This window comes from Paradesertivirga mongoliensis (assembly GCF_024436395.1).
Lineage (GTDB): Bacteria > Bacteroidota > Bacteroidia > Sphingobacteriales > Sphingobacteriaceae > Paradesertivirga > Paradesertivirga mongoliensis.
The window spans coordinates 286,410-342,241 of the sequence record NZ_JAFMZO010000002.1 but is presented as its reverse complement, the minus strand read 5'-3'; the positions used below and the strand labels follow the sequence as shown (position 1 = coordinate 342,241).

General features: G+C 42.0%; 59 protein-coding genes (1 of these 59 only partly in view). 39 read left to right on the top strand and 20 right to left on the bottom strand.

Annotation, left to right across the window (positions count from 1 at the left end; translation table 11 throughout):
- Window positions 1-298, bottom strand: partial view of a class I SAM-dependent methyltransferase gene (locus J3P43_RS07515; RefSeq protein ID WP_255900854.1) — the start only. It extends 386 nt beyond the left edge of the window; the window shows 298 of its 684 coding nt (coding positions 1-298); the start codon lies at window positions 296-298; its stop codon lies beyond the left edge, outside the window.
- 95 nt (window positions 299-393) lie between these two features.
- On the opposite strand from J3P43_RS07515, the gene J3P43_RS07510 reads away from it, so the two are divergent.
- From J3P43_RS07510 to J3P43_RS07500, 3 genes are all read left to right on the top strand, one after another.
- Window positions 394-2,064 (top strand): L,D-transpeptidase family protein, encoded by a 1,671-nt coding sequence (locus J3P43_RS07510; protein ID WP_255900853.1) that lies wholly within the window; start codon window positions 394-396, stop codon window positions 2,062-2,064.
- Between the two features lie 38 nt (window positions 2,065-2,102).
- Window positions 2,103-2,321, top strand: a complete 219-nt coding sequence (locus tag J3P43_RS07505) for a DUF3820 family protein (protein WP_255900852.1) — start codon at window positions 2,103-2,105, stop codon at window positions 2,319-2,321.
- A gap of 115 nt (window positions 2,322-2,436) precedes the next feature.
- Window positions 2,437-3,285: an OmpA/MotB family protein gene (locus J3P43_RS07500; RefSeq protein ID WP_255900851.1), complete on the top strand. Its 849-nt coding sequence runs from the start codon at window positions 2,437-2,439 to the stop codon at window positions 3,283-3,285.
- Window positions 3,286-3,469: 184 nt separating this feature from the next.
- Here J3P43_RS07500 and J3P43_RS07495 read toward each other — a convergent pair whose 3' ends face one another.
- Window positions 3,470-4,852, bottom strand: coding sequence for an APC family permease (locus tag J3P43_RS07495; RefSeq protein ID WP_255900849.1), 1,383 nt, complete (start codon window positions 4,850-4,852; stop codon window positions 3,470-3,472).
- A gap of 102 nt (window positions 4,853-4,954) precedes the next feature.
- Between J3P43_RS07495 and J3P43_RS07490 the strand changes: the two genes are divergently transcribed.
- The 3 genes from J3P43_RS07490 to J3P43_RS07480 all read left to right on the top strand — a co-directional run bounded on the left by J3P43_RS07490 (window position 4,955) and on the right by J3P43_RS07480 (window position 6,814).
- Entirely contained in the window at window positions 4,955-5,389 is a 435-nt protein-coding gene (locus J3P43_RS07490) for an OsmC family protein (protein ID WP_255900848.1), read from the top strand.
- Window positions 5,389-5,676, top strand: a complete 288-nt coding sequence (locus J3P43_RS07485; RefSeq protein WP_255900846.1) for a hypothetical protein — start codon at window positions 5,389-5,391, stop codon at window positions 5,674-5,676. Before J3P43_RS07490 ends, J3P43_RS07485 begins: the two co-directional genes overlap by 1 nt.
- A 73-nt stretch (window positions 5,677-5,749) precedes the next feature.
- A complete protein-coding gene (locus J3P43_RS07480; RefSeq protein WP_255900843.1) occupies window positions 5,750-6,814 on the top strand; it encodes an endonuclease/exonuclease/phosphatase family protein in 1,065 nt (354 codons plus the stop codon).
- Here the strand turns inward: J3P43_RS07480 and J3P43_RS07475 are convergent.
- Window positions 6,811-7,422, bottom strand: coding sequence for a porin family protein (locus J3P43_RS07475; protein ID WP_255900842.1), 612 nt, complete (start codon window positions 7,420-7,422; stop codon window positions 6,811-6,813). The two genes, J3P43_RS07480 and J3P43_RS07475, sit on opposite strands and share 4 nt — an antisense overlap.
- A gap of 159 nt (window positions 7,423-7,581) precedes the next feature.
- On the opposite strand from J3P43_RS07475, the gene J3P43_RS07470 reads away from it, so the two are divergent.
- Window positions 7,582-8,562: a hypothetical protein gene (locus tag J3P43_RS07470; protein WP_255900840.1), complete on the top strand. Its 981-nt coding sequence runs from the start codon at window positions 7,582-7,584 to the stop codon at window positions 8,560-8,562.
- 87 nt (window positions 8,563-8,649) lie between these two features.
- On the opposite strand, the gene J3P43_RS07465 is transcribed toward J3P43_RS07470, so the two are convergent.
- The gene (locus J3P43_RS07465) at window positions 8,650-9,741 is read right to left on the bottom strand and encodes a L,D-transpeptidase family protein (RefSeq protein ID WP_255900838.1); all 1,092 of its coding nucleotides are present in this window, start codon (window positions 9,739-9,741) and stop codon (window positions 8,650-8,652) included.
- 231 nt (window positions 9,742-9,972) lie between these two features.
- Between J3P43_RS07465 and J3P43_RS07460 the strand changes: the two genes are divergently transcribed.
- Window positions 9,973-11,802, top strand: coding sequence for a serine hydrolase domain-containing protein (locus tag J3P43_RS07460; RefSeq protein ID WP_255900837.1), 1,830 nt, complete (start codon window positions 9,973-9,975; stop codon window positions 11,800-11,802).
- A gap of 182 nt (window positions 11,803-11,984) precedes the next feature.
- Complete coding sequence (locus tag J3P43_RS07455; protein WP_255900836.1) at window positions 11,985-12,950, top strand: NAD(P)H-quinone oxidoreductase; 966 nt, start codon at window positions 11,985-11,987, stop codon at window positions 12,948-12,950.
- Between the two features lie 200 nt (window positions 12,951-13,150).
- On the opposite strand, the gene J3P43_RS07450 is transcribed toward J3P43_RS07455, so the two are convergent.
- The 3 genes from J3P43_RS07450 to J3P43_RS07440 form a co-directional block, all read right to left on the bottom strand.
- Window positions 13,151-14,707: a protein adenylyltransferase SelO gene (locus J3P43_RS07450; protein WP_255900834.1), complete on the bottom strand. Its 1,557-nt coding sequence runs from the start codon at window positions 14,705-14,707 to the stop codon at window positions 13,151-13,153.
- A 192-nt stretch (window positions 14,708-14,899) separates the two neighbouring features.
- Window positions 14,900-16,366 carry a glycoside hydrolase family 43 protein gene (locus J3P43_RS07445; protein WP_255900832.1) on the bottom strand — a complete coding sequence of 489 codons (1,467 nt, stop codon included), beginning with the start codon at window positions 16,364-16,366 and terminating at the stop codon, window positions 14,900-14,902.
- Window positions 16,367-16,458: 92 nt separating this feature from the next.
- Window positions 16,459-16,704, bottom strand: a complete 246-nt coding sequence (locus tag J3P43_RS07440) for a hypothetical protein (RefSeq protein WP_255900829.1) — start codon at window positions 16,702-16,704, stop codon at window positions 16,459-16,461.
- Between the two features lie 267 nt (window positions 16,705-16,971).
- Here J3P43_RS07440 and J3P43_RS07435 point away from each other — a divergent pair, with 267 nt between their 5' ends.
- From J3P43_RS07435 to alaS, 4 genes are all read left to right on the top strand, one after another.
- Entirely contained in the window at window positions 16,972-17,340 is a 369-nt protein-coding gene (locus tag J3P43_RS07435) for a PH domain-containing protein (RefSeq protein WP_255900827.1), read from the top strand.
- A 55-nt stretch (window positions 17,341-17,395) separates the two neighbouring features.
- Window positions 17,396-18,100 carry a hypothetical protein gene (locus J3P43_RS07430; RefSeq protein ID WP_255900825.1) on the top strand — a complete coding sequence of 235 codons (705 nt, stop codon included), beginning with the start codon at window positions 17,396-17,398 and terminating at the stop codon, window positions 18,098-18,100.
- 78 nt (window positions 18,101-18,178) lie between these two features.
- A complete protein-coding gene (locus J3P43_RS07425; RefSeq protein ID WP_255900823.1) occupies window positions 18,179-19,660 on the top strand; it encodes a sensor histidine kinase in 1,482 nt (493 codons plus the stop codon).
- Window positions 19,661-19,803: 143 nt separating this feature from the next.
- Complete coding sequence (gene alaS, locus J3P43_RS07420; protein ID WP_255902309.1) at window positions 19,804-22,425, top strand: alanine--tRNA ligase; 2,622 nt, start codon at window positions 19,804-19,806, stop codon at window positions 22,423-22,425.
- Window positions 22,426-22,485: 60 nt separating this feature from the next.
- Here the strand turns inward: alaS and J3P43_RS07415 are convergent, their stop codons facing one another.
- Together J3P43_RS07415 and J3P43_RS07410 are read right to left on the bottom strand one after the other, a co-directional pair.
- Window positions 22,486-24,387, bottom strand: a complete 1,902-nt coding sequence (locus J3P43_RS07415; protein ID WP_255900822.1) for an OmpA family protein — start codon at window positions 24,385-24,387, stop codon at window positions 22,486-22,488.
- Between the two features lie 33 nt (window positions 24,388-24,420).
- A complete protein-coding gene (locus J3P43_RS07410; RefSeq protein ID WP_255900821.1) occupies window positions 24,421-25,044 on the bottom strand; it encodes a 7-carboxy-7-deazaguanine synthase QueE in 624 nt (207 codons plus the stop codon).
- Window positions 25,045-25,143: 99 nt separating this feature from the next.
- On the opposite strand from J3P43_RS07410, the gene J3P43_RS07405 reads away from it, so the two are divergent.
- Window positions 25,144-25,497 carry a Rieske (2Fe-2S) protein gene (locus J3P43_RS07405; protein WP_255900819.1) on the top strand — a complete coding sequence of 118 codons (354 nt, stop codon included), beginning with the start codon at window positions 25,144-25,146 and terminating at the stop codon, window positions 25,495-25,497.
- 40 nt (window positions 25,498-25,537) lie between these two features.
- Entirely contained in the window at window positions 25,538-25,972 is a 435-nt protein-coding gene (locus J3P43_RS07400; protein WP_255900818.1) for a hypothetical protein, read from the top strand.
- Between the two features lie 77 nt (window positions 25,973-26,049).
- On the opposite strand, the gene J3P43_RS07395 is transcribed toward J3P43_RS07400, so the two are convergent.
- Window positions 26,050-26,385: a twitching motility protein PilT gene (locus J3P43_RS07395; protein ID WP_255900817.1), complete on the bottom strand. Its 336-nt coding sequence runs from the start codon at window positions 26,383-26,385 to the stop codon at window positions 26,050-26,052.
- Window positions 26,386-26,523: 138 nt separating this feature from the next.
- Window positions 26,524-26,949, bottom strand: coding sequence for a nuclear transport factor 2 family protein (locus J3P43_RS07390; protein ID WP_255900815.1), 426 nt, complete (start codon window positions 26,947-26,949; stop codon window positions 26,524-26,526).
- 333 nt (window positions 26,950-27,282) lie between these two features.
- Here J3P43_RS07390 and J3P43_RS07385 point away from each other — a divergent pair, with 333 nt between their 5' ends.
- The 3 genes from J3P43_RS07385 to J3P43_RS07375 all read left to right on the top strand — a co-directional run bounded on the left by J3P43_RS07385 (window position 27,283) and on the right by J3P43_RS07375 (window position 29,406).
- On the top strand, window positions 27,283-27,549 hold the full coding sequence (locus tag J3P43_RS07385) for a TFIIB-type zinc ribbon-containing protein (protein WP_255900814.1): 267 nt from the start codon (window positions 27,283-27,285) through the stop codon (window positions 27,547-27,549).
- A gap of 136 nt (window positions 27,550-27,685) precedes the next feature.
- Window positions 27,686-28,846: a zinc-dependent alcohol dehydrogenase gene (locus J3P43_RS07380; protein ID WP_255900813.1), complete on the top strand. Its 1,161-nt coding sequence runs from the start codon at window positions 27,686-27,688 to the stop codon at window positions 28,844-28,846.
- Window positions 28,847-28,866: 20 nt separating this feature from the next.
- Window positions 28,867-29,406, top strand: a complete 540-nt coding sequence (locus tag J3P43_RS07375) for a hypothetical protein (RefSeq protein ID WP_255900812.1) — start codon at window positions 28,867-28,869, stop codon at window positions 29,404-29,406.
- A 66-nt stretch (window positions 29,407-29,472) separates the two neighbouring features.
- Here the strand turns inward: J3P43_RS07375 and J3P43_RS07370 are convergent, their stop codons facing one another.
- Both J3P43_RS07370 and trxA read right to left on the bottom strand, forming a co-directional pair.
- Complete coding sequence (locus J3P43_RS07370; protein ID WP_255900810.1) at window positions 29,473-30,417, bottom strand: lysylphosphatidylglycerol synthase transmembrane domain-containing protein; 945 nt, start codon at window positions 30,415-30,417, stop codon at window positions 29,473-29,475.
- 89 nt (window positions 30,418-30,506) lie between these two features.
- On the bottom strand, window positions 30,507-30,803 hold the full coding sequence (trxA, locus tag J3P43_RS07365; protein WP_255900809.1) for a thioredoxin: 297 nt from the start codon (window positions 30,801-30,803) through the stop codon (window positions 30,507-30,509).
- Between the two features lie 140 nt (window positions 30,804-30,943).
- On the opposite strand from trxA, the gene J3P43_RS07360 reads away from it, so the two are divergent.
- The gene (locus J3P43_RS07360) at window positions 30,944-31,474 is read left to right on the top strand and encodes a DUF4142 domain-containing protein (protein WP_255900808.1); all 531 of its coding nucleotides are present in this window, start codon (window positions 30,944-30,946) and stop codon (window positions 31,472-31,474) included.
- 73 nt (window positions 31,475-31,547) lie between these two features.
- Here J3P43_RS07360 and J3P43_RS07355 read toward each other — a convergent pair whose 3' ends face one another.
- A complete protein-coding gene (locus J3P43_RS07355) occupies window positions 31,548-32,309 on the bottom strand; it encodes a response regulator transcription factor (protein WP_255900806.1) in 762 nt (253 codons plus the stop codon).
- A 184-nt stretch (window positions 32,310-32,493) separates the two neighbouring features.
- On the opposite strand from J3P43_RS07355, the gene J3P43_RS07350 reads away from it, so the two are divergent.
- From J3P43_RS07350 to J3P43_RS07330, 5 genes are read left to right on the top strand one after another with little or no spacing between them, the layout of a single operon-like run.
- On the top strand, window positions 32,494-33,672 hold the full coding sequence (locus J3P43_RS07350; RefSeq protein WP_255900805.1) for a hypothetical protein: 1,179 nt from the start codon (window positions 32,494-32,496) through the stop codon (window positions 33,670-33,672).
- 28 nt (window positions 33,673-33,700) lie between these two features.
- Complete coding sequence (locus tag J3P43_RS07345; RefSeq protein ID WP_255900804.1) at window positions 33,701-34,855, top strand: apolipoprotein A1/A4/E family protein; 1,155 nt, start codon at window positions 33,701-33,703, stop codon at window positions 34,853-34,855.
- Between the two features lie 23 nt (window positions 34,856-34,878).
- Window positions 34,879-35,817, top strand: coding sequence for a peptidoglycan-binding protein (locus J3P43_RS07340; RefSeq protein ID WP_255900803.1), 939 nt, complete (start codon window positions 34,879-34,881; stop codon window positions 35,815-35,817).
- 32 nt (window positions 35,818-35,849) lie between these two features.
- A complete protein-coding gene (locus J3P43_RS07335) occupies window positions 35,850-36,935 on the top strand; it encodes a T6SS phospholipase effector Tle1-like catalytic domain-containing protein (RefSeq protein ID WP_255900800.1) in 1,086 nt (361 codons plus the stop codon).
- A gap of 10 nt (window positions 36,936-36,945) precedes the next feature.
- Window positions 36,946-37,596, top strand: a complete 651-nt coding sequence (locus J3P43_RS07330) for a hypothetical protein (protein WP_255900797.1) — start codon at window positions 36,946-36,948, stop codon at window positions 37,594-37,596.
- 45 nt (window positions 37,597-37,641) lie between these two features.
- Here J3P43_RS07330 and J3P43_RS07325 read toward each other — a convergent pair whose 3' ends face one another.
- Window positions 37,642-38,097, bottom strand: a complete 456-nt coding sequence (locus J3P43_RS07325; protein ID WP_255900796.1) for an SRPBCC domain-containing protein — start codon at window positions 38,095-38,097, stop codon at window positions 37,642-37,644.
- Between the two features lie 22 nt (window positions 38,098-38,119).
- Window positions 38,120-38,590 (bottom strand): VOC family protein, encoded by a 471-nt coding sequence (locus J3P43_RS07320; RefSeq protein WP_255900795.1) that lies wholly within the window; start codon window positions 38,588-38,590, stop codon window positions 38,120-38,122.
- Window positions 38,591-38,771: 181 nt separating this feature from the next.
- Here J3P43_RS07320 and J3P43_RS07315 point away from each other — a divergent pair, with 181 nt between their 5' ends.
- The 5 genes from J3P43_RS07315 (at window position 38,772) to J3P43_RS07295 (ending at window position 42,386) form a co-directional block, all read left to right on the top strand.
- Complete coding sequence (locus tag J3P43_RS07315) at window positions 38,772-39,233, top strand: MaoC family dehydratase (RefSeq protein ID WP_255900792.1); 462 nt, start codon at window positions 38,772-38,774, stop codon at window positions 39,231-39,233.
- Between the two features lie 12 nt (window positions 39,234-39,245).
- Complete coding sequence (locus J3P43_RS07310; protein WP_255900791.1) at window positions 39,246-40,217, top strand: ABC transporter substrate-binding protein; 972 nt, start codon at window positions 39,246-39,248, stop codon at window positions 40,215-40,217.
- Entirely contained in the window at window positions 40,217-41,083 is an 867-nt protein-coding gene (locus J3P43_RS07305) for an ABC transporter permease (protein ID WP_255900789.1), read from the top strand. The genes J3P43_RS07310 and J3P43_RS07305 overlap by 1 nt, the downstream gene beginning before the upstream one ends.
- Window positions 41,084-41,181: 98 nt before the next feature.
- The gene (locus tag J3P43_RS07300) at window positions 41,182-41,931 is read left to right on the top strand and encodes an ABC transporter ATP-binding protein (RefSeq protein ID WP_255900787.1); all 750 of its coding nucleotides are present in this window, start codon (window positions 41,182-41,184) and stop codon (window positions 41,929-41,931) included.
- 35 nt (window positions 41,932-41,966) lie between these two features.
- Entirely contained in the window at window positions 41,967-42,386 is a 420-nt protein-coding gene (locus J3P43_RS07295) for a DUF2721 domain-containing protein (protein ID WP_255900785.1), read from the top strand.
- Between the two features lie 65 nt (window positions 42,387-42,451).
- Here J3P43_RS07295 and J3P43_RS07290 read toward each other — a convergent pair whose 3' ends face one another.
- Window positions 42,452-42,967 (bottom strand): DUF2911 domain-containing protein, encoded by a 516-nt coding sequence (locus J3P43_RS07290; protein ID WP_255900784.1) that lies wholly within the window; start codon window positions 42,965-42,967, stop codon window positions 42,452-42,454.
- A gap of 171 nt (window positions 42,968-43,138) precedes the next feature.
- Between J3P43_RS07290 and J3P43_RS07285 the strand changes: the two genes are divergently transcribed.
- Window positions 43,139-43,837 (top strand): DUF6250 domain-containing protein, encoded by a 699-nt coding sequence (locus J3P43_RS07285; RefSeq protein ID WP_255900783.1) that lies wholly within the window; start codon window positions 43,139-43,141, stop codon window positions 43,835-43,837.
- On the opposite strand, the gene J3P43_RS07280 is transcribed toward J3P43_RS07285, so the two are convergent.
- The gene (locus tag J3P43_RS07280) at window positions 43,815-44,279 is read right to left on the bottom strand and encodes an NUDIX hydrolase (protein WP_255900782.1); all 465 of its coding nucleotides are present in this window, start codon (window positions 44,277-44,279) and stop codon (window positions 43,815-43,817) included. The genes J3P43_RS07285 and J3P43_RS07280 overlap by 23 nt on opposite strands.
- Before the next feature lie 265 nt (window positions 44,280-44,544).
- Here J3P43_RS07280 and J3P43_RS07275 point away from each other — a divergent pair, with 265 nt between their 5' ends.
- The 8 genes from J3P43_RS07275 (at window position 44,545) to J3P43_RS07240 (ending at window position 52,905) form a co-directional block, all read left to right on the top strand.
- Complete coding sequence (locus tag J3P43_RS07275) at window positions 44,545-44,817, top strand: hypothetical protein (RefSeq protein ID WP_255900779.1); 273 nt, start codon at window positions 44,545-44,547, stop codon at window positions 44,815-44,817.
- Window positions 44,818-44,953: 136 nt separating this feature from the next.
- Window positions 44,954-46,237 carry a YaiO family outer membrane beta-barrel protein gene (locus J3P43_RS07270; protein ID WP_255900778.1) on the top strand — a complete coding sequence of 428 codons (1,284 nt, stop codon included), beginning with the start codon at window positions 44,954-44,956 and terminating at the stop codon, window positions 46,235-46,237.
- 121 nt (window positions 46,238-46,358) lie between these two features.
- Complete coding sequence (locus J3P43_RS07265) at window positions 46,359-48,227, top strand: tail fiber domain-containing protein (protein WP_255900776.1); 1,869 nt, start codon at window positions 46,359-46,361, stop codon at window positions 48,225-48,227.
- Window positions 48,228-48,262: 35 nt separating this feature from the next.
- A complete protein-coding gene (locus J3P43_RS07260) occupies window positions 48,263-48,859 on the top strand; it encodes a hypothetical protein (RefSeq protein WP_255900775.1) in 597 nt (198 codons plus the stop codon).
- Window positions 48,801-50,123, top strand: a complete 1,323-nt coding sequence (locus tag J3P43_RS07255) for a hypothetical protein (protein WP_255900774.1) — start codon at window positions 48,801-48,803, stop codon at window positions 50,121-50,123. Before J3P43_RS07260 ends, J3P43_RS07255 begins: the two co-directional genes overlap by 59 nt.
- 39 nt (window positions 50,124-50,162) lie before the next feature.
- Entirely contained in the window at window positions 50,163-51,962 is a 1,800-nt protein-coding gene (locus J3P43_RS07250; protein WP_255900773.1) for a response regulator, read from the top strand.
- A gap of 112 nt (window positions 51,963-52,074) precedes the next feature.
- Complete coding sequence (locus tag J3P43_RS07245) at window positions 52,075-52,605, top strand: GNAT family N-acetyltransferase (protein ID WP_255900771.1); 531 nt, start codon at window positions 52,075-52,077, stop codon at window positions 52,603-52,605.
- A 36-nt stretch (window positions 52,606-52,641) separates the two neighbouring features.
- Entirely contained in the window at window positions 52,642-52,905 is a 264-nt protein-coding gene (locus tag J3P43_RS07240; RefSeq protein WP_255900770.1) for a hypothetical protein, read from the top strand.
- Here J3P43_RS07240 and J3P43_RS07235 read toward each other — a convergent pair.
- Entirely contained in the window at window positions 52,895-53,287 is a 393-nt protein-coding gene (locus J3P43_RS07235; RefSeq protein WP_255900768.1) for a hypothetical protein, read from the bottom strand. The two genes, J3P43_RS07240 and J3P43_RS07235, sit on opposite strands and share 11 nt — an antisense overlap.
- Window positions 53,288-53,367: 80 nt before the next feature.
- On the opposite strand from J3P43_RS07235, the gene J3P43_RS07230 reads away from it, so the two are divergent.
- A complete protein-coding gene (locus tag J3P43_RS07230) occupies window positions 53,368-54,141 on the top strand; it encodes a sulfite exporter TauE/SafE family protein (RefSeq protein ID WP_255900766.1) in 774 nt (257 codons plus the stop codon).
- A 28-nt stretch (window positions 54,142-54,169) separates the two neighbouring features.
- Here the strand turns inward: J3P43_RS07230 and J3P43_RS07225 are convergent, their stop codons facing one another.
- A complete protein-coding gene (locus tag J3P43_RS07225) occupies window positions 54,170-55,798 on the bottom strand; it encodes an ABC-F family ATP-binding cassette domain-containing protein (protein ID WP_255900764.1) in 1,629 nt (542 codons plus the stop codon).
- Window positions 55,799-55,832 lie beyond the last annotated feature (34 nt).

The window sequence follows — 55,832 nt, the reverse complement described above, 5'->3', positions numbered from 1 at the left end:
GACTCAAACCGCGAAGCTTACTGATATCACAAGCTGTCTTTGAAATGTCGAGCGCGGTGACATCCAGCCCTGCCTTTTGAAGCACCAGAGCATGACTCCCAACACCCGCGCCAACATCCAGAATTTTGCCTTTACATAAGCTAAGCGCATAGAGCTCCATCTCCGGCATGTCTTCAGGATCTCTGAAAAACACGTCCACCGGCATTTCTTCCGGCCCGCCATAGGTGTTATGCAGCCATAATACATCAGCGGCATCATTATTGAATTGATCTGATAGCGCACACTCGAACACATTCATTATTCTCTATTTTCCGGGTAAAAATATGTGAATAGATCCGACGATTAAAACATAAATCCGGTTAGACGCTTTAAATAGTAATTAAGAAAATAAATATGATTACAAGACATTTAACTATAATGCCTGTACCTTTCAAACTTAGCTTATATTTTATCGTGCTCATTTTCTCCTGCTTAATATTCGTGGGTTGTAAAAAGAAAATTGCGCTTGGAGAGCAGCCTTTGCTCGACAGTGTGTATATTACTCAATACATGAACTCCGATCCGGAGTTCAAAGAGAATTTAGACTGGGCGAAGAAATTTTACAAAGAACGTCGCTTTAAGCTGGGCTGGTTTAAGAACAATGAAATAGTGCCGCAGGCAGAGAAATTATTCAGCGTGATGTCGCGTTCGCATGAAGAAGGTCTGGATCCGGAAGACTACAATTTATTTAACCTGGAGCAGAAGCTTAAAGAGCTCGATGAATCTAAAAAGGATACGTCGAAATATAAGGATCTTCAAAAGAAACTGGATATTGCTTTATCAGCGGCGTATTTCAATTTTGCCAGCGATTACTATCGCGGACTAGTAGTTCCCCGTGAGAATAAAGAAGTTGAGTGGGACGTAAAGAGGAACAAAATAAAGCTTCACAAGGCTTTAATGACTTTGTTGGGTGAGCGCAAAAGCAAGTATCCTTACGCCGAGTTTAAGCCGTTGCATAAAGACTACGCTAATCTGAAAAAAGCGCTGGCCCGTTACCGGGAAGTTCAAAAACAAGGCGGCTGGCCAACCATACCATCAATCAGTTTAAAGCCTGGTCAGCGATCACCGGCGGTTCCGCTGTTAAGCAGACGGTTGGCCGACCTGATGGATAAACAGGCTGATTCTGCAGTTGCCGACAGCACCGTTTATGGACCTCGTCTGGTAAATGCTGTCAAAAAGTTTCAGCAGTTGCATGGACAAAATCCCGATGGTAATATCGGTCCCGCCACCATTAAAATGTTAAATGTTCCTATTCAAAACCGCATTCGTCAAATCGTGATCAATATGGAACGCTGGCGCTGGATCCCTAAGAGCTTTGAACCGAGTTATTTACTGGTGAATATTCCGGAATATAAGCTTTACGTAACGGAGAAATCTAAGACAGTAATGACGATGAACGTCATTGTTGGTAAGGCGATGCACGCCACCCCGATATTTAGCGATAAACTTGAGCATGTGGTGATTGCTCCGTATTGGAACATTCCTCCAAATATTTTAAGAGATGAAATCGTACCACGTGTGGTAAGCGATCCTGGCTATCTGGACCGGATGAATATTGAAGTGGTTACAAACAAAGGTGCCCCGGTAGATCCATCTTCGGTAGACTGGAGTCAGGCGGGGTCTGAAGGCTTTGGCTATGTTGTTAGAAAGCGGCCCGGTCCGAAAAACGACTTGGGCAATGTAAAATTTATCTTCCCGAATGTTGATAATATTTACCTGCATGATACACCGCACGACGAGTTATTCAGCCAGGCAAGTCGCGGATTTAGCCACGGTTGCGTAAGGGTGGAAGAACCTATCAAGCTTGCAGAATACTTACTCCGCAATGTTTCGGGTTGGGACCGCAACAGTATTATGCGGCAGGTGAGTACCGGGAAAGAAAGGTACGTTTCAGTTAAAGAGAAGTTGCCGGTTTACCTGGTGTATTTTACCGCGAAGGCTGATGAGAACGGAAATGTTCAGTTTTTTGAAGATATCTACGGACATGATTCTGAACTTGCGTCGATGTATTTCACCAGATTATAGTTCTGTAATGCCTTCAAAAATTGTGTAAGTTTGGAAGGATGAATCCGGAGATCCTGACACAATTAGTAACAATGAAAATGCCTTTCGGGAAATATCAGGGATACCTGATTTGTAATCTGCCCGAAAGTTATTTAGTATGGTTTAAACAAAAAGGATTCCCGGCGGGCAAGCTGGGAATCCTGCTTTCTACCATGTATGAAATCAAATTAAATGGACTGGAATACCTGCTTGTGCCATTAAAGTCTATGTCGAAATAGCTTTTCGCGGTCGGTGGATCCCGGCCGAAGTACCTCGTCAAACACCACTTCCAAACAATTTCATCGTTAAAACTTTATTTATAGGACAGAATTTTGTTTTATTAAAACCTACGTTATGAAAATTAAGCAGCTGTTGATTATGACGAGTACGGTCATTTTCCTAACCTCATGCGGAACGAGGAAGCTCCGAGAGTCTGAAGCCAGATACGCCACCTTAAATACTTCTTACCAGGATTTGCAGACGAGATATTCTTCCCTGCAGGATTCAGCCACTCGTTATGTGGAACGGATAAAATTTCTGAACGATCAGTTACGCAACCAGCGCGCAAGTAACGATCAGATGTTGAACCAGTTAAAGGATCTGTCGGTAATTTCAGGATCCCAGGCCGAAAGTATTAAGAAATCTCTGGAGAACATTGGCGCGAAGGATGCTTATATAAGAGACCTTCAATCTGCAATCTCCCGTAAGGATTCTTTAAATATGGCACTTGTCATGAATTTAAAAGGCGCCATCGGAAATCTGGATGATCAGGACATTAATATCAAGGTGGACAAAGGTGTTGTTTATATTGATATTTCTGATAAGCTACTGTTCAGAAGCGGCAACTATGAAGTTAATGCCCAGGCAGAAGAAGTTCTAGGTAAAGTAGCTAAAGTGCTCAACAACCAGCCGGATATTGAATTTATGGTTGAAGGGCATACCGATAACGTCCCTTTCAAAAGTGGCCCTTTGTTAGATAATTGGGATTTGAGTGTTAAAAGAGCTACTTCCGTGATTCGTATTTTGCAAAACGAATACGGAGTTCCAGCGTCGAGAATAACCGCTGCCGGCCGCGGTGAATATGTTCCGATTGCATCTAATGATACTGCCTACGGCAAAACTGCTAACAGGCGCACCCGGATAGTTATACTGCCTCAACTGGATCAATTTTTTAAACTGCTGGAAACGCCGCTCAGGTCTTAACCATTCATCGGATAACCTGCAACGTCATAGTCATCGGATGACTGTGAGTGGATTTTAGATTGCGATAATCATCTAAGTCATCCGACGACTATGACAGAATACATTGATACACTGCCCGCTTCTTCAGCCGTTGACCTGCATGATGCTGTGCTGGGTTTATGATTTTTGTTGTGTCATCCGGTGACTATTCTTCCATTTTCGCAACACTTCCTTTCACCTCTGCGGGAACTGCAAAATGATAATAAATCAATCCGCTAAGAGTCAGTGCAATGCCAAGAAGTGAAGGTATAAATGCAGTTACCAGTGTCACCACCATAAAAGTTCCCTGAATTAGCAACACGACGATCAATGTGAGGGGATATCCCCACGTTTTATAGGGCCGAAATACATCAGGATATTTTTTCCTTAAAACATATATTGAGGCGAAGGTCAAAACATTAAATACAGATGAAGTGAACGAAAAGTAGTCGATCACCGCTTCATAGGCGCTCTCGGCAAAAGTGGCGCAGAGAATCAGTATAGCTGCCCAGCCCGCCTGTGCAAACATCGAATAATTTGGTGTTTTATACCTGGGATGGATCGCCGAAAGGCTTCTGAAAAACAGTTTGTCGCGGGCCATGGCATACCATGTGCGGCTTTTTACCAGTATTTGGGTGTTTACGTTTCCGAAGGTGCTCACCATGATGGCTATAGCTACCAGTAAGCCACCCGCCGAACCCAATACTACTTTCATCGAATCGATAGCAACTCCCTTAGACGCCCCCATTGCTTCGGGGCCCAACAAATTGAGGTAGGCCGTATTGATTAACAGGTAAAGTAACATCACCACACCGATTCCAAAGAAGAGTGAAAGCGGCAGGTTTTTCCTGGGATTCTTTACTTCCTCGGCCACATACGTAGCGCCTTCCCATCCGCTGTAAGCGAAGAATCCATATCTCAAAGCCGTAAAAATAGAAACCAGCCCAGCCCAGGTCCAGGGTTTATCTACAGCATCTTTAAAATTATCACTCTCGATACCCTGTGACAGGCTTAACACAATGATCGAAACAAGCAATCCAACCTTTAAGAAACCGAAGATGTTTTGAAATATGCCGCTAAGCTGGATTCCGAAGGAATTAGCAGCGGTGAGGATAAAAACCAGAGCAATAGCCATAACTCCTTCCTGAAGGCCGCCGGTGTTTGCATTTATCGCGGTTAACGCGTTTTCTGAGAAAAATAGGGCCACTGCCGCTATCGAGCCTGTTTCGGAAACGAAAAACATGGCCCAGCCACGCAGGAAAGTGATAATAGGCGGATAGGCTGCTTTTAAAAACACATATGGTCCGCCTGATCGCGGCATCATCGCCACCAGCTCGGCATAACAAAGGGCCCCTAGTATCGTAGCAATACCGCCTATTATCCAAACCCCATAAAACATGCTTACAGAAGCGGTAATGAACATGATGGGAGCCGGTGTTCGGAAAATGCCTGAGCCTATTATCCTGTTTACAACAATAGAGAGAGTTTCTGTAAGTCCAAGCTTTCTTTCAAGTTCGGTTTTTTCTTCAAAGATTTGCTTGTTTTCCATTTGCTGAGCGATTTAAACTCCAGGTTAATTAAATTCAAACCACAAGGCTTGAATATTGTTCAGAATGCAATATATTTCGCAGATAAAACTAATTTCAAAATCATGATAAGAAAATCATCAGCTGTATGGAACGGTACTGGCAAAGAAGGTAAAGGAACATTAACCTCCACCAGCGGCGTTCTAAGCAACACGCCTTATTCATTTGCTGCCCGCTTTGAAAGCGAAGACGGCAAAGCCGGAACTAATCCTGAAGAGTTAATTGCTGCTGCTCATGCAGGATGTTTCACTATGGCATTAAGTTTCCAGTTAACAGGTGCGGGATTTACACCCACAGAATTGAAAACCGAAGCGGCCGTAAAAGTAGAACCGGTTGAAGGTGGTTTCGCTATCGCCTCTATTCAGCTCAATTTAACGGGTTCTGTTCCGGATATTTCTGAGCAACAGTTTTTAGAACTTGCCAATGCAGCAAAAGAAGGTTGCCCCGTGAGCAAGGCTTTATCTGCTGTTTCAATCTCGCTTGACGCAAAGTTGGTGTAATGGAGATAAAGCTGCCCCCTGCCGGAGATGATTGTAAGGGCATCTCAGTATCCGATTTTGATACCCATAAAATTCCTTCACCTCCGCAAGGCGCCAATGAAGAGAAGGATAAAACTACTCTTCTTTTCAAAGATTCTGAAGAGGCTTTGAAGTACGCTATTCATCTTAATGATGTTTTCGAGCGTATGGAAGCTTCTTCAGAATATCATTGTTCAAGAGAAAAGATCAGACAGATCATCGAAGCTGTAAATCAACAGGTTGATTTTAAATCGATTGATTTTGACTAGGCCAATAGGTTGTCCGCAGTTGCCATTTAACACAGATTCCGGCTTTTGTTGTTATTAAAAGAAAAGGATTTTAATGGCAGAATTAAAAGTTGTAGTTGAAGCTTTAAGTTGTTTATTTATTTTGATGTCGCTCATTCCACTGGTGCGGAATGATTACTGGGCATTCAGAGTTTTTGAGTATCCACGGTTTCAAAAGCTTCTGATTTGTATCACACTTTTCTTTTGTATTCTATTTTTTATCGTTATAAGCCCGGAGACTTCCTTGTATATTGTTGCCGGGCTATTATTCGCTAATATTTGTTACCTGTTTTACCAGGTTTATCCCTTCACAGGCTTAAGTAACAAAGAGTTGAAGCGTGCGGGAGAAAACTTTCCAGAGCAATGCATTGCGTTGATGACAGGAAACGTTTTCCAATACAACAAACAGTCGCAGGCATACCTGACCAATATTTACCGCGCCGACCCCGATGTTGTTTTGTTATTGGAAACAGACAGCTGGTGGGAGAGGGAAACTGCCGAACTGGAGAAATGCTACCCTTATCATGTTAAGGTGCCACAAGAAAATACGTATGGAATGCTTCTTTATTCGAAGTATGAACTTCTGGATTTTGAGGTGAAATTTCTTGTTGAAAACGAAATTCCCTCTATACATACCAAGGCAGTTTTGCCCTGCGGGCAAAAAATACAATTATACTGCGTTCATCCCACACCTCCCGTTCCGCAGGAGAATCCGCGTTCCACAGAGCGTGATAAGGAGCTGCTTTTAATAGCTGATAAAGCTAAAGATAATGAATTGCCGGTTATCGTGATGGGGGACTTGAACGATGTGGCCTGGAGCTACACAACATCTCTTTTTTGTAAAGTGAGCGGATTGCTCGATCCCCGGAAGGGAAGGGGTTTTTTTAATACTTTTCATGCACAGCATATCTTTTTAAGATTCCCGCTTGACCATGTGTTTTGTTCAACCGATTTCAAACTGGTTGATATCACCAAATTAGATGCAGCAGGCTCAGATCACTTCCCGATGTATGTGAAACTCCAGTATGAAAAAGTAGCTTCGCATGAACAGAAGGAGCCCGAGGCCGATGAAGACGAGAAGAAACTTGCAGAAGAGAAGAAGCTAAAGAAAACTGCTTAGAACTTTAGCAAGGCTGATACTTGTATAGTTTCAAACTTAAACTCGGTAACGTTCGAACGCTGACCAAGCCCGATATGGTTAAAGCCATGCAAATACCTCGCATTGAGACTTAGTAATGAGTTCAGGCTGAAATCCATCCCGGCAACGGCAGCGATACTTCGCTCTTCAGTATCATGGGTTATCACAGAATTATTTCCATCCAAACGTTCATCAGCCTTAATCAACAGGTCAAACTGGGGCCCGGCCATCAATGAAACCCGGCCTAACAAAGGGTATTTAAACAATACAGGCAAGGAGAGATAACTAAAAGAATAAGCCGCCCCATTAGCTGTATTTTCCCCATTAGTTTGTAAGTAAAGATATTCAGGTTGCAGTCTAAGGTTTCCATATACTGGTACGTCCATTACAAATCCTAATACAAAGCCTGTTTTCCAAGATGGTTCAATGTTCTCCGCTGGTGCGGGATACCCCTTATTTAAGTTCATATTGCTGACGCTTACTCCGGCCTTTAAGCCAAAACCTACATCAGGCCTACGGTCCGGCCGGAATTGCGCATGTGTGGAGCAGGTAACCAAAGAAGCTATTAATAATACCAGAAAATGTTTCATGAACCAGAGGGTTAGAATATGCTAACCCTTAACGATAAAAATGGTTTGAAATGGGATTTTGGGTAAAAATCTTTAATATCGCGTGGTGTCGCTATGAAATTTCAGTAACATTACCATTAATCATCCATGACCATTACTTTTATCGTGTAAATTAGCATCATGTATATCTCAATTAAAAATCGTAGATCCTTTCTAATACTGTCGCTTTTAATACTAACAGGTTTCTGCGTTCTCGTATCGGCCTGCACTGCGCTTAAAACCCCCGCTTCAGCCAACTCGCGCAAATTAATTCTTCGCGACGAAGGGCTTTCACAGTTAAGTTATGTTGATTTAAATAATTCTGATAAGAATTGGTTTGTACCAGTGCCCGCCGGCCGTGATCTGCAGTTGGTAGGAAAGGGAAGGGTACTTATTGGTACCGGTACCGGATTTGAAGAGCGCGATATCGCTACCGGAGCTAAAGTATCAGAACTTACAGCATTTCCGGGCACTCAAACAGCGAGGAGGTTACGCAACGGAAATACTTTGCTTGCCGGGGCCGATTGGCAAGGAAATAAAGGTATTGTTTTAGTAGAAACTAACAATCAGGGTGCGGCGCAACGCTTAATCGTTTATCCTGGCTTTACTTATGTACGCTGCATCAGGGAAACCGTAAAAGGAACTTTTCTTGTTACTGCTGACGATCTGGTTTTTGAAGGGAACGATAAGGGAGAAATTATCTGGCAGGCTAAAGTTGCCGGTCCGCCTGCAAAGCCACATATCTGGCAAGCCTTGAGGCTTGCAAACGGGCACACCGTTGTGAGCACGGGTTATGCCAAAAATTTTCAGGTGTTTGCTGCAGACGGAAAACCTGTTGCCACTTTTACCGGCACGGAGGACGTGAAACCTAACTTCTTTTCCGGTTTTCAGATTTTAAAGAACGGCAATTACCTGGTTACAAACTGGCAGGGACATGGTCCGAAGTTTGGAACCAGTGGTAATCAGTTGCTCGAATTTTCTCCTGAAGGCAAAATGGTTTGGTCATGGAAACAGGATGCTGATAAATTTTCCTCCTTACAAGGAGTGATCGTTTTAGACGGACTAGATGTGAGCAAGCTTCATGTAGAAAATGCAAGAGGAATTCTTGAAGCCGTAAAATAGAAATTGAGGGCGTATGCCGCTATTAACACTCAACGTGTTAAACTTTCCAAAAGTTCCAACTTTTGGAAAGTTTAATCGATAGAAAGTTTAATCGACTTTCGCCAGATTTCCATCTTTCCCGTAGATATCTTCTCTAAAGTGCACGTCTCCGGACGGATCAACCCATGCGGTATAATAACTTATAGACACAGGCACAGGAGATTTAAGCGTTACATAGCGTTCTGTACCCGCGTTCATAGCGCTGTGAATAGCAGCATCGTTCCATTTAGGGTCATCTTTTAACAGGTATTTTGCTAGTTCAAATGGCTGGCTCAATCGGATGCATCCATGACTAAATGCTCTGGTCCTGCGCGAAAATAATGTCTTAGCCGGAGTGTCGTGGAAATAAATATTGTATTTGTTGGGAAACAGAAACTTCACTTTTCCCAGCGAGTTTTTTGGTCCGGGCTTTTGACGGATATCTGGCAAGCCATTTTTTGTACCGATAATCTCCATTCGGTTGTTTTGAAGATACCTGGAATTTTTCTTCATCGCCGGAAGGATCTCGTTCTTTACGATGCTTTCGGGGATGTTCCAGTAGGGGCTAAATACTATCTGGTTCATCATGTCTTTAAAAACAACAGTTTTATTGGTGGTTTTACCAACTACAATGTCCATCGATAGAACTTCCCGTTCGCCTTCATACACCCGAAGTTTATACTCGGGTATGTTTGCAACGATATGTCGTCCGGTATTTTCAATGTTTTCTTTGCGAATGCGGTCGAGATTTACCCTTAATTGGTTGATTCGAGTTTCGAGAGGCACGTTCAATGCCTTTACAAATTCGGCATTTATTATCCCGGTTTCCTCCAATCCATGTCTTGCCTGGAAACGTTTAACGGCTGCTTCGAAACGTTGATTGTAAACGTCGGTGTTGCTAAGTGCTCTGAAGTCGCCGAGTACTTCCAGACGTTGTTTTATTTCTTTAATCGCGGGCGACTGGTCGTTTACCTTTAATGCCGACTGGCCCAAAGAAATAGTACTCCATTGGTTTTTTTCCTTTAATTTTTCATAATCAGCGATAGCCTTCTCAATGCGTTGATATTGTTCGTTATTGATGTTCGAACCCTGTTTGGCTACGCTTTGTTCAGAAAGGGACAAACAGGAGAATAGTATGATAATATAAGTTAAGCTTTTCATCTGTAATGGATTAATGTGTGCCCGAAATAATACAAATTCTAAGCCAAAGACTTTTTTTCAAAATCGAGGCGCTTATTTAAACTATTGCCAGAATAATTATTCTATATAAGCGTTGAATCATTACACAGCATCGCAAAGCTGACATTCAACAGAGAAAAGGGGAATCTTTTTAGTAACCAACATCCTGATTTTTAAGTATAAGGATGCCAATTAACGTTTAACTCAGGGATAGTGAAGGGGAATTTAAAAATTAAAAAATTAAGATTTCAGAATCTTTATACAGCGACTATACTTTTACTGGCAATTATTTTAGGAAGCTTTAACCACCGGGTTAAGGAAGAAAGTATAGTGGCCGAACTTTCTGGTCACGCCGAATTTCAGCGGGCCGCTGTACTGTTAAACAATCATTCTCAGATCTTACCTTTTAAAGATCTGGCCTACCGGAAGGTGGCCAGCGTTAATACCGGATATGCATATAGCGCCGAGTTTAATAATATGCTGCGCAATTATGCTCCTATCAGAACCTTTAGTTTTGGTGGTTTAACCAAAAATGATCTGGCTGCTTTCAGTACTATCATCTTACAAGTAACGGCAGAAACTGCCTATACCCCCGAGCTGCTTAACTTTATACAAGAGAATCAAAAAACCAAAGAAATAATAATAGCCGGTTTTGGTAATTCAACCGCTTTGCAGCGATTTGACGCTTTCAATTTTCCGATACTTTGGAACCCTTCTCAAACTGCTTCTGCTGCGGTTTATTCTGCACAAGTTGTATTTGGGGGCATAGCCATTCAAAATAGGTTAACTCAGAATATCAGTCCGAAGTTCCCTGCAGGTTCGGGTTACTCAACCTCTAAAATCCGTTTAAAATATTCGGTTCCCGAGGAAGTGGGACTCCAATCATCAAAACTAAATCGTATTGATGATATCGTTGAAGAAGCTATCCGCGAACGTGCTACTCCAAGCGCAGTGGTAATGGTGGTGAAAGATGGTCATGTGATCTTTAACAAAGCTTATGGTACGCATACCTACGGCGACGATATTGAAACAAAGGTTAATGATATTTATGATGTTGCTTCGGTAACTAAAGTTGCAGCCACTACAGTTGCCGCAATGAAATTATACGAGCAGCAGAAACTTAATCTGGATTACGGCATTGGTACATATCTTCCCGAGGCTAGAAATACAAACAAAAGCCATATTCCGGTACGTGAGGTGATGCTTCATGAAGCCGGGTTCGTGAATCTGGATTTCGCGGGTGGCCTTCGCAGCACCGACCGCAGTAGTGATTCGTCTTTCTTTTATCCTGTAAAGGTGGCAGATAACTATTACGTGAGAAGAAATTACTATGAAGATGTGATGCTGCCTAAAATGCTTCGCACTCCGCTCCCAACCCGCGGAAAGTACGTATACAGCGATATCAGCATGTATATGATGAAAGAAATCATCGAGCATCAGGCAAAAAAGCCTCTGGATAAAGTTGTTATCGACGAATTTTACAAACCTCTTGGAATGGCAACTGCCGGTTTCAATCCAAGAAGACGTTTTGATAAAGATAAAATTGTGCCCACAGAACGTGATACTTATTTTCGTAAAACGTTACTGCATGGATACGTTCACGACTCCGGTGCGTCTTTAGTAGACGGCGTATCAGGGCATGCAGGTTTGTTTGCCAGCGCTAACGATCTCGCAATCCTTAATCAAATGCTGCTCAACGGCGGAACTTACGGCGGGGTTCAATATTTCAAGCCGGAAACGGTTGAACTATTTACCAAAAAGCAATCTGACGTAAGTCGCAGAGGTTACGGATTTGATCGTGGTAATGGTGTTAGTTATCCTTCAAAACTGGCTTCTCCGGAAACTTACGGCCATACCGGTTATACTGGTACCTGCGTTTGGGTTGATCCGAAACATAAATTAGTTTATGTATTTTTATCGAACCGGGTTTATCCATCTGCAAGCAGTAAGTTAAACTCTATGAGGATTCGCCCAAGAATCCAGGACGCCATATATTCGGCCATTGCAGAGGGTGATGGTCATCTCGCAACGGCAGCTAATTAAGCAAGGGATTACCATACTCTAAGCGTAAGAAATACGTAGGATGAACGTAGGATGGGTATACCTCCAGCCTGCCTTGACCAAGTTATAGCCTTGCTGTAACGAGCCAGCGCCTTGTGGTTGATTTGATGTTCAGCTTATCGATCTGCAGCTGCATATTTACAATTAAGTACATATCTTGCCATATGAAGGCAATTGTAATTACTACCGCAGGCGATGCCGATGTATTAAAATTGGTCGAAAGGCCCGTCCCTGAATTTTCTGATAATGAGGTATTGATCCGGGTTAAAGCCGCCGGGATTAATCGTCTCGACATTCTTCAACGCCAGGGTAAGTATCCGGTTCCTCCGGGTGTATCTGCCGAAATACCAGGAATGGAAGTTGCCGGAATAATAGAAAGATGCGGTTCGAATGTTAAAAGGTGGATGCCGGGCGATAAAATCTGTGCTTTGTTAGCGGGAGGCGGCTACGCCGAGTACGTGGCAATAGACGAAGGTTCTGTTCTTCCAATTCCGGCAGGTTTAAGTTTTGCCGAGGCAAGTTCTCTCCCCGAGACAGTATTTACAGTCTGGCATAATCTGTTTCAGCGCGGCGGTTTAAAGGCGGGAGAGAATTTCCTGGTACATGGCGGCAGCAGTGGTATTGGAACTACCGCTATCCAATTAGCAAAGGCTTTTGGTAGCAACGTCTATGCAACCGCCGGCACCGATGCGAAATGCAGGGCTTGTTTAGAGCTGGGGGCTGCTATATGCGTTAATTATAAACAGGCAGATTTTTCAGACATATTGCAGGATGTGGGCATTGATGTAATTCTGGATATGATAGGAGGGGACTACACCCCTAAAAATATCAAAGTGCTACGGCCTGAAGGCCGACTCGTATTTATCAACTCTAAGGATTCATCCCTTCAGGCGAACGTTTTTACAATTATGCAAAAGCGACTAAGCATAACGGGAAGTACATTGCGCGCCAGAGACTTAAAGTTCAAAGCGCAGCTTGCGTCCGAGGTCTTTCATCATGTTTGGCCGCTTATTGAAACTGGAATTTTTAAGCCGGTCATCTATCGTAGGTTCTCATTAGATCAGGCATCGCAGGCACATACTACTATGGAAAGCAGCGAGCATATCGGCAAAATCGTATTGGAAGTGTGATGCTAATTCGCTCTAGACAGCAAATAAATAATAATTTTCTTTTAATAATAACATTGGCATAATATCTGTATAAACCTGGATAGCTTAATTGCAACAACCAGTAGCAAGCTGAGATAACACACTATCAGCTTACTGTTCAACATATATTATTCAATCTACCTATGCAAGGAGAAGAGCACCAATAATGGTGCTTTTCTCGTTTAGGAGCTACAGGATAGCATGGAGGAGCCGGGTTTCTGGCTTGCCCAATCAGGCCTCTTTGACAGAAATTCGTCGTGGAGGGAGCTGTATGGTTCGCTAATGGCTTGTTGTAACTTTGAGAATAATGTACTGTCGCCTTTTTCAAGGCCCTCAATCGCCTCATGAAGCAGGTAATTCCTCAGAATAAATCTTGGATTACTAGTCTGCATCTTCTTTCTGGACTCATCTCTTGTACATTTATTCTCTTTCAATCGTATTGTGTAAGTGTTCATCAGATCAAAGAGATGATCAGTCGCATTCTTGTCTGGCTCGCTATAAAAACTGTCTTCAAAATGCGTCATCACTTCTTCCCGATTTTTAAAGTCGGCTGGAATATTTGACAATAGCTGATAAAAAAGGGTCATATCAGGCTGTATCTCTGCAAGTACTTTTTCGAATCCATCAACGAGGTTCACATCGATTTCATTTACCCGGTCGAGGCCAAGCTTGTTACCCATCATTGCATAATATTTCAGCCAGAAGATATCTTCAAAACTTTCTATGGTTTCTACAAGCTTACCCGTGTCGTCTACAAGCGGAGCAATAGCATTTGCAAGGCACCCGAGATTCCAGTATGCCACAGAGGCCTGTTTTCCGTAAGCGTATCTTCTGCCCGGGAGATCGGTGGTGTTGGGCGTAAAGTCAGGATCATAATTATCGAGAAATGAAAATGGTCCGTAGTCTATCGTAAGCCCCAGGATTGACATGTTGTCGGTATTCATAACACCATGAACAAAACCCACACGAAGCCACTCTACCACCATACTGGCAGTTCGCTCCACCACCTCTTTTAACCAGTCAACGATCTTGTTATCTCCTGCAATATGAGGAAAGTGTTTGGCAATCGTCCATTCGCTAAGTTTTTTCAGGTTAGAGATCTCATTTTTTGATGCAAAAATTTCAAAATTTCCAAATCGTAAGAAGCTTGGTGCAACGCGCATTACTATAGCTCCGGGTTCAAACTGGGGATTCCCGTTATAAAACATGTCCCTGGCTATCTGTTCGCCAGTGCTAACCAGGCTTAGTGCTCTTGTAGTGGGCACTCCGAGATAAAACATCGCCTCACTCATCAGGTATTCTCTCACTGAAGATCTCAAAACTGCTCTTCCATCAGCCCTGCGCGAATAAGCGGTGGGTCCGGCGCCTTTAAGCTGCAGTTCCCATGACTTTCCGTCTGATTCCCATTCTCCCAGAGTGATCGCTCTGCCGTCCCCCAGTTGTCCTGCCCAGTTTCCGAACTGATGTCCTCCGTAGCGCGCCGCATACGGAAACATGGAAGCCGCAAGCCGGTTTCCTCCCAGAATGTCAATCGCTTGCTGACTGTCTGGCTTTTTGATTTTTAGCTCATTTGCCAGATCGTCAGACCAGGCTAGAAGAGTTGGTGTTTTAACCGGACTTGGAATGGCTTTAGAATAAAATATACCTGGCGTTTGTCGTGGTTGAATGTCTCCGCTGTCGTCCCCTTCGAAGGTGGTCGTGAAATCATTTGTATATGTTTTTGAAAAAAGATCCTCCATAAAATTCAATTAATGTAAACTTACTAACGGTTTGATATACAAAATATTTAATTATTCCCTTTGTTTAACCAGCCAATTAAATCTAAATGAAAGAAAAATTCATTAACAGCCTCGTATGATGAGGGTGCAATTGTAGACCTAGATGCAAAAGGCCTGATTTACAGCTTTCCCCTGCCATGCATTAAAAGATCTTTAACCAACGCGTACTTTGTCTTCTTCGAAAATCATTGGAACAGATAGTAACGCACGAAACTCTTTATATCCAGCCTTGCCGGGAAAATAGGCGTGCAGAAACATGTGATATTTACCTTCCGTATCCATAACGACAGAAGGATGTCCGGGGGCCCACCAATCAGCAGTCGATTTTAAAAACGGCTCATGCATTTTAGTAAACGGTCCCAGAGGAGATTTCGACACCGCCACCCCAATTCCATATTGATCGGTAGAAAAGTCATTTCCGGCATAAAACAGATAAAAGGTGTCGTTATGCTCGGTAACCCACATTCCCTCTACAAGGTGAGCCTCCCAGGGTAAGTCGTTTTCCAGTATTTTAGTTGGCTGTCCAACAAGATGTTGTCCATCTGCAGATAGTTGTTGAGCATACATAGGGGTTTTCATGTATTTCAACACTTCAGTGATTTGTTTTTGCGAACGTTCATCCTCAGTTTTCATTTGTTCTGATAATCGGGTGTAAAATGACGCAAAATTTGAAATGATCACCTCAATCAGCACCTGCATCGCCTGAAATCGTTCCATTGGGGGCAAGGTTTCTATCCAGGGCCATAAAGTTTGTACAAAGCTGGCGGTTCGCCGGTCTTCTTCGTGTTCAAATAAAATAGAGGTTAGGTGAGGACGATCGTTCAAAAGTTCGATAAGCTTTCCAGGCCATACATCGTTATTGTCTTCCTTCCAGTATAAGTAAACCATTTCCGCACTTTGAACAAATATATGCGGGTCGATGATGTTTCCTTTTAAGACGGGCTCTTTACAGGATACAAACGGGCCTTCGGGAGATACAGAGGATACCATGCCAATACACAATTCAGCGTTCTCATTCTCACGTGCGACATAATAGATCCGAAACTCATCGCCAATTTGATGCATCTCCGCTGCCCAATAATCGCTCGCCGACTCGCCATCTGCGGCCCAATGGGGTTTTTTGCCTTCAGGGAAAATAAAGTCAACAAATTGCCAGTCTTTCAGGTCTGAAGACCGTAACAAAGGGAATGAATGAGGAGCGTCGTTTGATGTTGCCAGCAAATAGTAGATTGTTTGAGTGTTCCTGTCGACGCGGATCACGGCCGGATCCCCGTAACCATAAAGTATGTCAGGATGGATATTCTCGGTTAATATTTCATTGTATGCCGTTTCGAAAGAGGGCGAGATGGGTATAGTTTTTATGCGATTTTGAGGAACCCGCAATCCAAAGTCGCGGGATAGTTTTGCAAAAAGGTCGAGGTATGAATGATGCTCGCGGTCGGCTAAGGTATATAATACCGTTTTTTTTGCGCCCTGAGTATCTTGCCCGCTAACCTTAAATAGGCATTCGGATTGTTTGCCCCCAACCTCGTATAGGGCGATATTAAAAGTGCATGGCAAGCTTTGATCTGAACTAAGCTCAAATTGTTGTTGATTGCTAAGAATGGGCGTTTGTTTCATAGTCTCACTGTCCGTATAACAAGAATTGAAGGAGCTTGTTATACCCGGACTATGAAAATTGCTTTGCGCAACTGAGAATCAGGAATAAAGCCTTATACTAATTCGTCGCACATGTATTTCACTTTACGCCCTTTGAAAATATAGCCGTGCTCTAGCAGGACCTGGTATTGCGAATCCTTTTGAGCTTTGCTCCCAAGAATAGTGATCTCATTGTTGTTTACGAATGCAATGATATAATTGGGGTTTTGTGAGTATAAATCATATGCTTCATATCTATTCTTAACTTCAATGGAGCGCAATGTAATAGGGTTAAGTTTTGTTAAAGCTACTACTACCATGTGTGTATATATGTTTTGAACGCTGATGTGGATGAAAAGATCATCCTTAACAACAGACGATGTATACGCTTCTGCGCTGAATTAAGATACATCCGGAGACGCTTTTTTTTAAGTATTTCGGATTACCAGTGTTTATTAGGTTTAGAAAAATTAAATAATTGGAAATCTTCATCTTAGCTTCATCAAGCTGCTTTACACTTGTAAATATAGAATTGCTCGATGTCGATTTGTGTCGCTGGGTTATAGTTTTACATTAATACATTTACTATGGGACTTTTTAACGGTTTTTTAAGTCATCCTACAGAAGTTTCATTGAAACAAATTTCGCTGGAATACGGATTGATTTTGGTTGAAGGCGAGTTTGTTGAGAAAGCGTATAAACTGGCTGCTGATAAATTTATCCTTACAAACAAGCGCCTTATCCTCATTTGTCAGACAAAGAATTCAAGAGTTGAGTATACCACCATTCCATACTCGAGTATTCGAAAATTTTCAAAGGAAAGCAAGGGTTTACTTGATGAAGACGCCGATCTTAAAATCTGGCTCAAAGACGAAACCCTGGCTATTCGCAAAGAGTTTAAAGGTTGCAGCGGCATAAATGAGATTTATCAGATCCTGAGCAAATATACTTTGTGAATTACGCCTGTTAAAAACATTTACTATAGATTAATGTTATTACTGTAGTTTTGTCATGAAACTACAAGTTCTTCATGAAATCTCTATGAAATGTATTATCCATTTGATTTTTTCTTTGTACCTGACAGTTTGTGGACTTTCCGCTTTCGGCCAGGTTAGTTACAGCCCTGCAGTGATAAGTTCTTATGATAGCGTATTCAATCGTTTAGATCCGCGCTTACAAAAAATGGTGAATAACCCAGAGAACAAAATGCGGGGAGTGGTTCTTTTAACTGGCTTTAAGCTGGATACATTAAATAAACAAGACTTTACAGGCGGTGTTCGCAGAGATACATTACTTTCCGGATATGTTCCCGAAAAAGTTCTTGTGCCGGATTTGATGGTGGGAAGAGCCAAGGCAAGCGGCGATTCTTTAACGATCTCGGTATCACCCTGGTTTATGATGGGCGATGAGATTAAGCATAAAATAACCAACAACCATGCAAGCTCTACCTATACCGCATGGGAAAAAGAAGGTCGCGTATTTGCTGTCAATCAATCGATGCCCGACGCAAAAGCCCTGCAATTAAATGCCACTGCTTCACTCGTATTAAACGATAAGCATTTCGCTCCCGGGAAAACTATTTACGGATCTGGTATATTGCTTACCGACGATTTTTCTCAAATAAATGCGCCCGATTTTAAAGGAAACACGATTAGGCTACGTATGAAATACAGTTATGTATTCAAATTAATTGCTTTGAAAGATGACGGACTTTAACCTGATCTCTTTGGATTATGCAATAATGGAAACCCCATCAGCATATGACCGTATAACAACGGACTAAGCTCTCTAACTATGAATGCATTCTCAGCATATCACCGCAGGTATATTTTTAGAATTGCAGCCATCATTCTGTTTTCGTCGGTGGTGATTATAAGTTTGAATTTTTATTCTATTAAAATTCTGTCGTCTATAAGGGCCTATGTTAATGGTGAATCCGAATACTCTAAAGCCCAAAAAGAGGCAACTCGCTACCTTATCGATTTTATTCAAACGTCGGACAAGCGATCTTACGATCTGTTCAAGGAAGAAATAAAGGTTCCTATCGGCGATAGTCTGGCCAGGGTTGCTTTGCAGGCCGACAGTGAAGATGATGATGTGATCATTCGCGCAGCTTTACAGGGGCGTAATCATCCGGATGATATTAAGAACATGATCTGGATGTTCAGGAACTTCCAACAATTTTCTTTTTTTAAAAATGTGCTCCAAAAATGGGAAGAAGGTGACAGAGATATTGCCGAGCTTGACAAAATAGGTCAGTTTATCTACAATTTAAAAAGCCAGCAACTGAACCCATCCGTCAAAACAGCTCTGATATTAAAGGTGAATACAATTAACAGGCGACTCACCTACAACCAACAGGCATTTACTTCGATTTTAGGTGAAGCGTCAAGAGTGATTGCAAGAACCTTAACAATTACCAATATCTTCTTAATCTTGATGATCTTGTTCTCTACAGGAATCTTCGCAAGGAATACATTTAAGCAGCTGGAGGAGTCAAGGCGTTTGATTATCGCCCAGAATAACGCTAAAGACGAGTTCATGAGCATTGCATCTCATGAGCTGAAAACTCCTCTCACCAGTATGAAAGCGTCGCTGCAGATTTTGGAGCGCTTTTCAAAGCAATCCGAAGAAAGTAAGCAAATGCATCCTTTTGTTGTGAACGCTAATAAACAGGTCAACAGGTTAACAGGATTGGTAAATGAACTTTTGGATGTTACCCGGATACAAAGTGGAAAATTAACAATCACTAAAAAGCCATTCTTGTTAAATGAACTGGTGAAGGAAGTTATTCAGGAGACAACTCAAACTTCAACGCATGCATACATAATTAACGATTTTGGCGAGGTATTCGTAAATGCCGACCCTACCCGGATTTACCAGGTGATAGACAATTTTCTATCAAATGCTGCTAAATATTCGCCGGAAGGTAAGGAAGTACATATCTGGTCTGAGATCGAAGCAAATCAGGTTAAAGTTTGTATAAAAGACTTTGGTCCTGGGATTGCTAAAAGTAAGCTGCCCTTCCTTTTTGATCGCTTTTATCGCATTGAGGAAACAAACCACACGGCTCAGGGACTCGGACTCGGATTATATATCTGCAAAGAAATAATTGAGAACCACGGAGGCCGAATTGGCGCCGAGAGTGAGATGGGGCAGGGAAGCACGTTTTGGTTTAGTTTACCCTCTATAAAAATGTTCAACGCTTCGCAAGGACGGGTTGATGAAACACAACTTTCAAGAAACGAACCCAGCGACTCTAATCTGCCTGTTTAGCATCTAAGTTTCTTGTTTTCTCTGCGGGGCTCTCACCCGGCGAAAGGCTGAGTGTGGCCTCCAATTCCCTGTTTTGGGAATGTTCAATCTCAGTCAAAAAATCTCAAATCTCCTGTTAACTTTGCACACTCAATATTTTGATGATGACAACGAACGAGATACGGAAAGCTTTTTTAGACTTTTTTGCAAGTAAAGGACACCAGATAGTTCCTTCTGCGCCTATCGTGGTAAAGAACGATCCTACACTGATGTTTACTAACGCAGGAATGAATCAGTTTAAAGATGTCTTTTTGGGGGAAGCGCCGGTTAAATATCCGCGCGTAGCCGATACTCAGCGATGTCTCCGTGTATCCGGAAAACATAACGATTTAGAAGAGGTTGGTATCGATACTTATCATCATACCATGTTCGAGATGCTTGGCAACTGGAGCTTTGGCGACTATTTTAAAGAAGAAGCTATCGCCTGGAGCTGGGAACTGTTAACCGATGTGTTGGGTATCCCTAAAGACCGTTTGTATGTAACCGTTTTTGAAGGAGATGAAAAAGAGGGCTTGCCTAAAGATCAGGAAGCCTATGATTTCTGGAAAAGATGGATCGCAGAAGACCGAATCCTGTTAGGGAATAAAAAAGATAACTTCTGGGAAATGGGCGACACTGGCCCTTGTGGCCCTTGTTCTGAAATTCATGTGGATTGCCGCAGCGATGAGCAACGGAACACAGTTGATGGTAAGACATTGGTAAATAATGATGATCCGCAGGTTATTGAAATCTGGAACAATGTATTTATGCAGTTTAATCGCCTGAAAGACGGTTCGCTGCAACTTTTGCCTGCGCAACATGTAGATACAGGTATGGGGCACGAGCGTTTAGTGCGCGTACTTCAGGGAAAATCTTCAAATTATGATACCGATACCTTCCAGCCCTTAATTCAATTTATCTCTAAAGAATGCGGCATCCCCTATAATATGGGGGAAAGTACGGGCAAAACCGATATCGCTATGCGTGTGATGTCTGACCATATCCGTGCCATAGCTTTTGCAATTGCAGACGGGCAATTACCATCAAATAATAAAGCCGGATATGTAATTCGCCGCATTTTGCGCCGGGCGGTTCGCTATGCTTATACCTTTTTAAATTTCAAGGAGCCTTTTTTTAATAAACTAGTCCCCATTCTTGCAGACCAGTTTGACGGTGTATTTCCAGAGCTTAAAGCGCAGCAGGATTTTGTACAGAAAGTAATATTAGAAGAGGAGATTTCGTTTTTAAGAACTCTGGCGACTGGTATTCAGCGTTTTGAACGCTATGCTGCCGGATCGGGTACGGTAGACGGCGAGTTCGCATTTGAATTATATGATACTTTCGGTTTTCCAATTGACCTTACCGACCTGATGGCCCGCGAAAAAGGCTTGTCGGTAGACATGGAAGGTTTCAATAAAGCTCTTGAACAACAAAAAAGCCGTTCGCGTGCCGCCACTGCTGTTGATACCGGCGACTGGGTTGTTGTTGGAGAAGGCGACGAAAATGAGTTTATAGGATACGATGAACTTGAAGCAGAATCACGAATATTAAAGTACCGTAAAGTGAGCGCTAAGGGAAAAGAGCAATATCAGTTAGTACTGAATAAAACTCCTTTTTATGCCGAAAGTGGTGGTCAGGTAGGGGATACAGGCCTTTTAATCGGCGATGAGTCCATCAGAATTACCGACACTAAAAAAGAGAACGCACTGATAGTTCATTTTACAGACGAAATTCCTGAAGGGTTTAACTTTAATCAGCCGGTAAAAAGCATCGTTGATAAACAGCGTCGTGGACAAACGGAAAATAATCACTCGGTAACTCATTTATTGCAGGCAGCTTTACGTCAGGTGCTTGGTACACACGTTCAGCAAAAAGGTTCCTTGGTTAACCCGGATTATTTGCGTTTTGATTTCGCGCATTTTTCCAAACTTAGCGATGACGAGATTGCGAAGGTTGAAGCCATCGTGAACAAAAAGATTCGCGAAAATATTCAACTTAAAGAGGAACGGAGGGTTCCTTATCAGGATGCTATTAATCGTGGTGTTACAGCGCTTTTTGGTGAAAAATACGGCGATGTAGTGCGGGTGATTACGTTTGATGAAAACTTTTCTGTGGAGCTCTGTGGAGGTACCCATGTAAAGTCGACTGGTCAGATCGGCTATTTTAAAATAATCTCTGAAAGCGCCGTTGCAGCAGGGGTGAGGCGTATTGAAGCTATTACAGGCGAAGCTGCCGAAACTTATATTATCCAGCAAAATAAGCTCATAAACGAGTTGAAAGGCCTCTTAAAAAATCCGAAAGATCTTGTAAAATCTGTCGAGGCTTTATTTGAAGAAAATACTAAACTTAAGAAAGAGCTTGAGAAAGCTGTTCTGGCAAAGGCTTCGGGCTTGAAAGATGAGCTGGCTGCCAAAGCTGAAAATATCAACGGAATAAACTTTATCGCTGCCAAGATAGATCTCGCTTCCGCGGAAGCGGTAAAAAACCTGGCTTACTCATTAAAGAATATGCTGGATGATTTGTTTCTTGTTATAGCCACAGACGCTGAAGGAAAACCAGGGTTAACGGTTATGATTTCTGAAAGCCTTGTAGAGCAGAAAGACTTGCATGCCGGAAATATCATCCGGGTTCTGGCAAAGGAAATCAACGGTGGTGGTGGTGGTCAGCCTTTTTATGCTACTGCGGGAGGTAAAGAGAGTTCGGGTTTAGAAAGAGCATTAAGCAAAGCGCGGGAGTTTTTAGTTTAATATCCCGTTAGTCATCGGATGAATATGGCAGCTTTCAAATAATCATCCGATGATTATTTTTCACCTTTTTACAATCCTGAACTCAGTTCTTCGGTTTTGTTGCCTTCCTTCGGCAGAGGTGTTAGCAGTAACAGGTTTCGATTCACCGTAACCTTTAAAGCTCAATCTGGACGTCGCAATTTTACTGTCAACAAGGTAGTTGTAAACTGTTTTCGCCCGGTTCTCAGAGAGAACCTGGTTTATTTTATCATCTCCCACATCATCCGTGTGTCCATCAATTTCGATTGAAACTGTTGGATTAAGGTTGAGGAAACTAATTAACTGCTGCAATTCAGTTTTTGACTCGGGTAGCAGTTCAAACTTGTTGGTGGCGAAAAATATATTGTTCAATGTTACCAGACCGCCGACTTCAATTTTTTGCAACCCGACCGAGAGCAGGTAGGGCTTGGCAGCAGCATTAGGTTTGTCTAACGAGAAGTTTTCGGAATAGAAAAGATAACCTTTTTTATCAACACTTAAGCCAAATGATTTCCCAGCTTGCATTACAGCCAAAAACTCTCCGCTTTCAAAGTCGCTAACATCCTCAAAGGCAATTGCGTTAGTTTTTAATGCAGTAATTTTAATATTAGCGTCAAGTGGTTCTTGCGTCTTCGCATCGAATACTTTTCCTTTTACATAGGTAACCGCACCCGGGCGGACCGCCTGAGGTACTTCAAAAGAATAGATGTCCATGCCTCCCTGTCCGCCTTTCATATCCGACGCAAAAAAAGCAGTTTTTCCGTTACTGCTAACAGTTAATCCGCTTTCTTCGCCGGGAGTGTTGATAGGATAACCCAGGTTTACCGGTTTTGTGAAACTTCCCGATTGGTCTACCCGGCTCATAAACAGGTCTTTATTTCCCAATCCGGGCCACCCGTTGGATGCAAAATAAAGCGTGTTGCTATCGTGATGAATGAACGGCGATATTTCATCGTAGGGAGTATTAACGCTTGGTCCCAGATTTTGTGGTTCAGACCAGGAACCGTTCGGCCCAAGCTCGGTTTTCCAAATATCATAGCCTCCTAAGCCCCCTGGCCTGGTGCTCACAAAGTACAATGTGCGGCCATCTGCACTTATAGACGGTTGGGATTCCCATCCCGGTGTATTGATCGGTGTTCCTAAGTTGAAAGGCTTACTCCAATCTTTTCCTTCACGTTTGCAGACATAAATATCGCAACGTCCTTTGCCCTCTGGGCGATTACAGCCGGTGAAGAAAAGATACATTCCATCTGGCGAAATACATTGCGCTCCCTCATTGTATATGCTGGTGTTTATGCTCGGACTCAGATACATAGATTTTGTCCATTTCGCGTCTTTCTTCGCACTGGTATAAAAATCTTCGTTGTTTCCGGCCATACGCGTAAAGATGATTGTTTCCTCATCTGCAGTAACAACAGGCAAGTATTCTTCCTTGTCTGAGTTTATTGAAGGGCCCAGATTAACGGGATTAAAAGGAACAGGTTTTTTTAACGCCTCAATACTAAATTCGCAATCTACAATTAGTTTAGCGGCACGTTTTTTACCTTCTTCCGGGACACCGGGAAAAGCTGCGTATTTTTTGAACTGAGGTATAGCTTCCTGATACTTTCCAGAAAACAACAGGCTTTCGGCCAGGCCGATAAAGGTAAGAGGATGAAATTCCGGGTCTAATTCCAGAACTTTTCGATAGTTCTGAACGGCTGTTTCATAACGCTGTAAAATCCGGTTAACGTCCGCAGTTTGTTGATAAGCAGCCACAAAATTTGGATCCAATTTGATAGCGCTTTTCAGCTCTTCCAATGCCTGATCGTACACTTTTGCCGATAGCGAAAATCTTGCTTGCTCGTAAAATTTCTGAGCCTGTTTATTACCCGACCTAAAATCTTTCTGCCCGTATACTAAGGTAGTAGAGAAGCAAAAAAGAAAAATCCAAAATCCTTTCATCACGGAAGCTTATTCGGTATATAACGAAGGAAGTTACGGAATATTTAAAAACTTGTGCGTTTGCAGCGATATCTCCCATTTAGGGTGGGCCATAACATAGTCGATTATAAGCGGAGTTACCTCTTTTGCCTTCGACCATTCTGGTTGGAGATAGAGCTTGCATTCCGGCGATACCAGTTCTGCATATTTTTCGGCAAACTCGAAATCACTTTTGTTAAATACGATAACTTTTAATTCACCGGCTACAGATCCAATTCCGGGAAGCGGAGCTTTGAATTTTTTTGGTGAAAGACAGATCCAGTCCCAGGTTCCCGATAGGGGATAAGCACCTGAAGTTTCTATAAACGTTTTGATGCCGCGTGATTGTAATTGGCTGGTTAGATAGTCGAGGTTATAGATTAAAGGCTCGCCGCCCGTAATTACAACAGCTTTGCCCGGATATTTTTCGGCGTTCGCCACAATCTGGTCGGCATGAGTAAGCGGATGTATATCAGCGTTCCAGCTTTCTTTAACATCACACCAGTGGCAGCCAACATCGCATCCGCCCAGGCGTATAAAATAAGCGGCCTTTCCGGTGTTATATCCTTCGCCTTGTATCGTGTAAAACTCTTCCATTAAAGGAAGTAATGTTCCGTCCTCTGGTACCTGATGTGACATTTCTTAAATTGCAGCAAACTTACGTAAAATTTGACCGTTGAATTTCACAGAAACGCCATATAATATTGCCGTCATTACTTTAAATGCGTTTATTTAGATATGATTTGGTTTAAAGTGTTTGAGTTGGACGTCATGCTTCAAAGCGATTTCGTTAAAGCCATCACTGTTAACGGAAAAAAGCTTTGCGCTGTTAAGTCGGGCGACGATGTATTTATAACCCAGGCCTATTGTCCTCACGCAGGCGCCGGCTTAAGCGGTGGGTGGTGCAAAAATGGAAAGTTGATCTGTCCTTTTCACCGTTATGAATATGACCTTCAGACAGGTAGAGGTGCACCCGGACAAGGTGATTACATCGATATTTATCCGTCAGAAAAAAGAGAAGATGGCATCTACGTAGGCTTTCAGGAAAAGCTTAATTTGCTGAAACTGCTTTTTAGCAAGCGCAAAACTTGAGTTTTGGCAATCAATATTAATCTCTTGCTGTTAATCTGATATGACTATCCATGAAATCGACAAACTTACCGGTCAGTTTTACGAGTGTATTTGCTTTAAGCCAGAGCATTACCCAAAATACGACCAGTTGCAGGAACTTTTTTACGGCGATGGGAAATTGATAAATGGAAATTACGACCAGCCACTGGAGTTCACCGTTCAAAGCTATATACAAGCTATCATGCATCAGATTGACGATGGGAATGCCACTTTTTATTCTCAGCAGGAAATTTCTGACGTGACCGAAGTTTTCGGTAAAACCGCCCAGCGGATAAGCGTATACGAATATTCGTTTACCGCCGAAAATACCGCACCCTGGAAAAGAGGGGTAAATTACATTCAGTTTATTTTGGTGAGCGGTGAATGGAAGATAGTATCTATGCTTTGGAATGACGAAAAGGAAGAATTAGCAATACCGGAAGCTTATTTGGTGTAGGCACTTTTCAGATACTTAACACAAAACTCTGAGCTGTTTAAAACTTGATTTCTGAGAAATAGAAATCGTTCTTGTCTTCAGTAACGATGCATTCGCAATCGCTTTCCGGAGTAGTATTCGAGGCCATCCTCAAAATTATTTATAGCCCTATGGGCAAGAGTATTCAGAACCGAGGCTGGACTGTTTGCTGAAATGGATAAGTGTTCGCAAAGAATCGCAATCTTTGGTTTCGCCTTTACGGTACGATGTTTTTTTTCTGCAAAGTAAAAGGCGATGGCCAGGCAGAGGGGAGAAGTACAGATATTGAAATTGTGGTGGTCTGCAAGACTTACAATTCGCGACGTAAAGGGAAATAAGGGATATTCTTTGTTTAAAACCGATAAAAGAATATTGGCGTCGAGAAATACCCTCATTTCTTGGACTCGAAGAATTCTTGCTAGAGGCTTTACGCGATCTTTTTGTGGTGTAAGAGCCTTCACCTTCAGCGGTGCTCATTTGGTGCTATTCCATTAAAAAGAAAGCCCTTACAAGGGCTTCTCTTTAATTAATTGTTAAATAAAAGTACTGGTGATATTCGTAATCTTCCATCCTTTTGCGGTGTTGGCCAGGCTGAGATAGTTTATCCTGGTGAAATTTTTATACTTCATGGCCACTTTTACAATGGTTTGTGTTGAATCGGCTTCAATAATGCTGGTTTTGGTAACGCAGTTCTGCTTGACATTCTCCATGCTTTTGAGAAATTTTAATAGATCATTTTTTCCGTAGTTAAATATTTTCTCATTCCGTGTAAAGGTGAATTTTACGTCTTTATCTAAGATTTCATTAAGGCCTGTTAATTCACCATGCCAAACTGCATCTACGTAAGTTTGCACAGCGTAATCCATCTTAAGTTTGTAATGTGAAGTTTCGTCGTTTGCAAAGGCGGTGCTTGAAATTGCAAATAATAATGCTGCTGTGAGAGTTTTTAAAGTTTTCATGTTGTTATTCTTTTAGAGATTAATTTCGTTTTGTTGATTCAAAAGTAGGGTGTGGATGAAAGGCTGCAAATGGCGAATAGGTTAGTTCAGGATACTTTTCGGCGAACGGCCGGTTTGAAACGGTGAATTGTTTCACAAAGATTTTACCGGTTACGAATACCAAAAAGATCCTTAACCGGTTTTGAACGATGTGCCACCCGTCCAAAACATTTATGACGCTTTACTTATTCAATAGAAACCATTATTAAGCAGGAGGACCTCATAACATTGGAGTTACATTCAGGTTAAGTTCGCGTAGCTTAGTAAATTGCTTGTTCACGAAATATATACGATATGAAATGTCCAAATTGCCAAAGTACCTTGTTAATTACCGATAAAAAAGGAATAGAGATAGATTATTGCCCGGATTGTCGTGGAATATGGCTTGATCGCGGAGAGCTGGAAAAAATCATCGAGCGTTCTGCCGAACACTATTCAAAACGTGAAAACTACGAGTCGGACTATAAAAGATACGGCTACAACGATCAGAGCAGTGATTACAACAAGCATCATCAGCACAAAAAGAAAAAGTCGTTTCTTGACGATTTCTTCGATTTTTAACAAGTATGGCGATAATTCGTACGGTCACTGCATAGCTCAGAGTTATTCAAGTTTTTAAAACACTTCAACTTTTTGAGACTTAATCTTAAATCTAATTGATTGAAAAATATGTCTTATTAAAAGAAAGGAGAGTTTTATGTTAGCAATGAATTTTCGCGGACCATTCAGGGTTCGTTTAGACCGCGACAAGCCTTTACCCGAAATTAAACATCCGGAGGATGCGATCGTACGCGTTCTGAGATCCTGTATCTGCGGATCTGACTTGCACCTTTACCATGGTCTGGTGCCCGATACCCGCGTGGGAATGACTTTCGGCCACGAGTTTATCGGCGAAGTTGTAGAAATCGGCTCTGAAGTGAAAAACCTGAAGACGGGCGATAAAGTGATGGTTCCTTTCAATATCGCCTGTGGTAAATGTGTGTTTTGCAGGCAGGAATTGTACGGAAACTGTCACGAATCTAATCCGCAGGCAACCGCAGTGGGGGGGATATTCGGGTACTCGCATACAGCTGGCGGATATGACGGCGGACAAGCAGAATATGTACGGGTGCCTTACGCAGACGTTGGCCCTACGATTATTCCCGAGTGGATGGATCCGGATGATGCCGTGTTGCTGACGGATGTAGTGCCTACAGGTTATCAGGCAGCCGAAATGGGTGGTATTCAGCCGGGAGATACGGTGGTGGTTTTTGGTGCCGGACCTATCGGAATCATGGCGGCAAAATGTTCATGGCTTTTCGGAGCGGGTAGAGTTATTGTGATCGATCATTTGGATTATCGGCTCGAATTTGTGCGGAACTATGCACAATGTGAAGCCTATAATTTTAAGGAAATGAACGACCCTGTGGTGTTTATTAAAACCACGACTGATTCGCTGGGAGCGGATGTTTGTATTGACGCCGTAGGTGCTGAAGCGGCAGGTAGCGCTGCCCAAACTCTTACCGGCCGGAAAATGCTGCTTCAGGGTGGTTCAACAACCGCACTTCACTGGGCAATTAATTCTGTTAAAAAAGGCGGGATTGTATCGATAGTGGGTGTTTATGGTCCTATAGATAGCCTGGTTCCGATAGGAAATGTGGTTAATAAAGGAATCACCATCAGAGGAAATCAGGCTTCTGTAAAGCGCCTGCTTCCCAGATTAATTGAACATGTAAAATCTGGCGTTTTAAATCCAAAGGAGATCATTACACACAGAATCCCCTTAGAAGAGGTGGCAGAAGGATATCATATATTTTCGGCAAAACGTGATAATTGCATCAAGCCGGTTCTGATTCCTCCTACAGCCTGGGCATCTTAAACAATTTTAACAACATTTTTATGAGTACAGATGAAACAAGCCCTGCAGATTTTAAGAATATCAGGGGCTCAGAATATAGCCATATTAAAGGGTGGGGCATAGATGCCAACCCTGAAAACGATCCCACCTATCCAATGAAAAACCGGACCAACGGAGAGCACGAAGGCTATACCTGGGACCGTCCTTCGCAGCAAGAGGTAGAAGTAGAGGTGCTTAGGTCGGTTGAACGCCCGAACATAACTGCTGCTTTTGGAACCTCTGTACCACCTTCTGGCCTTAGTGGTAAACTCAGAAGATATGCCTTTAAATCAAGTGAATCCGATTATCGTCACTGGTTGCCGCTGATGCTTGCAGACCGGGTGAATGTTTTTGAAGGTATTATTGATGACTTTAAACATGGACACGTTCCAAACTTTTTTGTGGAGCGTGGATGGACGGCCGAATGGAAGTACAACCGGAAAGAGTTTGTTACTAAAGCCGTGGCGGGTGTCTTTATTGCCTCGGCGGTCGTCGCTGCTGTGGTATTGCTTAAAAAGAACAGGTCGAGAGTACCTGGCTAATAATTACGAGGGTGTCTCAAAAGAAGGGCTTGCATTAAATGCCCGATACCAGTATCAAAGTGCTGGTCACTTTTGAGATGCCCTCTCATTAAGCTCTTTATCTCTCTGCTTTTCAAACTCGATAGCCTCCTTTTGTTTTGGAGCCGGTTCAAATTCTTTCGATCTGTAAATAAACCAAATTCCCGTTAATGCCGCCAGTGTTCCAACTATATAATACGTAATACAAATAAAAACTGCCTGATTCTCATCCATATTAAAAAACTCAGAGGCGTGGATCATAATATATTCTCTCACACCCGCACCGCCCGGGGCACTAACCGGTATATTGGCCGCCAGCGTTGCAATCAGGAAACTGAAAAGATATGGTGAGTACTTGTCGTCAAAGTTTTGCGAAAGTAAAATGAAGATAATGATGAGGATATGAATTGCCTGAACGGCGAGCGCCAGGCCGTGGGTCTGGAGGAATTTGTGCGAGAAATCTCCGAAAAAGCGTCTCATTAACAAATAATAAATTGCTGTGCCGGCCACGAGGGTAAAAAGTAGCCACATTCGTGGAACCATTAATTGGGGAAGCAGCAATATAAGAAATGCAGCTAATAAACCTATTGCCCAGAGGCCACTGAGCCTGTCGAACAGCATGGCCAGAAAAATGCGTTTGGTAGGTAACCGGAACTTTTTTCGCAGAATGTAGATTTTATAACCATCGCCACCGATTCCGCCCGGCAGGGTAACGTTATAAAACATTCCGAGCAAATAAAGGCGAAAATTGAATCCTGCCTTTAGATCTAAGCCGATGTTTTTAAGAAAGATTCTGTTACGAATTGAGGCGATCGCTGCAGCGAAAAAATACAGTACGAAAGACAGGAAGATGTATGTGAAATCGCTTTTTAAAAAGAGATGCTTCAGCGCCCCGATGTCGATCTTTTGAAAAACCAGATACAGGAGAACCGCTGTTACAGTTAGCTTAAGAAGCACTTTAATAATGTTCCACAGTTTTTCTCTGTCTGCCAAAACTTCGGAATTTTTAAGAAAAACAAACCAGCCGGCTTTTCAATAGCACAAGATAAATCAAATGGCCGGAATTCTGCGTTATTACTGGTTTATAAGTAATTGTTTATAACAGAACGGAGCTCATTGGCCTGTACCACGCCCGACTGCCTCCATTTAACCTCTCCGTTTTTAAATAAAATTAATGTAGGAACGCTTTGTATATGATAAGATCCGGCAACAGCCGGGTTCTTGTCAATATCCACCTTTAATATCGTTGCCTTATCGCCGAGCGTGTGTTTAACCTGTTCCAATATCGGAGCCATCATTTTGCATGGGCCGCACCATTCCGCCGAAAAATCGACCAGTACTGGTTTGCTGGAATTTAAGATTTCTGAAAAACTTGCCATAATGAATTTAACCCGGTAACAAGTGTTTGGTTTAAAAAAGAGTTAAGTATATCTGCCTCTGTTAAAATAATTTAAACCACATAGCGAATTTCCAGTTTAACAATAACCGCACCTTATAATTTATAACTAAAATTGCCCCAATGAAACAGTTCACCCTTTTGTTCACCATACTGGTAGCTGGTATGAGTGTGCTGCAATCATGTAAAAAAGATAGAGATCCGGATTTTTTGATGAGTAATCAGGAGTTTGTAACGCAGGCCTCAAGCAGCCATATGTTAGAAATTGATGCAGGAAATCTGGCCGCTAACGATGCAACGTCAGACACGGTAAAAAGATACGGTACCTTCCTGGCTCAAAGCCATACTGCTGCTTTTGACGAATTGGAGACTCTGGCTACCCAGAAGGGTTTGACTATCCTGAGCGAAATGAACGACTTGGATCAAAATAACTATGATGTTCTTGACAACTCCAACGCCGAGCAGTTCGATAGGAATTTCCTTTATCTTATGCTGCTTTCACATCAGGATACTTACTCGCTATATTATAATGCATCACGACCTAATGGCGTTCCAGACCCTCAGCTCAGAGCCTGGGCTGCACAGAAGCTGGAAAGTATCGAAGAACATTTTGATGAAGCCCAGGAACTGTATGGTGCATCAAGCACACAGTAGCCCTTATAAATTTAAGACTAATACCTTTTACGAGGCATAGTATGTCCAGCACTTCGTGGTGGATTAGCATCGCCTATAAAGCCGATTTGCCGATTAGCCGGTTAATCGCAGTAGTAATGTTCCCTCCGCCCGCCTTGGCAATGATATGTTTCCGGTGGCTTTTAACCGTTTCTACACTAAGATAGAGTTGCTGTGCAATCTGCTTTGTTGTAAGCCCTTGTCTGGCCAGCTCTAACACCTGCCTCTCCCTTTCTGAAAGTAAAAGTTCGGTTTCTCCAAATTTTCGTTCATAACACTTTACATAAATTCCGGTGGCCGATAAACGATGGACCGTAAGTACCATCGAATGATATCCGAAACTCGTGATGTCTGTGCTGTTAATATATTCCAGAATCGGTTTGCCGTCGCTGGTAAAACCGCTGAAAGTACTCTGTCGCAAAATATGGATGATAGAGTTGTTGGCAGTTATTATTCTCAGGTTGTAGCTGAACCTCAGTTTTGAACGCTGCCCCGAAGGTGTGTTGTAGTAATAGTTAAAAATTGCCAGATGCAGTTCGCGTAATTTTTGCAGATCTGCCTGGTGAATAATGCTTAGAGAAAAGTCAAGTCCCTTTTCAAAAAACTTGGATTTGTCATACCCGAGGATGCTTTTAACGGAGTCGCTAATAAAAGAATATCGCATGCTTGCCCAGTTAAAAATACATGAATAGCCGGTATTGGTTTCTGGCGCAGCGAGTTCGCAGATCGGCATTCTTTCGGCCGAAAGAAGGATTTCAGGGTTCGTTTTTTTTGAATATCCGGCCAGCCGGTATAATTCTGAGTGGAAAGAAGTCATAGATAATGAGTAGGTAACCTAAAGATACAAAGCGGGTTTCAATTAATCAATAGTTACAATTCACCCTTTTGGGGGATGGTGAGAGAAAATTACAGTTTGAATATTGGTGTCGTGTTATATACCTCTGAAACCGAAGCGATCAGGGTTTTTAACAAAAAATTATCAGCATCTATTTAAAAGTATCATGGCAAAAATGATGATCGTTGGTGATACTCTGGTTAACGAACTGGAGTATCAAAACAAAGAAGATCAGTTTAAAGAACTCCTTTTATCCGCTGAGTCGGAAGAAGAAAGCGCGCATCTGACTTTGGAAGTGTCAAACGGCCTTATCGAGGCGTCTACTGTAAAAAATGAGCTGGCTCCTCCGGACCCTATCACCGGGAAGGAGGTTCCGTACGAACCTATCGGGATCGGAAAGCCGTTGAGCATAGAAATACTTACGGTCTACACGGGTGATTTTCGAAAGAATATTGCCTTTGGAAAGCGCAGAGATCTTCTTTTATCTACAGCAATTAAATCGTCTGCCACTTATCAGGCCCAGGCGAAGGCGCTCAATATGCTAAAGTCCAAGTCGGAGGAACGATCTTATCTTAATTTTTCGGCGATGGATGAAGGAACCAGAATTGTGTTTTATTCGCCCGCTGTCGAGGTTGATTCGTATGAGGTGTCTTTCAATTTTATCGCCGACTCTTTCGATCAGGAATTAATCAATACAATTTCGCAGGCCTTTAGCGCCGCAGCTGCTTTTCCCGTTTTTTTACCTGCATCAACGTTCCTTCTTGCAGGCAGCGAGGTATTAAATATTGCGGGAAAATTGGGAAATTCCTTATTGCAAAAAGCCCCGTTTTTAAACGACAGCTTAAGAATTCAATTCGGCTTGGGCGGCCTTGTAAATTCGGTACCGCGAAAAACACTCATATACAACTCAGATGACGCTCAGGAATTTGAAGGTTTTGAAGCAAAAGCGGTTGATGTTCTGCAAAAGGTCGAATACAAACTGGTTCATAAAGAAACAAAACTCCCTTACTCTGGTCCGGCTCCTTATCTTATTATAAATATTGATGGGGCGAAAAGAGAAGGCCTCGAATCGTTTTCGCCGAAGCTGGCCACTGCGTCAATACTTCAACAATTCGGCGAAGGAAATAAATCCAGCGTAGCCACAGCTGCCTTAGAGGATGCTATGAAGTTGTATAACGATCTGAATTACAATAAAAAGGCAAATAATAAAAGAAAGCAGCTCGCGCAACTAACTGTCGGTAGCGAACAATATAATAAGGAAAACGCCTTGTATGACGCATATATAGCCAATATCCAGTCGGAGGAATTTAAACCAAAAGCCACTCCGGAAGTAGAACCAGCATAAGTATTAAGCGGTAAATATTTTTTTGCTTATGAGCAGCACTGACGATGCCAAAATAGAAGAGCTGATAAAGAGTACCTGGGTTATTATTAAATGGTTAATCAGTCTCGGTTTGCTCTTGGTAATCCTTTTAAGTTTATCTAACTCAAATCCCGCGAACTCTCAATGGTGGTCGGTTATCTCTACCAGCGGGTGCGGCTTGCTGCTGGGTGGCGCCAGTTTCGCGGGAGGCGGTTTTCTGGGATTCATTTTCGGGATTCCAAGCCTTTTGCAAAATCAAAGCCTTACGGCTTCAAAACCTACCACCTTCAAATACAACGATAATCTGGTTCAAATAAGCGATTGGCTCACCAAAATTATTGTGGGCGTAGGGCTTACCCAGTTGGGAAACATCCCTGGAAAGGTTATTAAAGCAGGTCAATTACTTGCGCCAAGCTTTGGTGGAGGCGAAGGAGGTCGTAACGCCGCACTGGTGATTATATTCTATTTCCTTCTTTTTGGATTTCTGATCATCTACTTCTGGACCCGGACAGATTTTACCAATATCATGAAAAAGACTGATGATGATATCAATAAGATCAGGCAGGACTACGAAGAAGTAAAACAGGAGAAAGAGAAGGTAGAGCAGGTAAACCAGGTGATGAAGCAGGAAAATAAAGAATATAAAGAGCATGTAATCCAGGTGAAATCAAGCGAAAACATCCAGAAAAGTAACATGGTAAGCGATGTGAGTACTCTAAGCACGCTTGCCCAGGACGATCCTGAATTGGGGGATAAGCTCGAACAGTTAAAAGAAATTGTAAAGAAGCAACTTCAGAGCCGACCCATAAAACACCATGACGACACCCAGAAGGAAAGATGGGGCGGGAGGAGTAAAAATATGGGTAAAGTGATGGAGGCAGCCGTAACCCCAAGCAGTTGGAAAAATTTTTACAATATTGATATCGCTGTTTATTGCGAGGATGGGAGCTTGTTAAAGGACCCTATAGCCATTTTTGTAGATGATACCTATAGGATACCAGACAGCGTAATTTACATCAAACCCGATGAAAATGGAGTTGCTAAACTGTCATTGCTCGCTTTCGAAGCATATACTCTGGGAGCTTTATTCTTAGACGACTCCACCCTGGAACTCGACTTGAATAATCATCCTGGCTATCCTGCAGAATTTTATTGGAATGAATAATAAACCAACTATTAATATAAGTTATGTCACGACAAACGATTATCGATACTGCCAAATCTGAAGAGAATGTAAAGGAAAGCCCGGCGTCAACAAACATCCAAAAGTATGGCCAATGGTATGGCATGAATGGAGTAAAGTGGTGTGCTATTTTTGTAAGCTGGGTGTATGATAAGGCCGGCTATCCTTTGGGAAAGGTAGAAACAGCTAAAGGATACCATTATTGCCAGGGCGCATATAATTATTGGAAAAGACGAGGTGAGCTTACCAAAAATCCGCAGGCCGGCGACATTGTTTTGTTCGACTGGAAAGGCGACGGCCACTGCGACCATACCGGCATATTCGACAGCTGGAAAGATAAATCAACCGGTCGTTTTTATTCCTGGGAGGGTAATACAGAAGTTTCAAATGACAGCGATGGTGGTAAAGTAATGCGTCGCGAGCGCAATGTAAGCCTCGTTAAGGCTTTCGTTTCTCCTTCGGTACTGAATGATTTCTCTGGTTCAATGCCGGAAGATACTTTACAAATAGGAGACCGCGGGAGTGACGTATCCTTTATGCAGCGACTATTGTGGGGAATGGATTATACCATAGATGTTGATGGGATTTTTGGAGCCGGCACAAGGGCGGTGGTGATTCAATTTCAAAATGAGCATTTTTTAGATCCTACAGGCATAGTTACGCCCGATGTTTTGGGTGCAATGCAGGAAGAATATAATATCCAGCAGCAAACGGAAAAAAAAGCCAGTACTGCATCTTATCTGCAAAAAGGAAATTCAGGTTCGGCAGTAAAGGCATTGCAGCAAAGTCTCAATCAGATGGGGGCAAATCCACCGATCAAAGCAGACGGCGTATTCGGTGATAAAACCCTTGCTGCACTTAAAACCTTTCAGCAAAATAAGGGATTGAAAGTAGATGGAGTTGCGGGGCCTATAACTTTTGCTGCTTTGGGGCTGGTAGTATAAATGTTTTTTGAATAACCGAATAATATCATGCTATGAAAAGAATTATAACCTGCAGCGACGGCACATGGAACAAGCCTGGCTGCAAAGACCGCGGCAAAATTGTTAAAACTAATGTTGAGAAGATGTTTCAGGCAATCTGTGATTGCGATGGGGATGTCCGCCAGCTTAAAGTGTACGATCAGGGTGTGGGTACGGGGTTTTCCTTTAAAGACAGGCTGTTTGGCGGCGCTGCCGGAGCAGGAGTGGATAAGAATATTAAAGACATGTATATTTTTATCATGCTGAATTACGAGCCTGGTGATGAAATATATCTTTTTGGCTTCAGCAGGGGAGCCTATACAGCCAGAAGCCTTGTAGGGTTGATTAGAACTTGCGGATTGTTAAAAGTTCAAAACATGCACCTTGTAGATAAAGCTTATGAGCTTTACCGCGACCGAAACGATTATAGCGATGCAAATTCCGACCTCATGGTATCTTTCCGGAGAAACAATTGTGTGGAAGACATCACGCCGATAAAATTTATCGGAGTTTGGGACACGGTAGGCGCCCTTGGAATTCCTCTCCCGATCTATCAGAAATATAACTCAAACCGTTATAAATTTCATGATGTAACTCTTAGTCCAACCGTAGAAAATGCCTGTCAGGCTTTAGCTATTAACGAAAGAAGACGACCCTTTCAGCCCGCCATCTGGGAAACATGTAAAAGTGTTTTGAATAACCCCGATCATCCGCAGCGGCTGGAACAGCGCTGGTTTGCCGGTGTGCACTCGAATGTTGGTGGTGGGTATTATGAGAGTGGCCTCAGTGATCTGGCGCTACAGTGGATTGTGGGTAAAGCCCAAAAAATAGGATTGTGTTATCACGATCACGAGATCTCAAAAATAAAGGGCAATCATTTGGGTGAATTGAGAAATTCAATGGGCTTCTGGTATTGGTTCCTGCTTCCGAAAAGCAGAAAAATTACGCTTGGCAATCCTGTGACCAGGGAGGTAATAGATGAGTCAGTCTGGATGCGATACGATGAAGATCCGAGCTTCAGGCCTCGTACCTTAAGAAATGTACCGAGGTCTGTTGGAAGTACTTTCTTGTCGGATAAAGGCGAACTGATAGAATTTTAAGCGTTCTTTTATGGAATTACTACAAATCCCGGATATTGATCTCCACAAATTTTGGGAATCTAATAAGTTAATCATCCCGGTTGTTGCTGCAGCGATAGGTTACCTGGTTAAAATCATAATAGAACTGGTTTTAGAGTTCAGACGGAAAAGCATCAGTCAATTGGAAGAACGGCTCAAATTATTTTACTGGCCACTTCTTATCCGCATTAAAAAAGACAATGCAATATGGGAAATGATTCTTTCGATAAGAGAGGATGCTTCTTCGATGAAATATAAAATTGCCGAGAGGGTTGAAGCCGAGGTATTGAGAAACCATCAAGAAGCATTAGAGATCATTGAAGAAAATATTCATCTGGCCGATCCCGATCCGGAGCTGGTAGTAGCTATTAGTCAGTATATTAAGAACGTCACAGTATATAAAGCTATACGTGATGCAGGCGACGCGACAGCCTTTCCACTGCAGTATAACGCGCCCTGGCCAGATCAGTTGTATCGACTTCTTGATCAAAAAACACAACTGAACCAGAATAGGTTAAACAGCTTCATAGGCGTTAAAAGCCCGGCCCATCTGTTTAAAAACTATAATAAAAAAACGTACAGAAAAAAGCCTGCTACGGTTTCTGCCGGGTTGAGAGCCGAGAACGCTGATATTGACCGTTGAGGATACTTCGCCCAGGATTATAAACCTAAGCGAAGTACTAACTGTTTAACTAACAGGATGAGCTTGCTTTTCCGACAACTCTTTCACCCGACTAAGTGCCTTGGGCCAGGTGTCTAAGAAGTAATCTTTAAAGTCTTCCGTAACATCTATCTCAATTAAAAGTTCCGTTTTTCCGTCCAGGTTTTTAAGGGTGTAATTTTCGAGCGCACCTGCCCAGGATTGAACGCTTTCACTATTCAGATCTTCAACGCCATTCTTAATTTCACCGATATGGCGGATAGACAAGAATTGGTTGGGGATATTCCGGTCTATAACCGAAACCATTCCGTTGCCTTTCCCATCTAAAAATAGCGTTTTCGTACCTTCCTGCCAATCGGTTTCAACGGTCGAGCCTTCTGCAAAAACCGAAGTCCACTGCGGGTAGGTGCTTTCTCCGAACAATACATCCCAAACCTGTTCTGGTGACGCATCAATTACGATGTTAAATGTTTGTTTTTCCATGGTTTTATGAATTAGTTGACGATTATCCTTCCTGGTAAGCTTGTTTTAGAATATTGATATCAAGTTTTTTCATTTTCATCATCGCCTGCATGGCTTTTTGAGATTTCGCTCCATCACCCGTGAATAGCGAAGGTAATTCGGTTGGAACCACTTGCCATGAAAGTCCGAATTTATCTTTCAGCCAGCCACATTGTTGTTCCTGCCCGCCTTCCGACAGCTTCTCCCAATAGTAATCCACTTCTTCCTGATTCTCGCAGTTTACAACCATAGAAATTGCCTCGCTGAACTTGAAAAGAGGTCCTCCATTCAGAGCAATAAATTTTTGTCCGAAGAGTTCGAATGTTGCGGTCATGACGGAACCTTTCGGCCCTGGTCCGGCATCACCATAACGGGCCACTTCACCAATCTTTGCATCCTTAAAAACAGAGGTGTAGAAATTGACTGCTTCTTCAGCATTGCTGTCGAACCATAAACACTGGGTTATTTTTTGCATATCCTTGTAGGTTAAATTACATAACAAAGATGATGCACTTTTTGTAAGCTGGCAGGGGGAATTAGCGACAAATTAAGTTCTGATTGCGTCATCCGCCAGAGGTTTCCTGCAATTACACAGGTATTCTTTTTACATGTCGGAGAATTATGGTATAATGCATACATTATATAAATTTATCGATATGCTAATTATAAAAAGTCATCAGGAGTTTGCAGAATACGCGGGTAAGGAACTTGGTGTTTCTAACTGGCACACCATTACTCAAGAACAGATAAACATGTTTTCGGACGCTACTTTAGATCATCAGTGGATACATACCGACACTGAGCGGGCTAAAACCGAAAGCCCTTTCAAAGCAACAATTGCGCACGGGTATTTAACATTATCCTTAATTCCTTATTTATGGAAACAGGTGATCGACATCCAGAACCTTAAAATGGAAATTAATTATGGGATTGAAAGCCTCCGTTTTGCCCAGCCAGTGATAGTAAACAGCGAAGTAAGATTACGCGTAACACTTAAAACTATTCTTAATTTAAGAGGAGTAACGAAGGCAACCATCACGGCCGAACTGGAAATAAAAGATGAAAAGAAATCAGCCTTTACAGGTGATACTGTTTTTCTATATCATTTTATCGACTAAATTACTTAGAATATGTTCCGTTTATATTCGGGAAAAATATGGCTTATCGCTCTGGTAATTTCAGCGGGATGCAGTTCGCAGAATAAGGAAGTGCCGGTTGTTGGTTTTGTTGATGCTTTTGAAGATGCTACAATTTCTCAGGCCAGAGATGGCTTCACGGCTGCGCTGGCAAAAAATGGTTTTAGCGAAAAAGACAAATCGGTACAGGTTATTTATCGCAATGCTCAGGGAGATATTCCCACCCTTACCCAGATCGTTAACTATTTTATCTCCGAGAAAGTAGATTTGATGGCAACCTGTACTACGCTTTCTACCATTACCGCACTTCAGCGTTCTAAAGAGATTCCTGTGTTTATGATGGTATCGCCAGTTCCCGAACGTATGAAAGTGACCGATGCAGCTGGAAAGGAGCCAAAAAATTTATATGGGGTGGCAGAGGACCTGGCGTATATCGACACCTCATTTTCGTTCATCCCCCAGCTAATTAAACCTAAGGGGGCAACGCTGGTAGTGGGTATGATCTATAATCAATCCGAACCTCAATCTGTGGATGCGGTTCAACGTATTAAGACATTGGCCACTCAACTAAATGTACGGGTTGAGGCCCTTCCGTTAAATAGTTCTGCCGATGCTCAGCTGGTTACCCAATCTCTTTTAAATAAGAATATCGATGCTTTTTTCGCTAATCCGGATAACTCTGTGTTCGCGTCTTTTGAAACCATTTTAAAAAATTGCAATCAAAAAGGGGTTCCAATATTTACCAGTGAGTCTGGTCTGGTAAAACGCGGTGCGCTGGTAGCCTTTGGCGCCGATATTTACCAATGGGGCTATCAGGCAGGCGAGCAGGCTGCTCAGTTTTTAAAAAGTGGTAATTCTGATAACTTAAAATGGGAGATGGTGAAAAAGCGGGTAAGGGTATACAATCCGCAGGTTGCTAGTAAATATAAGATTGTGATACCTGCAGGCTTTGAAGCAATAAACTAATGGAATTCTATCTCACCGCCATCTTGCAGGCGCTCTGTTTTTCTGGCCTGGCCATCGGGATTTTTATCTCCATGAAGATATTTAACATCCCGGATATCACTACAGACGGGAGCTTTACTCTGGGTGGCGCAATAACAGGTGTGTTACTGATGGCAGAAATACCGCCATCGCTCTCTCTGCTGGTGGTTATGTCAGCTGGCGCGCTGGCCGGCGCCTTTACCGGATTTATACATGCTAAACTCAATGTAAATCCGCTTTTGGCAGGTATTTTGGTGATGACTGCACTATATTCGGTCAACCTCTCATTGATGGGACGTTCCAATATTCCTTTATTCAATATTTCAACCTTATTCAGCCCGGCGTTTTTTCTTCAGGATTTGAACCAAAATACATTCATTGTGCTGCTGGTATTTGTTGTAGTTATGTTGCTTGTAATTGGCTATCTTCTTAAAACTGATTTCGGTATTGCCATGCGTGCCACCGGAAACAGTGAAACAATGATTAAAGCGTTAGGCGTGAATACCAACCGGATGAAAATCATCGGGTTGGCTATGGCAAACAGTCTCACCGCCCTTAGCGGCTACCTTATTACCCAATTTCAGGGCTTTGCAGATATAAATATGGGAATTGGGATCGTAATCGTCGGCCTTGGATCGGTAATAATAGGAGAGACCTTGATACACTGGCTTAAGGTAAAGTCGATTTTGACTAACCTGGTATTAGTGATTGCGGGGGCTGTTATTTTCCAGTTGGTGCTGGCGGTCACACTAGACATAGGTGTCGATGCAAATCTTTTAAAACTTGTTACGGCCTCTTTCGTGTTGCTGATAGTTAGTTTGCCCAGGGTATTATCTGTTCAGAGGTGAGTATGCTTAAGTTATTAAACAGCGCGCAGGACTTTTGTGCGATAAACTATTGTTCATAAAAAAGATCGTATAACTTTCATAAATGATATACCCGCTCTATGCTTAAAATCTCTCATTTGCATAAAACCTTCAATACGGGCAAAGTAAATCAGGTAATTGCTTTACACGATGTTAATATTGAAATTCAGAAGTCGGAATTTGTTGTGATTGTAGGAGCAAATGGTTCAGGAAAATCTACTCTCTTAAACTGTATTTCGGGGAGTATCTTTCCTGATTCCGGAAGCATTCATATTGGTAATTGTGCTGTTGATCATCTCAGGGAACATCAGCGCAGCAAATGGATTGCCCGCGTTTTTCAAAATCCACTAAGTGGTACTGCGCCCGATCTAAGTATTCTCGAAAACTTTAGACTGGCAGCGCTCCGAACCTCATCAAAAGGCCTGCGAATCGGGATTACGGAAAGATTTAAGAATACCGTAAAAGATCGTATCGCTGAACTGGGTATGGGGCTGGAGGCAAAAGTTCATCAGCCAATGGGTTCTTTATCCGGAGGTCAGCGCCAGGCATTAACACTGCTTATGGCTGTAATGGATGGTTTAGAAATATTGTTATTAGACGAACCGACTGCCGCCCTTGATCCGCGATCTGCCGAAACAATCATGAAAACAGCTGCAAAACTTATCGCAAACCACCAGCTAACAGCCGTATTAATTACCCATAATATGAAAGAGGCATTGGCATACGGAAGTCGCATTATTCAGATGGCCGAGGGACAAGTGAGGCGTGATGTTACCGGAGCACAAAAAACCGGTTTAACTCCATCTAATTTATATGAGTGGTTTCTTTAAAAAGGTAAGGTCAGATCTGAAATAAAAGCACGTTTATGGAATTTTCTATTACAACTCCAGCAATTCTTTTTCCAGCAATATCATTACTGCTGCTTGCTTATACCAATCGGTTTATGGCTTTGGCGAGTTTGATAAGGAGTCTGAAAAACCAGTATATTGAAAGTAACAACCCCAATCTCATCGGACAGATCTCAAATCTGCGAAAAAGAATTTACCTGATAAGGAACATGCAGGCTTGTGGAATAGCCAGTTTTTTTCTTTGTGTGATAAGTATGTTATTGTTGTTTAACGATAACCATTACCTTGCGAAAGCCACTTTTGGATTCAGCTTGGTCTTGCTCCTGATTTCGCTATATCTTTCTCTGCGAGAGATTCAAATATCGATAGAAGCATTAAAGATTGAGTTAGGAGATTTGGAAAACGCAGCAATCCCGAAAGGAAAAAAAGCTGGCTAAGGCAACATCTTTTTAAAGGATTCTCAGAAACCAGAAGCGTATGACTTCTGAGAGATCCTTCGTTATTATTTTACCTCAAATTCAACCTCGGTTTTACCCCATTCAAGCGACACTTCGCCGTTTTTCGCTAAACTGATGGTAAATAACTCTTTTGCCGATTCACCGCTTTCAGGTTTTACATTGATTCTTAATTGGTCGGTTTCTTCTTTATAATTTGTACCCCATTGGTCCCAGTTTTTATTAAAAATAATAGTCCACTCTTTTTCCCCTGGAATAGTGAACAGACTATATTTCCCAGCAGGAAGAGGTTTTCCTTCAACGGTTACATTCTTGCTTACTTCGAAAATTGTCGCCTCATTTGCACCTGTTCTCCAAACCTTCCCATAAGGAGCAATATCTTTTCCGATGGTACGGTTTTTTAACGACGGCTGGCTGTAGTCTATGGTTACAACAGCTCCGCTTTCAAGCGTTTCGCTTACTTTTGCTGGAGGACTGGCTCTTTTACTTTTATCCTGTTGTGCGAAAGCGCTGTTGCCGGCTACACACGCGACAAAAAAAGTTAAAGCAAGTAATTTTTTCATATCTGTATTATTTAAGTGAATAATAGTATAAAGCAAATATATTGTGTTTATTGTTCGGGGAGAGGTTTAAATTTTTCAAATGGGTAAAAAGCGTGGCTTGTAACGATAACTTTATAGTATCGTTTTGTTCTGGCAAGGCGAATTATCCTAATCAATCTTAAGTTTTTTTATATGAGGTCTTTTCTGTTTTTCTGTTTTTTACTGATTCTTACTTCTTGTAAAGTTCAGGGGCCAGCTTTAATACTTCCTGGTTACGAGGTCGATAAGCTTATTTTTAAGGATGCGTTTGCTAAATTATCTGCGCGTTGGATTGTCGAAACTCCTGCTCACAAAAACTCAAGAGTAGTTGCAGACAAAAATAAACTGGTAATCGATGTGGCTGCTGGCGCAACGGTTTGGCTTGACGAGAAACTCGAAGGTGGTTATTTGATTGAATTTACCAGGAAAGTCTTGGTAGACAGCGGCGTGAACGACAGGCTCTCGGATCTAAACGTGTTTTGGATGGCAAAAGATCCTAAAAATGTAAATACATTTACACGTAGCGGCGTTTTTGAAGAATACGATTCGCTCAGCCTTTATTATGTGGGAATGGGCGGTAATACCAATTCTACCACACGATTTAGAAAATATTACGGAGATGGCCGGAAGCCTTTGCTACAGGAGCATCTCGACAAAGCACATTTATTAGAGTCTAACAGGGATTATCGTATTACGCTAACGGTAAAAAATGGTCTTACCGAGTTCTTTGTAGACGGCGTTAAATTTTTCAGCTACCAAGACCCTCAGCCGTTAAAAGAAGGATATTTCGGGTTTCGCACCACTTGGTCGAGGCATGAGATCAGGGACTTCAAAATCTACTCTTTAAAATAGCTTCAAGCTGATCGACGAAGTCTGTTTGAGCCGGATTTAATTTTAAGCGCCCCTGCTCGAGCGTAAACCATCCGGCTTTATCCACTTCCGGGAAGAGTTTTGTTTTGCCCGATTTAGGCGGCCATTCAAGTTCAAAGGAATTCGATTGTATGAAGTTTATTTCGAAATCGCACTCTACTGCCCATGCGGATATCTTCTTCCCGCTTTTTAATCTTACTTCTGTAAGGGCTATAAAAGGCATCGTTTTACTCAGGATATTGCCGGTTTCCTCCATAAATTCCTTTATTGCAATTTCAAAAGGGTCTTCGTCTATATATTCCCCTTTCGGGATTGACCATACGCCATGATCTTTCTTCTCGAAGAAAGGACCGCCCGGATGTACTAAAAATACTTCGATATCTGGATGTTTGTGGTAGGCGAGGATTCCGGCGCTTAATTTCATTTGTACTAAGTTAAATACACTGTCCTGATGTTTTTGTAGTTAGTGTATGCATTTTTATATAGGTCTAAAAATAATCTTTATGTAAATAAAATGATTTTTGTAAATATTTCTTATTTACGTTTATAAAATGATAATAAAAGTTGTAATTTAGTATTATGTTGATTTGTTGATAGTGAATTGGCTTAATATTTGTTAATAGTTTAATCGGCGTTAAAGCCGAAGCTTAGTGTAAAGTTTACACTAAATAAAAATTCGGAGGTATTTTATGAAATTAACAGAGTTATTATTAAATGGATTTAGCTTTAAAGAGATTCTTAAACAATTCTCAATGGATCAGTCTGAAATAAAAATTCAGGATGAAGATTTGATTTTATCACGAAAAGATCTTAGTAATATCGAGATCTTAAAAGAACGTATTTTAATTCAGGGGAAGAGTACTTCCGGAATTGTTAATCTGTTCGGGACCCTACATTACAACTTAATGAATCAGCTGGCTGTTTTTGAATTAGACTCTGTTGAAACAAAAGCTGTAGCCTAAACTATAAAAATACTTCGATTAAAAGGCCTGATGTGAAAACATCGGGCCTTTTGTTTTTGTGCAAACCTATCTGATGTTTTTTCGTATATGCGTGTAATTCGACGCTCGAATTATTGATAATTGCTTACATTAGAAAATGCGTGTGCTCTCAACGTTACCAGTTTATATCCTGATAAGTCTGCTCCTTTTGTTCTGCTCAACATTAAGGGCTCAGGATAGTGATGAACTTTTCCGGGAGGCCAGGACTGCTGCTTTTGAAAAAAAAAACTATCCTTTGGCTATCCAGCTTTCCAAGGAAGCCCTAAGTAAAAGTCCGGATTATAAGGACATAAGAATATTTCTTGGCCGGGTATATACCTGGTCAGATAAGCCAGACAGTGCCAGAGCTGAGTTTAAAACTGTCTTGAAACAGGAGCAGGGGCACGAAGATGCAAGCCTGGCTTACGCAAGTCTTGAATTTTGGAATGATCAGTACAACCAGGCCCTGCAGTTAACGAATGACGGACTACAGTTCCATCCTGAATCGAAAGACCTCCTTCTGCTGAAAGCTAAGATATTAAACAATTTAAATCGCTATAAAGAGGCCGATAAGGTTGTTACACTAATTTTGCGCACCGATCCAAAAAATACAGCGGCAAGAGCAATTTCTCAGCGAATAAGAGAGAATAGTTCTAAAAATAAGTTCGGGCTTAGTTATGATTTTGTACATTTCGATGAGCAGTTTAGCGATCCATGGCAACTGGTGAGTTTTGATTATGGTCGCCAAACCAGGCTTGGATCAGTATCTGCCCGAATTAATTATGCCAACCGGTTTAAGTCGGAGGGACTACAGTTTGAAGTTGACGCTTATCCAAAACTATCTCCGATGTTTTACACTTATGTAAGCGGCGGCTATTCTGCAGACGGTATTTTTCCAAATTATCGCGCAGGGTTCTCGCTTTATGCGAACCTGCCTGCCTCATTTGAAGCGGATGCAGGTTTCAGGCTGCTCAGATTCGACGATAACACCTGGATCTATACCCTTGCTCTGGGTAAGTACTACAAGAACTACTGGTTTAATTTCCGCGCCTACCTTACTCCGGCAGAAAGTTCGCTCTCTCATTCGTACTCGCTTAATGTGCGTTATTATTTGGGCGGCGCTGATGATTACATCAGGTTTGCGGCCGGTACAGGACTTTCACCTGATGTTTCTACAAATACGGTACTGATTGGGGGAGTAGGAGAGAATGGTGAGCCGGGTAGTATGCTAGTTACCGATGTTAACCGACTCAAATCCAATAACCTGACTCTGGGTTTTACACATTCTTTTAAAGCGCTCAATGTTCTGTCGCTCAACTTATCATGGGTAAACCAGGAATACCAGAAAAATATCTTCGGCAATCAAACCACGGCAGCTCTTAGCTATCAGCGAAGATTTTAAGCAAAAGAATTTTCGGGATTTCCTTCATTTCGGGCTGAATTACAGCCTGCGGTTTAAAACGCAACAAAATATTTACGGTTTTCGTATACCTCCGCAATAATAATTTTATTACGCTCAAATTATGCTTAAAAAATACTTCATATTTAAAGGATTTGCTTTGCTGTTTCTTGCATTGTTATGCCAGGTGGGATACGCCCAGAATGTGGGTATTAATTCAACCGGGGCAGCGCCGCATGAATCTGCAGGTTTGGATGTTAGTTTCGATACCAAAGGGTTTCTGGCTCCCCGGATGACCCTTGCACAAAAACTCGCCATTTCAAGTCCAGCAACGGGATTGCTAATTTATCAGACCGATGGCACTGCAGGCTTTTATTACTACAACGGAACTACCTGGGTTTTTAATGGATCAAGTTCTCAATGGACGACCACAGGGAGTGACTTGTACTATACTGGAAAAGTGGGTATTGGAAGTTCTAGTGCTCCCGGCTATGCTTTAACTATTGGAGCCACTGCGAATCCGCTCTATCTAAGTGGTGTACAGGAAGGTTCTGGTCTAGACAGTATTTTATTGATAGCCGGCGGTGTTGTAAAAAAGCGTGTTTATACAGCAACTGCATCTACTAACGCCTGGTCTTTAACAGGTAACTCCGGGCAGACAAATACATACAATTCAGGCAGCTTCGTGGGAACAACAGATGCTAACGCTTTGCGATTTAGAACCAACAACGTTCAGCGGATGTTCATGGACGCGTCCGGAAATGTAGCAATTGGTTCTAATCCAAGTTTTGCAACGGCTAATGAGAAATTTTTGGTTGACGCCGGTACAACATCTTCTTACAACGTGATAAGTGGAAAAGGTACCATAAATAACTATTTGCAGTTAAATATTCAGAATCTATCGAATGGCATTGCAGCAAGTTCTGATATCGTGGCAAGCAACAATTCGGGTACTGAAACCACAAATTTTGTTGATTTAGGAATTAACTCAACAGGAAATACCAGTACAGACGCTTTGGGGGGAGGGGGCAATTCGTACCTCTATAATAAATCAGGAAATTTAACTATAGGAACTGCAACAGTAGATAAAAATTTAAGATTTATTACGGGAGGACAAGCCACTAGCAACATCAGAATGAAAATTGATTCTATTGGCAATGTTGGTATTGGGACTGGGAACGATGATGTTTCTGAATCACGGCTTAATATTAACGGTGGCTCGATTACTAATAATGTCAACTCGGGTTTAGGTACTGTATTATGGGTTGAAGCAGAGAGAGATCAATATATTGAAATGAATATCCAGAACACTAGTAGTGGACAGGATGCCAGTGCTGATATTGTGGCTACAGCGGACAATGGTGAAGATGACTTTGGCTACATTGATATGGGTATAAACAGTAGTGGGTATCGGACCGGTACACAAGGGAGCAGGATATTGAATGGGCCTAACAAAGCTTATTTATATGCTGTTGGTGCTGAAATGTATGTGGGAAATGCTGCCGCAGATAAACCGTTAATTTTCTTTACAAATAGCGGTAGCCAGGCTGATGAGGATGCAAAGGGTAGCGAAAGAATGCGAATAACTGATGATGGTGAGGTTTTAATTGGGTATACTACGGATCAAGGGGATTATAAATTACAGGTTAACGGCGATATTAAAATAGATGATATAAGTTACGATCAGGTTTTAGGTAGCTCAGATAGACGTCTTAAAACCAATATATCCAATTTGAAGTACGGACTGAACGATATAATGCAGTTGCAACCAGTAATCTACAATTGGAAAAAGAAACCTGACTCTGACAAATTGTTAGGTCTTATTGCTCAAGATGTTCGTCCTTTAATACCTGAGGTTGTCAAGGGTGATGAATCAAAAGAAACGCTTGGAATTGACTATGTAGGTCTTATCCCAGTCCTAATCAACGCCATAAAAGAACAGCAGAAGCAAATAGATGAGTTAAAGCAACAGGTTCAAAAACTTCAAAAATAATCTATTATAAACTATTCAGTACCAAGATATAGGTTATGAGTAAAACCAGTTCCAAAGCCGTTAATGTATATCTCTCGTTAGATCAGGCGTCGATAAATACTTATTTCAACAGGCACGATCCTTCACCTATTTATAAACGTCAGTTAAGTCATCAGTTTGAGCAATATATTCGTGCCTCTGTTCAGTCTGCAAAACGTTATGACCCGATACTATTCAAATTAAATTGCAATAACGATATAGATCAGCAGTTTGCCGAGCCGCTTTTGTATGCCATTCGGAGGCATTTCGCTGATAAAAAAGAGGATGAAATTAAAGCCTTCAACAAGTACAAAAAACGTAATTACGGTGTGGTGTTGGTGAGTTTAATTATCGTAGTACTGGTAAACCTGCTACTTCCTTTAATCATCAGTAAAGAAATTGCCGATGAAACAGGTCTCACGCACTTACTCGACGTGTTTTCCTGGGTTATCTTCTTTCATCCGCTGGATGAACTACTGTTTAACTGGAACCCGCATTTAAAAAGGATTCTGCTGATGAATAAACTAACAACAGCCGAGTCGATAATAATAGGTAATGAGAAAAAGGTTAGCGCTACTACTCCTAATGAAGCTTTCAGGGTTGTTGCTGCATAAGGCAGATGCGCAATCCCGCTTAAGTATGGAAAATTATTATTCGATGCGCACCGACGGTCCCGCAGCAGTAATGCCAGTGGCTAGTTTTCAAACCAGCAATAATTTTTACGCTGAGGGACGATATAATTACGAGGCAGCTAATTCTTTTTCGTTTTATATGGGCAGAACATTTTCCAAAGAAGCAACATTGTCGTACTCCATCAGTCCCATTGCAGGGGCAGTGATGGGTGATTATAACGGTGGGTCTTTTGGAGCCAATGTAAGCATGGGGTATAAAAACTTCTTCCTGTATATTCAACCGCAATACACATTTTCGTTGGCCGGATCTGTTGATAATTTCGCGTATAGCTGGACCGACCTGACCTATAGTCCTTTGAACTGGCTTTCCGTCGGAGTGTCTTTGCAGCATACCAAACCTCAGCGTAGTCCTGGTTTTTTAGAAGGCGGATTAGTGGTTGAGGCAGCATACAAAAATATTACGTTTCCGGTGTATATGTTTAACCCGCATACAAAAGACAGAGCGCTGGTTTTTGGAGCCAATTTTGAGGTTAACTTCAAGAAAAGTAAGGCTAAACAACGCAGAGAGTCAGATTCTTTTAAAGACGTTTACCCTGTAAATATCCTAGCGAGCAATCCTTCAACTGAAGCTTCAGTTTCGCCCAAAGAAGAAATTAAGCCGGCAGAGCCCGTTGTCAATGTACGCAGGGTTAACGTTGTGGTAAGAACTAAATCAGAGCAAACCATTATTAAAACTTATAGCAGCGAGGCCAATAAATTTGTCGCCGGCAGAGCCGGGCAATTAAAGTCAAAGGCTGCTCCCGAAATCCTGGAAGTTCAACAGCCTAGAAAAACGCCTCCAAATGATGCTGCAAGACCAGGAATAATCGCTGAAGAAATCGAAACTCTAGTTTCGACTCCGACTCCGGCGCCGGCAAGTGTTTTCAGAAACAGTTCAAAAGCTCAGCCCTCCTCCATGCAGTTTGCGTTGTTGTTGGGGCCATTCACGACCGAAAATGATGCTTTAAACATAAAATCAAGGCTTTTGTCATCATTCGACAGGGAAATAGTAATTTATCCAGATGGTAGAGAATTTAAGCTCCGAATTCCCGGGTTTGAAGACGAAAAAGCAGCAAAGTTGTTTAGTCTGAACGCCTCGAGCCAAGGATGTAAAGCTGCTGCCATCATCGTACAATACAAGCTTAAAAGCATTGATGCAATACCTTTAAGAAATGATCCAAAGCCTTTCGAGGCAACAAAGTTATAATTGAATATACAGTAAAACGAAGCAATAAATACAGGAAATATGAGTACCGGCCAAATTCTGTTTATCATAGTAGATTCATTCCCGACGCCATTTTGGTTAACCTGGTGGTTCCAGTTAATTGTGCTGCTTGCTATAGCAATAGCACTATATTTCTTCCATCGCTCCAAGGTTAAAGCGGTTGAACACCGTGCCGGCGACCTGGAAAGGCAGTTGCTGGAAACACGAGAGCTTTTGTCGTATGCCAAGCAGAATGAACAGAGCTCGCGCGATTTGGCTGCTCTCGAAAGCAGAAACAAAAGTCAGTTGCTGTCGAAAATAAGTCACGACATCCGTACTCCCATGACCACCATGATGGGGATGGCTGCTTTGCTTAACGAAACCCAGTTAAACAACGAGCAACGCGAGTATACTAACACTATTCTCGATTCTGGCGAAAATCTGTTAAAGCTTATAAACGATATTCTTATAAACGACATACTCGAATATTCAAGATTCGAATCAGGAAAAGAGCTGGAACAAAAGGATTTTGATCTGCGAAACACCATCGAAGAGGTACTGGATGTATTTGCTTCGAAGTCGGCCAAACAGAATATTGATCTCGTTTATGATATTCCTGCAAATGTTCCGACGCAGGTTGTGGGAGACGCTATGCGCCTCCATCAGATATTTACTAATCTTGTGAAGAATTCTATCCGGTTTACCCTCAATGGTGAGATTTTTATCGGTGCCCGGTTTATTGAATCAGGCGACGATAATCGTGTAAAGCTTGAATTTGAAATAAGAGATACCGGGATGGGGATGACCCGCGAAAAGGTTGCTCAATTGTCTAAGGGTTTCGCTGAGCCGGTTTCGGCTTTAAATACAAACGGAATATCTTCCGGCGTGGGCTTGATCATTTGTAAGAACCTGGTCTCGTTAATGGGTGGTTCTATTCAGGTATCAAGTAAAGAACACGAAGGCAGTACCTTCACCTTTACCATATGGCTGAGAACAAGCCTGCAGCAGGTACGTTCGAAAAGTATTGGAATGACGGGAATGGAGAGCAAAAAAATATTGATCGTGGATGATAATGAAACGGTTTGTAACCTTCTCACTAAACAGTTACAGCAATGGAAGCTTTCTGCTACAGGTGTAGGCTCTGGCAAAGAGGCTTTGGCTTTGTTATCCAGAGACTCTGACTACGATCTGGTTATAACCGATATGCAGATGCCCGCTATGACAGGTGTTGAGCTTACGAAAGCTATCAAATCGCTGCATTCTGATATGCCGGTTATATTGCTGAATAAATTTGATGATGAATCTTATAAAAAACATCTTGGGCTTTTCAGCTCGGTAATTAAAAAGCCGATTCGCCAGCATATACTTAATGAACAGATTCTTGTTGCTTTGAGAAACAAAAACAAGGCAAGCGAACAAAATAGTAAACAGAAACTTTCCGTTGACTTTGCAAAAGAGAATCCATTAAAAATCCTGATTGCCGAAGATGATGCGATGAACCAAAAGATGGTCATCAAAGTATTGAATAAACTTGGATATGAGCCGAAGATGACCAGTAATGGAAATGAGGTTTTGGAGGAAGTTAGTTTCAATGATTACGACATTATATTGATGGATGTTCAGATGCCTGAAATGGACGGCCTGGAAGCGACTAAGATGATCAGGCTTTGTTTGAGCGTTCAGCCCACAATTATTGCCATGACGGCCAATACGCTGCAGGGCGATCGCGATGCATGTATACGAGCGGGAATGGACGATTATATCAGTAAGCCTGTAAAACTCGAAGACTTAGTAAATGTACTCGAAAAGTGGTCGCTGCATGCTCAGCAGAAAAACGGCTGAGTGTTGTGAAAAGGTTTAAAGCTCAAAGCTTTAAACCTTTTTTTTGATAATTAATTTGAGGGACGTCTGTTTGATTTGAGAAACCAAATTACGGGAGACCGTGAGTTCAAAAATGTTCAATACTATAACCATCCGGCTGGCCCAACCGCAAGATGCGGCCACTATCGCTTATTTTAGCCGCAAGACTTTCTATGAAAGTTTTGCTGAGCAGAATAGCCGGAGAGACATGGAGAAATTCTTAAAACTCCAGTTCTCGGTTAAAAGCCTTATGGCCGAAGTGGGCAGAAAACAGAATACCATCCTTTTAGCTTATCGGTTTCATACCCTGGTGGGTTATGCGTTAATGCGTGAGACTAAAAACCCTCCGGAAATTAACCCTCCTGTCAGGACCCTGGAGCTAGCTCGTCTTTATGTAGATAAATCTTTTATTGGCAATGGGGTGGGCTCGGCACTTATGAAAGAATGCATTACTCAGGCCAGACTTAAAGCCAAAGAAGCCCTTTGGCTGGGAGTTTGGCACGAAAATCATAGGGCGGTTGAGTTTTATACCAAATGGGGATTTCAGAGGTGTGGTTCTAAAATTTTTATTCTTGGAGACGACCCGCAAATAGATTGGGTGATGAAAAAGGATTTACAATTTTAGTCAATCAAAAGACCAGGTTCGTTCGTTTTGTTTGGCATGGAAGATGATTTTGATTTCGAGGAGAGCCTCAAACCCGAAGAACCGTTTCATATTGAAGTTGATCTTTACGAGACCGGCGATTACAGCCGGGTACTGGTTGTTCCCTGTGATTTAAAATATATTATAGTTTCCGGCGACGAGCACCTATGTACGCTCTCAAAGTCATGCGATGCTATGGAATGCTGGGTTCAGGAAGATGGAAACCTTGAAGATGAACTGGTAGAGAAACTTGGTCAGGCTATTGAGAGCTTTAATGTGTAACAGCCGATAAATTTTCTCCTGTAAGGGTAAAATAAACGTTCTGAAGCTGATGAACAGAGTCGATTGGTACTGCAAGCCTGCCATTCTCTAAAAATCCGCTTTCAAAATCCGATAATTTAAACTGAACAAAATTCTTGTTATCCACCCAGATGTTCTCCCCGGTGCTTTCTTTATTGAATCCCAAAAGTTCTAACCATTGTTCGCTGGGCTCAAGCGGAAGGATTTCGTCAAATTTAATGCGGAAATGGTAGCCTTGTCTCGGTACAAGCATTTCGCCTATAATAGTGGAGTGCTGAATGTCGGTTAAAAACAAAACACCTTCTTCATTTTCCCGCGGACTTATTTTTATAAGATTTCCTATTTTTAGCTCCTGTACATCCATTCGATCAAAGTTAAGATTCCTGACATTAATACTAAAGTTTGGATGCAAATGTTACCTGCTAATATTTTATTCTGCTACAGATGACCCAAGAGCTTATTCTTCTTTGTTTTGTTTCTTTCGGCGCAGGGTTTATCGATTCTATAGTAGGCGGTGGCGGATTACTTCAAACACCGGCAATGCTCATTATTTTACCTCAATACCCCATCGCCACCTTGTTTGGAACCACCAAGATACCTTCTTTAGCAGGTACCGCTTTCGCGGGATATAAATACTCCAGGAATATCTCTGTTAACTGGAAGCTGCTTTCTGTAGTACTGCCTGCGGCATTTTTAGGTGCAATGCTTGGAGCTTTTGCAATTACCGTAATTGATAATACTCAGATTAAGCCGCTAATTTTTCTATTACTTGTTTTAGTGGCTATTTATACTTATTGGAACAAAAATTTTGGCTTGCATACCGAGAAAAATTATCCTTTTTCCATGCAGGCCCTTCTTGGTGTACTTTCAGGTTTTTCAATCGGTTTTTACGATGGCTTAATTGGCCCGGGAACTGGCACCTTTTTAATTCTTATGTTTGTAGCGGTTTTAGGGAACGATTTTATTCATTCCAGCGCGCATGCCAAATACGTAAATGCAGCTACAAACCTCGCTGCTATTATTTACTTCGCCCGTACCGGACATATTTTATATGAGTATGCCATCCCTATGGCTTTATTTAATCTCTGTGGTTCTTACCTGGGAACCAAATTGGCGCTTCTTAAAGGGAATAGGTTTATAAGAATCTTCTTTTTACTGGTAGTGTTTGGAACCATACTGCGGTTCGCTTACGATATATTTTTAAAAGGAGAAGGCTGATGTTTGCCTTCTCCTTTTAAAGCCTGCATTAGGCAAGGCTGTATAATTCTTCTCTTTGTTGCTTCACCACATCGCTGTTAATGTATTCGTCGTAAGTCATTAACTTATCGATTACACCACCTGGAGTAATTTCAATAATCCGGTTAGCAACAGTTTCGGTTAGCTCATGATCTCGGGAAGTAAATAGGATAACACCTTTGAAATCTTTCATTCCATTGTTCAAAGCGGTGATAGACTCCAGATCAAGGTGGTTAGTCGGCTCATCAAACAGAAGCACATTGGCCTGTTGCAACATCATGCGGGAGAACATGCAACGCATTTTTTCGCCCCCCGACAGAACCGAGCTTTTTTTAAGGACCTCTTCACCGGAAAATAGCATTCTGCCTAAAAAGCTTCTGATAAATTGTTCGTCTTTGTCAGCGGCAGAATATTCTCTCAGCCAATCGATCAGATTCTCGTCTTTTCCTTCGAAATAGGATGAATTGTCGTTCGGAATATCGGCGATATTAATGGTAACGCCCCATTTAAATTCGCCTTTGAAATCTTTATCTCTTCCGGTTAAGATTTCGTAGAAAGCGGTAGTTGCAAGACTGTTTTCAGAAAGAATAGCAATTTTGTCGCCCTTGTTAACCATGAAGTTAATGTTGGAGAATAAAAGCTCGCCATTTTGTTCTTTTCTCAGTCCTTCAATCTGCAAGATTTGATCACCTGCTTCGCGGCCCTGATGGTTGAAAAGGATTGCAGGGTACTTTCTGTTGGATGGTTTTATCTCCTCAAGATTGATCTTATCAAGTGCTTTTTTACGACTTGTGGCTTGTTTTGACTTAGACGCATTTGCGCTAAACCGGCGGATAAAATCCTGAAGTTCTTTTACTTTATCCTCCATTTTCTTGTTCTGGTCTGACCGTTGACGGGCTGCCAGCTGGCTGGATTCGTACCAGAAAGTATAGTTACCTGTGTATATTGTGATCTTACTAAAGTCGATATCAACTACATGCGTACAAACGGTATCCAGAAAGTGCCTGTCGTGAGATACCACCAATATAATTCCTTCATAACTTGCCAAAAAATCCTCTAACCAGGCAATGGTATGGATATCAAGGTCGTTGGTGGGCTCATCCAGTAATAAGATATCCGGTTTACCGAAAAGCGCCTGCGCTAATAACACCCGAACTTTCTGATTTCCGTCGAGTTCTTTAAGAAGTTTGTAGTGATACTCTTCTTTAATTCCAAGGTTGCTAAGCATGGTGGCCGCATTATTTTCAGCATTCCAGCCATCCATCTCTGCAAATATATTCTCAAGCTCTCCGGCACGCTCACCGTCTTTCTCCGTAAAATCTTCTTTGGCATACAAGGTGTCCTTCTCCTTCATTACGCTGTAAAGTTCTTTATGGCCCTGCAACACCGCTTCAATAACGGGATATTCGTCAAAAGCATAGTGGTTTTGAGAGAGGACAGCCATACGTTCACCCGGTGTAAAACTTACCGTTCCGGTAGAGGGATCTATATCTTTCGAAAGTATTTTCAGAAATGTAGATTTGCCGGCACCGTTTGCGCCAATTACACCATAGCAGTTTCCGGGTGTAAACTTTAGGTTAACGTCTTCAAAAAGAGTGCGTTTTCCGTAACGAAGAGATAGATTAGATACTGTTATCATGCTGTGTAAATTGAGGTGCAAAAGTACGGATAAT

What these genes read in the sequence shown, in the direction of transcription:
- J3P43_RS07510 (WP_255900853.1), top strand. Translation starts at nt 394, where the DNA reads ATGATTACAAGACATTTAACTATAATGCCTGTACCTTTCAAACTTAGC.
- J3P43_RS07505 (WP_255900852.1), top strand. Translation starts at nt 2,103, where the DNA reads ATGAATCCGGAGATCCTGACACAATTAGTAACAATGAAAATGCCTTTC.
- J3P43_RS07500 (WP_255900851.1), top strand. Translation starts at nt 2,437, where the DNA reads ATGAAAATTAAGCAGCTGTTGATTATGACGAGTACGGTCATTTTCCTA.
- J3P43_RS07495 (WP_255900849.1), bottom strand. Translation starts at nt 4,852, where the DNA reads ATGGAAAACAAGCAAATCTTTGAAGAAAAAACCGAACTTGAAAGAAAG.
- J3P43_RS07490 (WP_255900848.1), top strand. Translation starts at nt 4,955, where the DNA reads ATGATAAGAAAATCATCAGCTGTATGGAACGGTACTGGCAAAGAAGGT.
- J3P43_RS07485 (WP_255900846.1), top strand. Translation starts at nt 5,389, where the DNA reads ATGGAGATAAAGCTGCCCCCTGCCGGAGATGATTGTAAGGGCATCTCA.
- J3P43_RS07480 (WP_255900843.1), top strand. Translation starts at nt 5,750, where the DNA reads ATGGCAGAATTAAAAGTTGTAGTTGAAGCTTTAAGTTGTTTATTTATT.
- J3P43_RS07475 (WP_255900842.1), bottom strand. Translation starts at nt 7,422, where the DNA reads ATGAAACATTTTCTGGTATTATTAATAGCTTCTTTGGTTACCTGCTCC.
- J3P43_RS07470 (WP_255900840.1), top strand. Translation starts at nt 7,582, where the DNA reads ATGTATATCTCAATTAAAAATCGTAGATCCTTTCTAATACTGTCGCTT.
- J3P43_RS07465 (WP_255900838.1), bottom strand. Translation starts at nt 9,741, where the DNA reads ATGAAAAGCTTAACTTATATTATCATACTATTCTCCTGTTTGTCCCTT.
- J3P43_RS07455 (WP_255900836.1), top strand. Translation starts at nt 11,985, where the DNA reads ATGAAGGCAATTGTAATTACTACCGCAGGCGATGCCGATGTATTAAAA.
- J3P43_RS07450 (WP_255900834.1), bottom strand. Translation starts at nt 14,707, where the DNA reads ATGGAGGATCTTTTTTCAAAAACATATACAAATGATTTCACGACCACC.
- J3P43_RS07445 (WP_255900832.1), bottom strand. Translation starts at nt 16,366, where the DNA reads ATGAAACAAACGCCCATTCTTAGCAATCAACAACAATTTGAGCTTAGT.
- J3P43_RS07440 (WP_255900829.1), bottom strand. Translation starts at nt 16,704, where the DNA reads ATGGTAGTAGTAGCTTTAACAAAACTTAACCCTATTACATTGCGCTCC.
- J3P43_RS07435 (WP_255900827.1), top strand. Translation starts at nt 16,972, where the DNA reads ATGGGACTTTTTAACGGTTTTTTAAGTCATCCTACAGAAGTTTCATTG.
- J3P43_RS07430 (WP_255900825.1), top strand. Translation starts at nt 17,396, where the DNA reads ATGAAACTACAAGTTCTTCATGAAATCTCTATGAAATGTATTATCCAT.
- J3P43_RS07425 (WP_255900823.1), top strand. Translation starts at nt 18,179, where the DNA reads ATGAATGCATTCTCAGCATATCACCGCAGGTATATTTTTAGAATTGCA.
- alaS (WP_255902309.1), top strand. Translation starts at nt 19,804, where the DNA reads ATGACAACGAACGAGATACGGAAAGCTTTTTTAGACTTTTTTGCAAGT.
- J3P43_RS07415 (WP_255900822.1), bottom strand. Translation starts at nt 24,387, where the DNA reads ATGAAAGGATTTTGGATTTTTCTTTTTTGCTTCTCTACTACCTTAGTA.
- J3P43_RS07410 (WP_255900821.1), bottom strand. Translation starts at nt 25,044, where the DNA reads ATGTCACATCAGGTACCAGAGGACGGAACATTACTTCCTTTAATGGAA.
- J3P43_RS07405 (WP_255900819.1), top strand. Translation starts at nt 25,144, where the DNA reads ATGATTTGGTTTAAAGTGTTTGAGTTGGACGTCATGCTTCAAAGCGAT.
- J3P43_RS07400 (WP_255900818.1), top strand. Translation starts at nt 25,538, where the DNA reads ATGACTATCCATGAAATCGACAAACTTACCGGTCAGTTTTACGAGTGT.
- J3P43_RS07395 (WP_255900817.1), bottom strand. Translation starts at nt 26,385, where the DNA reads ATGAGGGTATTTCTCGACGCCAATATTCTTTTATCGGTTTTAAACAAA.
- J3P43_RS07390 (WP_255900815.1), bottom strand. Translation starts at nt 26,949, where the DNA reads ATGAAAACTTTAAAAACTCTCACAGCAGCATTATTATTTGCAATTTCA.
- J3P43_RS07385 (WP_255900814.1), top strand. Translation starts at nt 27,283, where the DNA reads ATGAAATGTCCAAATTGCCAAAGTACCTTGTTAATTACCGATAAAAAA.
- J3P43_RS07380 (WP_255900813.1), top strand. Translation starts at nt 27,686, where the DNA reads ATGTTAGCAATGAATTTTCGCGGACCATTCAGGGTTCGTTTAGACCGC.
- J3P43_RS07375 (WP_255900812.1), top strand. Translation starts at nt 28,867, where the DNA reads ATGAGTACAGATGAAACAAGCCCTGCAGATTTTAAGAATATCAGGGGC.
- trxA (WP_255900809.1), bottom strand. Translation starts at nt 30,803, where the DNA reads ATGGCAAGTTTTTCAGAAATCTTAAATTCCAGCAAACCAGTACTGGTC.
- J3P43_RS07360 (WP_255900808.1), top strand. Translation starts at nt 30,944, where the DNA reads ATGAAACAGTTCACCCTTTTGTTCACCATACTGGTAGCTGGTATGAGT.
- J3P43_RS07355 (WP_255900806.1), bottom strand. Translation starts at nt 32,309, where the DNA reads ATGACTTCTTTCCACTCAGAATTATACCGGCTGGCCGGATATTCAAAA.
- J3P43_RS07350 (WP_255900805.1), top strand. Translation starts at nt 32,494, where the DNA reads ATGGCAAAAATGATGATCGTTGGTGATACTCTGGTTAACGAACTGGAG.
- J3P43_RS07345 (WP_255900804.1), top strand. Translation starts at nt 33,701, where the DNA reads ATGAGCAGCACTGACGATGCCAAAATAGAAGAGCTGATAAAGAGTACC.
- J3P43_RS07340 (WP_255900803.1), top strand. Translation starts at nt 34,879, where the DNA reads ATGTCACGACAAACGATTATCGATACTGCCAAATCTGAAGAGAATGTA.
- J3P43_RS07335 (WP_255900800.1), top strand. Translation starts at nt 35,850, where the DNA reads ATGAAAAGAATTATAACCTGCAGCGACGGCACATGGAACAAGCCTGGC.
- J3P43_RS07330 (WP_255900797.1), top strand. Translation starts at nt 36,946, where the DNA reads ATGGAATTACTACAAATCCCGGATATTGATCTCCACAAATTTTGGGAA.
- J3P43_RS07325 (WP_255900796.1), bottom strand. Translation starts at nt 38,097, where the DNA reads ATGGAAAAACAAACATTTAACATCGTAATTGATGCGTCACCAGAACAG.
- J3P43_RS07320 (WP_255900795.1), bottom strand. Translation starts at nt 38,590, where the DNA reads ATGCAAAAAATAACCCAGTGTTTATGGTTCGACAGCAATGCTGAAGAA.
- J3P43_RS07315 (WP_255900792.1), top strand. Translation starts at nt 38,772, where the DNA reads ATGCTAATTATAAAAAGTCATCAGGAGTTTGCAGAATACGCGGGTAAG.
- J3P43_RS07310 (WP_255900791.1), top strand. Translation starts at nt 39,246, where the DNA reads ATGTTCCGTTTATATTCGGGAAAAATATGGCTTATCGCTCTGGTAATT.
- J3P43_RS07305 (WP_255900789.1), top strand. Translation starts at nt 40,217, where the DNA reads ATGGAATTCTATCTCACCGCCATCTTGCAGGCGCTCTGTTTTTCTGGC.
- J3P43_RS07300 (WP_255900787.1), top strand. Translation starts at nt 41,182, where the DNA reads ATGCTTAAAATCTCTCATTTGCATAAAACCTTCAATACGGGCAAAGTA.
- J3P43_RS07295 (WP_255900785.1), top strand. Translation starts at nt 41,967, where the DNA reads ATGGAATTTTCTATTACAACTCCAGCAATTCTTTTTCCAGCAATATCA.
- J3P43_RS07290 (WP_255900784.1), bottom strand. Translation starts at nt 42,967, where the DNA reads ATGAAAAAATTACTTGCTTTAACTTTTTTTGTCGCGTGTGTAGCCGGC.
- J3P43_RS07285 (WP_255900783.1), top strand. Translation starts at nt 43,139, where the DNA reads ATGAGGTCTTTTCTGTTTTTCTGTTTTTTACTGATTCTTACTTCTTGT.
- J3P43_RS07280 (WP_255900782.1), bottom strand. Translation starts at nt 44,279, where the DNA reads ATGAAATTAAGCGCCGGAATCCTCGCCTACCACAAACATCCAGATATC.
- J3P43_RS07275 (WP_255900779.1), top strand. Translation starts at nt 44,545, where the DNA reads ATGAAATTAACAGAGTTATTATTAAATGGATTTAGCTTTAAAGAGATT.
- J3P43_RS07270 (WP_255900778.1), top strand. Translation starts at nt 44,954, where the DNA reads ATGCGTGTGCTCTCAACGTTACCAGTTTATATCCTGATAAGTCTGCTC.
- J3P43_RS07265 (WP_255900776.1), top strand. Translation starts at nt 46,359, where the DNA reads ATGCTTAAAAAATACTTCATATTTAAAGGATTTGCTTTGCTGTTTCTT.
- J3P43_RS07260 (WP_255900775.1), top strand. Translation starts at nt 48,263, where the DNA reads ATGAGTAAAACCAGTTCCAAAGCCGTTAATGTATATCTCTCGTTAGAT.
- J3P43_RS07255 (WP_255900774.1), top strand. Translation starts at nt 48,801, where the DNA reads ATGAGAAAAAGGTTAGCGCTACTACTCCTAATGAAGCTTTCAGGGTTG.
- J3P43_RS07250 (WP_255900773.1), top strand. Translation starts at nt 50,163, where the DNA reads ATGAGTACCGGCCAAATTCTGTTTATCATAGTAGATTCATTCCCGACG.
- J3P43_RS07245 (WP_255900771.1), top strand. Translation starts at nt 52,075, where the DNA reads ATGTTCAATACTATAACCATCCGGCTGGCCCAACCGCAAGATGCGGCC.
- J3P43_RS07240 (WP_255900770.1), top strand. Translation starts at nt 52,642, where the DNA reads ATGGAAGATGATTTTGATTTCGAGGAGAGCCTCAAACCCGAAGAACCG.
- J3P43_RS07235 (WP_255900768.1), bottom strand. Translation starts at nt 53,287, where the DNA reads ATGGATGTACAGGAGCTAAAAATAGGAAATCTTATAAAAATAAGTCCG.
- J3P43_RS07230 (WP_255900766.1), top strand. Translation starts at nt 53,368, where the DNA reads ATGACCCAAGAGCTTATTCTTCTTTGTTTTGTTTCTTTCGGCGCAGGG.
- J3P43_RS07225 (WP_255900764.1), bottom strand. Translation starts at nt 55,798, where the DNA reads ATGATAACAGTATCTAATCTATCTCTTCGTTACGGAAAACGCACTCTT.